Annotated in this window: 52 protein-coding genes (1 of these 52 running past the window's edge); 18 read left to right on the top strand and 34 right to left on the bottom strand. The window is 60.8% G+C overall.

The genetic code is table 11. The features are described from left to right. Window positions 1–92 precede the first annotated feature (92 nt). The 10 genes from hisC to AC07SU_RS06835 all read right to left on the bottom strand — a co-directional run bounded on the left by hisC (window position 93) and on the right by AC07SU_RS06835 (window position 8,112). Window positions 93–1,145 carry a histidinol-phosphate transaminase gene (gene hisC / locus AC07SU_RS06880; protein WP_494996568.1) on the bottom strand — a complete coding sequence of 351 codons (1,053 nt, stop codon included), beginning with the start codon at window positions 1,143–1,145 and terminating at the stop codon, window positions 93–95. Between the two features lie 3 nt (window positions 1,146–1,148). Further along, complete coding sequence (gene hisD / locus AC07SU_RS06875; RefSeq protein ID WP_176995071.1) at window positions 1,149–2,471, bottom strand: histidinol dehydrogenase; 1,323 nt, start codon at window positions 2,469–2,471, stop codon at window positions 1,149–1,151. 128 nt (window positions 2,472–2,599) lie between these two features. Then, window positions 2,600–3,235, bottom strand: a complete 636-nt coding sequence (gene hisG / locus AC07SU_RS06870) for an ATP phosphoribosyltransferase (RefSeq protein WP_003188599.1) — start codon at window positions 3,233–3,235, stop codon at window positions 2,600–2,602. 196 nt (window positions 3,236–3,431) lie between these two features. Then, complete coding sequence (murA, locus tag AC07SU_RS06865; RefSeq protein WP_178922713.1) at window positions 3,432–4,697, bottom strand: UDP-N-acetylglucosamine 1-carboxyvinyltransferase; 1,266 nt, start codon at window positions 4,695–4,697, stop codon at window positions 3,432–3,434. Window positions 4,698–4,720: 23 nt separating this feature from the next. Next, entirely contained in the window at window positions 4,721–4,960 is a 240-nt protein-coding gene (locus tag AC07SU_RS06860) for a BolA family protein (protein WP_027604803.1), read from the bottom strand. 114 nt (window positions 4,961–5,074) lie between these two features. Next, window positions 5,075–5,380, bottom strand: a complete 306-nt coding sequence (locus AC07SU_RS06855) for an STAS domain-containing protein (RefSeq protein ID WP_457404552.1) — start codon at window positions 5,378–5,380, stop codon at window positions 5,075–5,077. Next, window positions 5,377–6,027, bottom strand: coding sequence for an MlaC/ttg2D family ABC transporter substrate-binding protein (locus AC07SU_RS06850; RefSeq protein WP_176995074.1), 651 nt, complete (start codon window positions 6,025–6,027; stop codon window positions 5,377–5,379). The genes AC07SU_RS06855 and AC07SU_RS06850 overlap by 4 nt, the downstream gene beginning before the upstream one ends. Window positions 6,028–6,038: 11 nt before the next feature. Further along, complete coding sequence (gene mlaD / locus AC07SU_RS06845) at window positions 6,039–6,506, bottom strand: outer membrane lipid asymmetry maintenance protein MlaD (protein WP_005784855.1); 468 nt, start codon at window positions 6,504–6,506, stop codon at window positions 6,039–6,041. Further along, window positions 6,506–7,303, bottom strand: a complete 798-nt coding sequence (gene mlaE, locus AC07SU_RS06840; RefSeq protein WP_176995075.1) for a lipid asymmetry maintenance ABC transporter permease subunit MlaE — start codon at window positions 7,301–7,303, stop codon at window positions 6,506–6,508. Before mlaE ends, mlaD begins: the two co-directional genes overlap by 1 nt. Continuing rightward, entirely contained in the window at window positions 7,303–8,112 is an 810-nt protein-coding gene (locus tag AC07SU_RS06835) for an ATP-binding cassette domain-containing protein (protein ID WP_017738751.1), read from the bottom strand. The genes mlaE and AC07SU_RS06835 overlap by 1 nt, the downstream gene beginning before the upstream one ends. Before the next feature lie 310 nt (window positions 8,113–8,422). Between AC07SU_RS06835 and AC07SU_RS06830 the strand changes: the two genes are divergently transcribed. From AC07SU_RS06830 to AC07SU_RS06785, 10 genes are all read left to right on the top strand, one after another. Further along, window positions 8,423–9,397 (top strand): KpsF/GutQ family sugar-phosphate isomerase, encoded by a 975-nt coding sequence (locus AC07SU_RS06830; protein ID WP_176995076.1) that lies wholly within the window; start codon window positions 8,423–8,425, stop codon window positions 9,395–9,397. Then, a complete protein-coding gene (locus AC07SU_RS06825; RefSeq protein ID WP_494996567.1) occupies window positions 9,398–9,922 on the top strand; it encodes a KdsC family phosphatase in 525 nt (174 codons plus the stop codon). Between the two features lie 8 nt (window positions 9,923–9,930). Next, the gene (gene lptC, locus AC07SU_RS06820) at window positions 9,931–10,503 is read left to right on the top strand and encodes an LPS export ABC transporter periplasmic protein LptC (protein ID WP_176995078.1); all 573 of its coding nucleotides are present in this window, start codon (window positions 9,931–9,933) and stop codon (window positions 10,501–10,503) included. Next, window positions 10,490–11,023, top strand: coding sequence for a lipopolysaccharide transport periplasmic protein LptA (gene lptA / locus AC07SU_RS06815; RefSeq protein ID WP_176995079.1), 534 nt, complete (start codon window positions 10,490–10,492; stop codon window positions 11,021–11,023). The genes lptC and lptA overlap by 14 nt, the downstream gene beginning before the upstream one ends. Beyond that, window positions 11,023–11,748, top strand: coding sequence for an LPS export ABC transporter ATP-binding protein (gene lptB, locus AC07SU_RS06810; RefSeq protein ID WP_016974288.1), 726 nt, complete (start codon window positions 11,023–11,025; stop codon window positions 11,746–11,748). The genes lptA and lptB overlap by 1 nt, the downstream gene beginning before the upstream one ends. 184 nt (window positions 11,749–11,932) lie before the next feature. Continuing rightward, window positions 11,933–13,426, top strand: coding sequence for an RNA polymerase factor sigma-54 (locus AC07SU_RS06805; protein WP_176995080.1), 1,494 nt, complete (start codon window positions 11,933–11,935; stop codon window positions 13,424–13,426). Window positions 13,427–13,501: 75 nt separating this feature from the next. After that, window positions 13,502–13,807 carry a ribosome hibernation-promoting factor, HPF/YfiA family gene (hpf, locus tag AC07SU_RS06800; RefSeq protein ID WP_003171804.1) on the top strand — a complete coding sequence of 102 codons (306 nt, stop codon included), beginning with the start codon at window positions 13,502–13,504 and terminating at the stop codon, window positions 13,805–13,807. Window positions 13,808–13,817: 10 nt separating this feature from the next. After that, complete coding sequence (gene ptsN / locus AC07SU_RS06795; protein WP_048723965.1) at window positions 13,818–14,282, top strand: PTS IIA-like nitrogen regulatory protein PtsN; 465 nt, start codon at window positions 13,818–13,820, stop codon at window positions 14,280–14,282. Window positions 14,283–14,284: 2 nt separating this feature from the next. Further along, a complete protein-coding gene (rapZ, locus tag AC07SU_RS06790; RefSeq protein ID WP_494996566.1) occupies window positions 14,285–15,142 on the top strand; it encodes an RNase adapter RapZ in 858 nt (285 codons plus the stop codon). Between the two features lie 16 nt (window positions 15,143–15,158). Then, complete coding sequence (locus tag AC07SU_RS06785; protein WP_395609136.1) at window positions 15,159–15,431, top strand: HPr family phosphocarrier protein; 273 nt, start codon at window positions 15,159–15,161, stop codon at window positions 15,429–15,431. Window positions 15,432–15,537: 106 nt separating this feature from the next. Here the strand turns inward: AC07SU_RS06785 and AC07SU_RS06780 are convergent, their stop codons facing one another. The 6 genes from AC07SU_RS06780 to pmbA all read right to left on the bottom strand — a co-directional run bounded on the left by AC07SU_RS06780 (window position 15,538) and on the right by pmbA (window position 20,806). Continuing rightward, entirely contained in the window at window positions 15,538–16,431 is an 894-nt protein-coding gene (locus AC07SU_RS06780) for a ZIP family metal transporter (protein WP_494996565.1), read from the bottom strand. 32 nt (window positions 16,432–16,463) lie between these two features. Beyond that, the gene (locus AC07SU_RS06775; protein WP_176995083.1) at window positions 16,464–17,075 is read right to left on the bottom strand and encodes a superoxide dismutase; all 612 of its coding nucleotides are present in this window, start codon (window positions 17,073–17,075) and stop codon (window positions 16,464–16,466) included. A gap of 1 nt (window position 17,076) precedes the next feature. Then, entirely contained in the window at window positions 17,077–17,520 is a 444-nt protein-coding gene (locus tag AC07SU_RS06770) for a DUF2753 family protein (RefSeq protein WP_494996564.1), read from the bottom strand. Between the two features lie 27 nt (window positions 17,521–17,547). Further along, window positions 17,548–18,924 carry a class II fumarate hydratase gene (locus AC07SU_RS06765; protein ID WP_176995085.1) on the bottom strand — a complete coding sequence of 459 codons (1,377 nt, stop codon included), beginning with the start codon at window positions 18,922–18,924 and terminating at the stop codon, window positions 17,548–17,550. Beyond that, window positions 18,917–19,312, bottom strand: coding sequence for a FagA protein (locus tag AC07SU_RS06760; protein ID WP_178922688.1), 396 nt, complete (start codon window positions 19,310–19,312; stop codon window positions 18,917–18,919). Before AC07SU_RS06760 ends, AC07SU_RS06765 begins: the two co-directional genes overlap by 8 nt. Window positions 19,313–19,459: 147 nt before the next feature. Next, a complete protein-coding gene (gene pmbA / locus AC07SU_RS06755) occupies window positions 19,460–20,806 on the bottom strand; it encodes a metalloprotease PmbA (RefSeq protein WP_494996563.1) in 1,347 nt (448 codons plus the stop codon). A gap of 108 nt (window positions 20,807–20,914) precedes the next feature. On the opposite strand from pmbA, the gene yjgA reads away from it, so the two are divergent. After that, complete coding sequence (yjgA, locus tag AC07SU_RS06750; protein ID WP_176995088.1) at window positions 20,915–21,436, top strand: ribosome biogenesis factor YjgA; 522 nt, start codon at window positions 20,915–20,917, stop codon at window positions 21,434–21,436. Window positions 21,437–21,482: 46 nt separating this feature from the next. On the opposite strand, the gene tldD is transcribed toward yjgA, so the two are convergent. The 8 genes from tldD to mreB all read right to left on the bottom strand — a co-directional run bounded on the left by tldD (window position 21,483) and on the right by mreB (window position 32,672). Further along, entirely contained in the window at window positions 21,483–22,925 is a 1,443-nt protein-coding gene (gene tldD / locus AC07SU_RS06745) for a metalloprotease TldD (protein WP_017529090.1), read from the bottom strand. 16 nt (window positions 22,926–22,941) lie between these two features. Continuing rightward, the gene (locus tag AC07SU_RS06740; protein ID WP_494996562.1) at window positions 22,942–23,790 is read right to left on the bottom strand and encodes a carbon-nitrogen hydrolase family protein; all 849 of its coding nucleotides are present in this window, start codon (window positions 23,788–23,790) and stop codon (window positions 22,942–22,944) included. Between the two features lie 48 nt (window positions 23,791–23,838). Next, window positions 23,839–27,654 carry a YhdP family protein gene (locus AC07SU_RS06735; RefSeq protein ID WP_494996561.1) on the bottom strand — a complete coding sequence of 1,272 codons (3,816 nt, stop codon included), beginning with the start codon at window positions 27,652–27,654 and terminating at the stop codon, window positions 23,839–23,841. Window positions 27,655–27,729: 75 nt separating this feature from the next. Next, window positions 27,730–29,187, bottom strand: a complete 1,458-nt coding sequence (rng, locus tag AC07SU_RS06730) for a ribonuclease G (protein ID WP_010213134.1) — start codon at window positions 29,185–29,187, stop codon at window positions 27,730–27,732. Between the two features lie 70 nt (window positions 29,188–29,257). Then, entirely contained in the window at window positions 29,258–29,854 is a 597-nt protein-coding gene (locus AC07SU_RS06725) for a Maf family protein (RefSeq protein WP_494996560.1), read from the bottom strand. A 51-nt stretch (window positions 29,855–29,905) separates the two neighbouring features. Then, window positions 29,906–30,394: a rod shape-determining protein MreD gene (gene mreD / locus AC07SU_RS06720; RefSeq protein WP_003171788.1), complete on the bottom strand. Its 489-nt coding sequence runs from the start codon at window positions 30,392–30,394 to the stop codon at window positions 29,906–29,908. Then, window positions 30,394–31,494: a rod shape-determining protein MreC gene (gene mreC / locus AC07SU_RS06715; protein ID WP_494996575.1), complete on the bottom strand. Its 1,101-nt coding sequence runs from the start codon at window positions 31,492–31,494 to the stop codon at window positions 30,394–30,396. Before mreC ends, mreD begins: the two co-directional genes overlap by 1 nt. A gap of 140 nt (window positions 31,495–31,634) precedes the next feature. Next, window positions 31,635–32,672, bottom strand: a complete 1,038-nt coding sequence (mreB, locus tag AC07SU_RS06710; protein WP_002555108.1) for a rod shape-determining protein MreB — start codon at window positions 32,670–32,672, stop codon at window positions 31,635–31,637. A 210-nt stretch (window positions 32,673–32,882) separates the two neighbouring features. Between mreB and gatC the strand changes: the two genes are divergently transcribed. The 6 genes from gatC (at window position 32,883) to AC07SU_RS06680 (ending at window position 38,106) form a co-directional block, all read left to right on the top strand. Next, window positions 32,883–33,170: an Asp-tRNA(Asn)/Glu-tRNA(Gln) amidotransferase subunit GatC gene (gatC, locus tag AC07SU_RS06705; protein ID WP_178922682.1), complete on the top strand. Its 288-nt coding sequence runs from the start codon at window positions 32,883–32,885 to the stop codon at window positions 33,168–33,170. 16 nt (window positions 33,171–33,186) lie between these two features. Continuing rightward, window positions 33,187–34,638 (top strand): Asp-tRNA(Asn)/Glu-tRNA(Gln) amidotransferase subunit GatA, encoded by a 1,452-nt coding sequence (gatA, locus tag AC07SU_RS06700; RefSeq protein ID WP_176995093.1) that lies wholly within the window; start codon window positions 33,187–33,189, stop codon window positions 34,636–34,638. A gap of 10 nt (window positions 34,639–34,648) precedes the next feature. Next, window positions 34,649–36,094 carry an Asp-tRNA(Asn)/Glu-tRNA(Gln) amidotransferase subunit GatB gene (gene gatB / locus AC07SU_RS06695; protein WP_178922678.1) on the top strand — a complete coding sequence of 482 codons (1,446 nt, stop codon included), beginning with the start codon at window positions 34,649–34,651 and terminating at the stop codon, window positions 36,092–36,094. A gap of 155 nt (window positions 36,095–36,249) precedes the next feature. After that, window positions 36,250–36,621, top strand: coding sequence for a septal ring lytic transglycosylase RlpA family protein (locus AC07SU_RS06690; RefSeq protein ID WP_176995095.1), 372 nt, complete (start codon window positions 36,250–36,252; stop codon window positions 36,619–36,621). Between the two features lie 58 nt (window positions 36,622–36,679). Next, window positions 36,680–37,726, top strand: a complete 1,047-nt coding sequence (locus AC07SU_RS06685; RefSeq protein ID WP_494996574.1) for a calcium/sodium antiporter — start codon at window positions 36,680–36,682, stop codon at window positions 37,724–37,726. Next, window positions 37,723–38,106 carry a carboxymuconolactone decarboxylase family protein gene (locus tag AC07SU_RS06680; RefSeq protein WP_053254400.1) on the top strand — a complete coding sequence of 128 codons (384 nt, stop codon included), beginning with the start codon at window positions 37,723–37,725 and terminating at the stop codon, window positions 38,104–38,106. Before AC07SU_RS06685 ends, AC07SU_RS06680 begins: the two co-directional genes overlap by 4 nt. A 109-nt stretch (window positions 38,107–38,215) precedes the next feature. On the opposite strand, the gene AC07SU_RS06675 is transcribed toward AC07SU_RS06680, so the two are convergent. The 5 genes from AC07SU_RS06675 to kdgD form a co-directional block, all read right to left on the bottom strand. Further along, window positions 38,216–39,157, bottom strand: coding sequence for an AEC family transporter (locus AC07SU_RS06675; RefSeq protein ID WP_176995096.1), 942 nt, complete (start codon window positions 39,155–39,157; stop codon window positions 38,216–38,218). A gap of 231 nt (window positions 39,158–39,388) precedes the next feature. Further along, window positions 39,389–40,942, bottom strand: a complete 1,554-nt coding sequence (garD, locus tag AC07SU_RS06670; RefSeq protein WP_494996559.1) for a galactarate dehydratase — start codon at window positions 40,940–40,942, stop codon at window positions 39,389–39,391. Window positions 40,943–40,953: 11 nt separating this feature from the next. Further along, a complete protein-coding gene (locus AC07SU_RS06665) occupies window positions 40,954–42,318 on the bottom strand; it encodes an MFS transporter (protein WP_176995098.1) in 1,365 nt (454 codons plus the stop codon). Between the two features lie 202 nt (window positions 42,319–42,520). Beyond that, entirely contained in the window at window positions 42,521–43,966 is a 1,446-nt protein-coding gene (locus AC07SU_RS06660; protein WP_494996558.1) for an aldehyde dehydrogenase family protein, read from the bottom strand. A 54-nt stretch (window positions 43,967–44,020) separates the two neighbouring features. Beyond that, a complete protein-coding gene (gene kdgD / locus AC07SU_RS06655) occupies window positions 44,021–44,932 on the bottom strand; it encodes a 5-dehydro-4-deoxyglucarate dehydratase (RefSeq protein WP_017138261.1) in 912 nt (303 codons plus the stop codon). A gap of 236 nt (window positions 44,933–45,168) precedes the next feature. Here kdgD and AC07SU_RS06650 point away from each other — a divergent pair, with 236 nt between their 5' ends. Beyond that, the gene (locus tag AC07SU_RS06650; protein WP_494996557.1) at window positions 45,169–46,326 is read left to right on the top strand and encodes a phospholipase; all 1,158 of its coding nucleotides are present in this window, start codon (window positions 45,169–45,171) and stop codon (window positions 46,324–46,326) included. A gap of 132 nt (window positions 46,327–46,458) precedes the next feature. Here AC07SU_RS06650 and AC07SU_RS06645 read toward each other — a convergent pair whose 3' ends face one another. The 5 genes from AC07SU_RS06645 to AC07SU_RS06625 all read right to left on the bottom strand — a co-directional run. Then, complete coding sequence (locus AC07SU_RS06645) at window positions 46,459–47,208, bottom strand: FadR/GntR family transcriptional regulator (protein WP_016976230.1); 750 nt, start codon at window positions 47,206–47,208, stop codon at window positions 46,459–46,461. A gap of 158 nt (window positions 47,209–47,366) precedes the next feature. Next, window positions 47,367–47,786, bottom strand: coding sequence for a ClpXP protease specificity-enhancing factor (locus AC07SU_RS06640; RefSeq protein ID WP_176995101.1), 420 nt, complete (start codon window positions 47,784–47,786; stop codon window positions 47,367–47,369). Window positions 47,787–47,803: 17 nt separating this feature from the next. Then, window positions 47,804–48,421: a glutathione S-transferase N-terminal domain-containing protein gene (locus AC07SU_RS06635; RefSeq protein WP_176995102.1), complete on the bottom strand. Its 618-nt coding sequence runs from the start codon at window positions 48,419–48,421 to the stop codon at window positions 47,804–47,806. A 149-nt stretch (window positions 48,422–48,570) separates the two neighbouring features. Next, entirely contained in the window at window positions 48,571–49,350 is a 780-nt protein-coding gene (locus AC07SU_RS06630) for a cytochrome c1 (RefSeq protein ID WP_176995103.1), read from the bottom strand. Next, a protein-coding gene (locus AC07SU_RS06625) for a cytochrome b (protein ID WP_494996556.1) crosses the window boundary here: on the bottom strand, window positions 49,350–49,687 show its 3' end. It continues 874 nt past the right edge of the window; the window shows 338 of its 1,212 coding nt (coding positions 875–1,212); its start codon lies off the right edge, out of view; the stop codon is at window positions 49,350–49,352. The genes AC07SU_RS06630 and AC07SU_RS06625 overlap by 1 nt, the downstream gene beginning before the upstream one ends.

Below are 49,687 nucleotides of genomic sequence, written 5' to 3'. Positions count from 1 at the left end.
CCCCCCCCCCCCCCCCCCCCCCCCCCCCCCCCCCCCCCCCCCCCCCCCCCCCCCCCCCCCACCCCAGCTCCCACATTTTATTTCAGTGGTAGTTAGAGCTCGCCCAGGCCGTCGATCAGCGCTTGGTTCTGCTCCGGCGTACCGATGCTGATCCGCAGGAACTGGGCAATCCGCGCCTGCTTGAAGTGCCGCACGATCACACCCTGCTCACGCAACTTGGCCGCCAGGCCGGCCGCGTCGTGCTTGGGGTGACGGGCAAAGATGAAGTTGGCCGCCGACGGCAATACCTCAAACCCCTTGCCTTCCAGCTGCGCGACCACTTTGTTGCGGCTGTCGATCACCAGTTGGCACGTCTTCTCGAAATACTCACGGTCCTCGAACGCCGCCGCCGCGCCGACAATCGCCAGGCGATCCAGCGGGTAGGAGTTGAAGCTGTTCTTGACCCGCTCCAGCGCCTCGATCAGGTCCGGGTGGCCCACGGCCAGGCCCACGCGCAAACCGGCCAGTGAGCGCGATTTGGACAGGGTCTGGGTCACCAGCAGGTTCGGGTAGCGATCCACCAGGCTGATCGCGGTTTCACCGCCGAAGTCGATATAGGCCTCATCGACCACCACCACCGAATCCGGGCTGGCCTTGAGGATCTGCTCCACCGCATCCAGCGCCAGCACGCAGCCCGTGGGCGCGTTCGGGTTGGGGAAGATGATCCCGCCGTTGGGCTTGGCGTAATCCGCTACCCGGATCTGGAACTGCTCATCCAACGGCACAGGGGCCGACTGGATGCCATACAGGCCGCAGTAGACCGGATAGAAGCTGTAGCTGATATCCGGGAACAGCAGCGGCAGATCGTGCTGGAGCAGGCCGTGAAAAATGTGCGCCAGGACTTCGTCGGAACCGTTGCCCAAGAACACCTTGCCGGCATCCACGCCGTAATACTTGGCCACGGCCTGCTTGAGCAGGTCGCTGTTGGGGTCCGGGTACAGGCGCAGGTTGTCGTTCAGCTCGGCCTGCATCGCGGCCAACGCCTTGGGCGATGGGCCGTAGGGGTTTTCATTGGTGTTGAGCTTGACCAGCTTGGTCAACTTCGGCTGCTCGCCGGGTACGTAAGGCACGAGGTCCTTGACGAAAGGGCTCCAGAATTTGCTCATGTCTCAGTTCCCCTTCTCTTCAAGGATGCGGTATTCGGCGCTGCGGGCGTGGGCACTCAGGGACTCACCGCGGGCCAGTACCGAAGCGGTCTTGCCCAGCTCGGAAGCGCCCTGCGGCGAGCAGAAGATGATCGACGAACGCTTCTGGAAGTCATACACGCCCAGCGGCGACGAGAAGCGTGCGGTGCCGGAGGTCGGCAGCACGTGGTTCGGGCCTGCGCAGTAGTCACCCAGGGCTTCGCTGGTGTGGCGGCCCATGAAGATTGCACCGGCGTGGCGAATCGACGGCAGCCAGGCTTGTGGGTCGGCCACGGACAGCTCAAGGTGTTCCGGCGCGATACGGTTGGCCACTTCGATGGCCTGTTCCATGTCACGCACCAGGATCAGCGCACCGCGGCCATTGATCGACTTCTCGATGATCTCGGCGCGCTCCATGGTCGGCATCAGCTTGTTGATGCTGGCGGCGACCTTGTCGAGGAACTCGGCATCCGGGCTGACCAGGATCGCCTGGGCGTCTTCGTCATGCTCAGCCTGGGAGAACAGGTCCATGGCGATCCAGTCCGGGTCGGTCTGGCCGTCGCATACCACAAGGATTTCCGACGGGCCGGCGATCATGTCGATACCGACCTGGCCGAACACATGGCGCTTGGCAGTGGCAACGTAGATGTTGCCAGGGCCGACCACCTTGTCGACCTTCGGCACGCTTTCGGTGCCATAGGCCAGGGCCGCGACGGCCTGTGCGCCACCGATGGTGAACACGCGGTCGACGCCGGCGATGCACGCCGCCGCCAGCACCAGCTCGTTGATTTCACCGCGCGGAGTTGGCACCACCATGACCACTTCGGTCACGCCAGCCACCTTGGCGGGAATGGCGTTCATCAGTACCGACGATGGGTAGGATGCTTTACCGCCTGGTACGTACAGGCCGGCACGGTCCAGCGGCGTGACCTTCTGGCCCAGCACAGTGCCGTCGGCTTCGGTGTAGCTCCAGGAATCCTGCTTTTGCTTCTCGTGGTAGCTGCGCACCCGCGCCGCCGCCACTTCCAGGGCTTCGCGCTGGGGCGCAGTGATGCGCGTCAGGGCCAGCTCCAGGCGTTCGCGGGGCAGGATCAGGTCGGCCATGGACTTGACGTCCAGGCCATCGAACTGACGGGTGAAATCCACCAGCGCCGCATCACCGCGCTCGCGCACGGCCTTGATGATGTCGAGCACCCGCCCGTTGACCGAATCGTCGGACACGCTTTCCCAGCTCAGCAGATGATCCAGATGATGGGCGAAATCCGGGTCGGCAGCGTTGAGTCGGGCAATTGCAGTGGACGTGGTCATAGCGAGGGCCTCAATAGAATTGGCAAAAACTCAGGCGCCCTAAACTAGCAGTCGTTTCCGCTTGGGCACCTGAGAATTCTGGCTATGAGGCGGATAGACGGGCGCAGCCTTTCAGCTACGCGGGTAAGTCAACCGCGGTGTCGCGACTCCACTGCCTTGCGCAGGGTGTCAATCAACGCCTGGATACGGGCGTGCTGCATCTTCATCGACGCTTTGTTGACGATCAGGCGGGAGCTGATGTCGGCGATGAAATCCTGAGGCTCCAGGCCATTGGCACGCAGGGTGTTGCCGGTGTCGACCACGTCGATGATCTTGTCGGCCAAGCCGATCAGCGGGGCCAGCTCCATCGAACCATAGAGCTTGATGATGTCGACCTGACGACCTTGCTCGGCGTAGTAGCGCTTGGCAACGTTGACGAACTTGGTCGCCACGCGCAGGCGGCCTTTAGGCTCAACGTCACCGACACGGCCGGCAGTCATCAGCTTGCACAGGGCAATTCGCAGGTCCAGAGGTTCATACAGGCCCTGGCCGCCGTATTCCATCAGCACGTCTTTACCGGCGACACCCAGGTCGGCCGCGCCATGTTCAACGTAGGTCGGCACGTCGGTAGCCCGCACGATCAACAGGCGAACGTCGTCCTGGGTCGTGGGGATGATCAGCTTGCGGCTCTTGTCCGGATTCTCGGTCGGCACGATGCCCGCTTCAGCCAGAAGCGGCAAAGTGTCGTCAAGGATGCGGCCCTTGGACAGTGCGATGGTCAACATGGGAAACGTCAGTCCTTCATCAGGCTATTGCTGTCCGGTCGCAAACGGCGCCAGACACAGATCGAGGCCATGACAGCCTCGATTTTAAACAAATTTCTGTAGTGAGCGGGCTTGCCCCGCGCGGCGGCGTGTCGGGCGCCTTAACCCTACCTGATACACCGCGGCGCGGGGCAAGCCCGCTCACTACAAGCAGCAACTAGCCCGGTACGCGGCGGATTTTTGCACCGAGCATCTGCAGTTTCTCTTCGATGCACTCGTAACCACGGTCGATGTGGTAGATGCGGTCGATCAGGGTGTCGCCTTCAGCAATCAGCGCCGAGATCACCAGGCTCGCCGAGGCGCGCAGGTCGGTGGCCATCACTGGCGCGCCCTTGAGCTTCTCGGTGCCGGTCACGATGGCGGTGTTGCCTTCAACCTGGATCTTGGCGCCCATGCGGTGCAGTTCGTACACGTGCATGAAGCGGTTTTCGAAGATGGTCTCGATAACCGCACCGGTGCCTTCGGCAATCGCGTTCAGGGAGATGAACTGCGCCTGCATGTCGGTCGGGAACGCCGGGTAGGGAGCGGTACGCACGTTGACGGCTTTAGGACGCTTGCCGTGCATGTTCAGCTCGATCCAGTCTTCACCGGTGGTGATTTCGGCACCGGCTTCGCGCAGCTTCTCAAGGACCGCTTCCAGGATGGTCGGATCGGTGTCCTTGACCTTGACGCGGCCACCGGTGACGGCAGCGGCAACCAGGTAGGTGCCGGTCTCGATACGGTCCGGCATCACTTTGTAGGTGGCCGAGTGCAGGCGTTTAACGCCGTCGATGGTGATGGTGTCGGTGCCGGCGCCAGTGATGTTGGCACCCATGGCAATCAGGAAGTTGGCCAGGTCGACCACTTCCGGCTCGCGCGCGGCGTTCTGCAGGACGCTGCGGCCGTTGGCCAGGGCAGCGGCCATCATGATGTTCTCGGTACCGGTCACGCTGACGGTATCAAAGAAGAAGTTGGCGCCACGCAGGCCGCCTTCCGGCGCCTTGGCCTTGATGTAGCCGCCTTCGACGTCGATGGTCGCGCCCATGGCTTCGAGGCCACGGATGTGCAGGTCGACCGGACGCGAGCCGATGGCGCAACCGCCAGGCAGTGCCACTTCGGCTTCGCCGAAACGGGCAACCATCGGGCCCAGTACCAGGATCGAGGCACGCATGGTTTTCACCAGCTCGTACGGCGCGACCAGGGTCTTGATGGTGCGCGGGTCGATTTCGACGGCCAGTTTCTCGTCGATCACCGGCTCGATGCCCATGCGACCGAACAGCTCGATCATGGTGGTGATGTCGTGCAGGTGCGGCAGGTTGGCCACGGTAACCGGGCCATCGCACAGCAGGGTCGCCGCCAGGATCGGCAGAGCGGAGTTTTTCGCACCGGAAATGCGGATCTCGCCATCAAGGCGGGCACCGCCGGTAATAATCAATTTATCCATAAGAATCTCGACGCCTTGGGGGCTCAGGTGCGCTCGGCCCAGGCCGCGCGGCTGAAAAATTTCATAGTGACCGCATGGATGCTGCCATCGGTGATCCATGGGTTCAAATGGGCATAGATCTGCTGCTGACGCTTGACCGGGCTCAATGCCGCCAGTTCATCGCTAATCACGTTCAGCTGGAAGTTGCAGCCTTCGCCTTCAACTTCTACGTTCGTATCCGGCAGCTTTCCTTCAAGGAAGCTCTTAACTTCTAGGGCCTGCATGCTCAACCTCTATCGGCGCCCAGTGCGCACGGGTCGCACATCATACAAAAAAGCCCCGCGCCTGCGAACCCCGCATAGCAGGACTCTGACGGGGGGCTTTCCTGAAAATGGCTATTAAGGATGCGCCAACAGCTCGCTCAGGCCGGAAACCTCGGCAATTTCCCGCATGTCCTCGGGCATTGCACGGATGCTGACCGGCTTTTTGATCGCCTCGGCATCACGGATAAAACAGAGCAATAACGACAAGCCAACGCTGCTGGACTTGGTCACCGCCGAGCAATCGAGCACCAGTGCAGGCGCGGTGCTGGTCTTGATCAGCGCCTGGCCCTGCTTGCGCAGGTCAGGCCCGGTGCGGTAGTCCAGCACGCCGCTGAGGAACAACTCGCCGGCGTCGCCGAGACGAACAGCCGACTCGGTCATTGTGCGGACTTCCCGGCAGCTTGCTTGTCGGTTTCTTCCTTGGCCTTGGCCACTTCACCGGCCCAACCATTGATGGTCTTGTCCAGGTCGTTGCCGTTGCGCTGCATGGCATCTGCGAACTGGTCGCGGAACAGCTTGCCGATGTTGATGCCGTTGATGATCACGTTGCGCAGTTTCCACTCACCGTTGACCTTCTCCAGCGTGTACTGCACAGGGTAGACCGCGCCATTGTTGCCTTTGACGGTCATGCCGACACTGGTACGGTCGCCCGACTCGTCCTTGGCAGGGTCCACGGTGATGCCTTGGTTGTTGTACTCAAGCAACGCGTTGCCGTAGAACTGGAACAGGCCCTTCTTGAAGTTTTCCTGGAAGGTCTGCATCTGCGCCGGGGTCGCCTTGCGCGAATACTTGACGGTCATGATGCTGCGGGAAATGCCTTCGGCATCAACCACAGGGCCCACGATCGAGTTAAGCGCGTCGTAGAACTTACTCGGGTCCTGCTTGTACTGCTCTTTGTTGGCAGTCAGGTCGGCCAGCATCTTGCTGGTCGTGTCCTGCACCAGATCGTGCGCAGAACCTGCCGCGTTGGCCAGCAGCGGCAACGCTGCAAGCAATACCAGCAGGCCACGTCGCAAGGTAGAGATCATGAACAGATTCCTCATTTGGCGTCTTTATTGACCGTATTGAGCAGGAATTTACCGATCAGGTCTTCAAGCACCAGCGACGACTGCGTGTCGTGGATGGTCGAACCATCCTTGAGCAGGGCAGTTTCCCCGCCCACGCTGACGCCGATGTACTTCTCGCCCAGCAAACCCGCAGTGAGGATAGATGCAGTGGAGTCAGTCGGCAGATTATCTACCTTCTTGTCCACCTGCATGGTCACCCGGCCGGTGAAGCTGTCGCGGTCCAGATCGATTGCCGTGACCTTGCCGATGGTAACGCCGGCCATGGTCACTTTAGCTCTGACCGTCAAACCGGCGATATTGTCGAAGTACGCGTAAAGTTTATAAGTGTCGGCGGTGGGGCTGGCCGACAGGCCACTGACCCGCAGGGCCAGCAACAGTAAAGCCAGGATGCCAGCCAGCAAGAAAAGGCCGACACCGATTTCCACAGTGCGGTTTTGCATCAGAAATCTCCAAACATCAAGGCGGTCAAAATGAAGTCAAGGCCCAGTACCGCCAGCGAGGCGTAAACAACGGTCTTGGTGGTGGCGCGACTGATCCCTTCTGAGGTGGGCTCACAGTCATAGCCTTGGAATACGGCGATCCAGGTCACTACAAAGGCGAAAACGATGCTTTTAATGATGCCGTTGAGCACATCGCCGCTGAAGGTCACGCTGTTCTGCATGTTGGCCCAGTAGGAACCGTCATAGACGCCCAACCAGTCAACCGCCACCCACGAACCGCCCCAAATGCCGACCACGCTGAAGATCATTGCCAGCAGCGGCAAGGAAATGAAACCGGCCCACAGGCGCGGGGCAACAATGTACTTGAGCGGGTCCACGCCGATCATTTCGAGGCTGGACAGCTGCTCGGTGGACTTCATGTTGCCGATCTCGGCCGTCAACGCAGAGCCGGCACGCCCGGCGAACAGCAACGCGGTGACCACTGGCCCGAGCTCACGCAGCAACGTCAGGGCGACCATCTGCCCTACTGCCTGCTCCGAACCGTAGCTGGACAGAATATTGAAGCCCTGCAGCGCCAGCACCATACCGATGAACACGCCGGAAACGACGATGATCACCAGGGACATCACGCCCACGGCGTGCAACTGCTTGATCAACAGGCCAAAACCGCCGCCGATACCACCACGGCCGAGCAACGCATGAAACAGGAAGAGGGTAGAACGACCCAGCACCTCGACAATGTCGATGCCCGAGCGGCCGAAAAGGCGAACCTTCTCGATGAGAGATGTCTTGCGCATCAGCGCTTCCCCAGAAGATCTGAGCGGTAGTCCGCTGCCGGAAAATGAAAAGGCACCGGGCCATCGGGATCGCCGGTCATGAATTGGCGGATGCGCGGGTTATCGGCATTCATGAGTTCTTCTGGCGTGCCCTGCCCCAGCACCTGCCCATCACCGACGACATAGAGGTAGTCGGCGATGCTCGCAGTTTCGGCCAGGTCGTGGGAAACCACGATGCTGGTGATGCCGAGCGCGTCGTTGAGCAGGCGGATCAGACGCACCAACACGCCCATGGCGATCGGGTCCTGGCCCACGAAAGGTTCGTCGTACATGAGGATCTGCGGATCCAGCGCGATGGCACGCGCCAGCGCGACACGGCGCTTCATGCCACCGGACAGCTCGTCAGGCATCAGGTCGATGGCACCGCGAAGGCCCACGGCCTGCAGTTTCAGCAACACAATGTCACGAATCATTTCATCGGACAGCTGGGTATGCACCCGCAGCGGGAAGGCCACGTTTTCGAAAACATCGAGGTCGGTAAACAACGCACCGCTCTGGAACAGCACACCCATGTGCTTGCGCGCGTCGAACAGGTCGCTGCGCGAGAGCGTCGGCAGGTTCTGTCCATTGACCCACACTTCGCCAGCAGTGGGCCGCAATTGCATGCCCATCAGACGCAACAGGGTGGTCTTGCCACAGCCTGAAGGCCCCATGATGCCCGTGACCTTGCCGCGGGGAATGCGAATATCGACGTTATTGAAGATGCTGCGCGTCCCGCGCTTGAAGGTAAGTCCCTTCAGCTCGACCGCGTAGGCGTTATCGGCACTCATCTAAACTCCTTGGGATGCAGCCTCTCACTCAGACACCATGTGTGCGACATTCGTTTGCAACGGATGTGCAATAGGTAGCCACATGGGTTGGGTGAACCGAACTGGCGGCGAACTATATCACTGCTGGTACAGCGCCCCCAAGGCCGGAACTGCGCTTGTTCAGATTGGCGACAGGGAAAAACATTGCCGACTGTGTTACCGGGAGCGGAATCTCTGACGCCTTGTGAATAAAGCCTGACGAACTTGCGTGAGGGAATTGATCATTACCGCTATAATCGCCGACTTTTCGTCAGGCTATACGATTTCAGACATGAGCCAATCCAGCGACCTTATTCAATCCGCACAACGCACCATCCGCCTCGAGCTCGAAGCCGTAGAGGGCTTGCTGGCCCATATCGACGCGGATTTCGTACGCGCTTGCGAGATGATTCTGGCCAGCAAAGGCCGCGTTGTCGTGGTCGGCATGGGTAAATCCGGGCACATCGGCAACAAGATCGCCGCCACCCTGGCAAGCACCGGGACTACCTCGTTTTTCGTGCACCCGGCAGAAGCCAGCCACGGCGACATGGGCATGATCACCAAGGATGACATCATCCTGGCACTGTCCAACTCCGGCACCACCAACGAAATCGTGACCCTGCTGCCACTGATCAAGCGCCTGGGCATCAAGATGATCAGCATTACCGGTAACCCGGAGTCGACGCTGGCCAAGGCCGCCGAAGTGAACCTCAATGTTCACGTGGCCCACGAAGCCTGCCCGTTGAACCTGGCGCCGACCTCCTCGACCACGGCCGCACTGGTCATGGGCGACGCATTGGCCGTTGCCCTGCTGGAAGCCCGCGGCTTTACCGCTGAAGACTTCGCCTTTTCCCACCCGGGCGGCGCCCTGGGCCGTCGTCTGCTGCTGAAAGTGGAAAATGTCATGCATGCGGGCGATGAATTGCCCCACGTCCAGCGCGGCACGCTACTGAAGGACGCGCTGATGGAAATGACCCGCAAGGGCCTGGGCATGACCGTCATCCTGGAAGCCGATGGCCGCTTGGCCGGGGTATTCACCGACGGCGACCTGCGCCGCACCCTGGATCGCACCATTGATATCCACACCGCAACCATTGATGCCGTCATGACCCCTCACGGCAAGACCGCGCGCCCGGAAATGCTGGCGGCTGAAGCCTTGAAGATCATGGAAGACCACAAGATCGGCGCGCTGGTGGTGGTCAATGACGATGACCGCCCTATCGGCGCCCTGAACATGCACGACTTGTTGCGTGCGGGAGTGATGTAAATGACTGGCGACCTGTTGCAACGCGGTAAAAACATCAAGCTGGCGATCTTCGACGTTGACGGCGTGCTGACCGATGGCCGCCTTTACTTCCTCGAAGACGGCAGCGAATTCAAGACGTTCAACACGCTGGACGGCCAGGGCATCAAGATGCTGATGGCTTCGGGCGTACAAACAGCCATTATCAGCGGCCGCAAGACCCCGGTAGTGGAACGGCGCGCACAAAACCTGGGGATTCCTCACCTGTATCAAGGCCGTGAGGATAAACTGGTGGTTCTGGACGAGCTTCTTGGCCAACTCAACCTAAGCTATGAGCAGGTCGCCTACCTCGGTGACGACCTGCCTGACCTGCCGGTGATTCGCCGGGTAGGCTTGGGCATGGCTGTCGCCAACGCGGCGGCATTTGTTCGCGAACACGCCCATGGCATCACCACGGCCCGTGGCGGCGAAGGTGCCGCACGTGAGTTCTGCGAATTGATACTGCGTGCCCAGGGCAACTTTGAATCCGCCCACGCCGCCTACTTATAGAGCGTTTTATGCTGAGCAAAAAGATTCGCAACTTCCTGCTATTCGGGGTCATCGCCGCGCTATTCCTGGCGGTGGGCTACTGGAATATCAGCCCGGAGCGCTTCCTCGACAAGCCTGTCGCGCAGGTTGACGACGGCGCTATCGACTATTACGCCATCAATGCCAAAAGCGTGCAGTTCCTGCCAGATGGCAAGGTGCAGTACGAGATGACATCGGACAAGGTCGAGCACTTGAAGGCCACTGAAGTGACCCTGCTCACCAATCCGGACATGAACATCTACCGCGGCACCGAGTTTCCGTGGCACGTCACCAGCAAGCGTGGCGAGGTCAACCCGGACGGCACCCAGGTGGAACTGATCGACTCGGTGCGCGTTGCGCGCACCGACGACAAGAACCGCGACACCGTGATTACCAGCAGTCGCATGACCGTATTCCCGCAGAAGCAATATGCGCAGACCGAGCAAGACGTTAGAATCGACGGCGCTGGCGGTGTATCGACTGGCAAGGGAATGAAAGCGTATTTGAAAGAAAGCAGGATACACCTGCTATCGAACGTAAGAGGACAGTATGAGGCTCGTTAAAACTCTCCCTATTTTGCTCGGTCTGGGCGCAGCACTGGGAAGCGTGAGCGCCTGGGCTCTGCCGAACGATAGCCAGCAACCGATCCACATCCAGGCTGACGATGCGCAGCTGGATGACAAGCAAGGTGTCGCGACCTACACCGGTGGCGTGATCATTACCCAGGGGTCGATGAAAATCACCGGGAATACCGTGACACTGACCCGCACCAAGGCGGGCGACATCGACGTCGTGACGTCGGTGGGCAACCTGGCCTATTTCGAGCAGAAGCAGGCGCCTGCCGATACCGCTCCGATGAAGGGCTACGGCAAGACCATCCAGTATCACGCCCAGCAGAACCGCATTGTCCTGATTGACCAGGCCAAGGTTGTCAGCACCGACGGCAACACCACGGAAGGTGAAAAAATCACCTATGACACTGTGAAACAGGTCGCCAACGCCGGTCGCGCCAATGGCAACAAGGTCACCGCACCTCGTCCGCGTATCGACATGGTTATCCAGCCGAAGAAGAAGGCCGAGTAATGGCAACCCTGAAAGCCCAGCATCTGGCCAAGGCCTACAAAAGCCGTCAGGTCGTGCGCGACGTCAGCCTGTCGATCGACAGCGGCCAGATCGTCGGCCTGCTCGGCCCCAACGGTGCCGGCAAGACCACCTGTTTTTACATGATTGTCGGCCTGGTCCAGGCGGATCAGGGTCGCGTTCTGATCGACGACCTGGACGTCAGCCACCAGCCGATGCACGGTCGTGCTCGTGCCGGTATCGGCTATCTACCCCAGGAAGCGTCGATCTTCCGCAAATTGTCGGTTTCGGACAACATCATGGCGATCCTTGAGACCCGCAAGGAGCTCGACCGCGATGGCCGCCGCAAGGAACTGGAAAGCCTGCTGCAGGAATTCCACATCAACCATATCCGTGACAACCTGGGCATGAGCTTGTCCGGTGGTGAGCGTCGTCGCGTGGAAATTGCCCGCGCATTGGCCACCGCACCGAAGTTCATCCTGCTGGACGAACCCTTTGCTGGCGTCGACCCGATTTCGGTGGGCGACATCAAGCAGATCATCCACCACCTCAAGGCCAAGGGCATCGGTGTACTGATCACTGACCACAACGTTCGTGAAACCCTCGATATCTGTGAAACCGCTTATATCGTCAACGATGGCCAGCTGATCGCCGAAGGCGATTCCGCCACCATCCTGGCCAACGAACTGGTCAAGGAAGTGTACCTGGGTCACGAGTTCCGCCTGTAAACACCGTGGTGTCAGGCCGTTTGCCGAGACGCGCGGGAGTCAATAGAAACCTCCGGCTTTTTATTGTTACCGCGCTCTAGGCAAAGCCCCCGATATCAGGCATATAATTTGCTTATGTTTGGCGCTCACGCGCCCTGTCGTGGATGGCGCATTGCGCCGGCGAATAAGGTGTTAAGCCCCTGCCATGAAACCATCGCTAGTCCTGAGAATGGGCCAGCAGCTGACGATGACACCGCAGCTGCAACAGGCCATCCGCCTGCTCCAATTGTCCACACTGGACCTGCAACAGGAAATCCAGGAGGCCCTGGAGTCCAATCCGATGCTCGAACGCCAGGAAGAAGGCGACGACTTCGATAATGCAGACCCGCTGGCCGACAACATCGAGCAAAAACCCAATTCCGACGTGCAGGAACCCTCCTATCAGGAAACCGCCCCGACGGTGGACAACCTGGAGGACGGCGAATGGAACGAACGCATTCCCAACGAACTTCCCGTGGACACGGCCTGGGAAGACGTCTACCAGACCAGCGCCAGTAGCCTGCCGAGCAATGATGATGACGAGTGGGATTTCACCACCCGAACGTCCGCCGGCGAGAGCCTGCAGAGCCATCTGCTGTGGCAACTGAACCTGGCGCCGATGTCCGACACCGATCGCCTGATCGCCGTGACCCTGATCGACTGCATCAATAACCAGGGTTATCTAGACGAGACGCTTGAAGAGATTCTTGAAGCCTTCGATCCGGAACTGGACATTGAACTGGACGAAATCGAAGCCGTCCTGCACCGCATCCAGCAATTCGAGCCAGCAGGCATCGGCGCCCGCACCCTCAGCGAGTGCCTGCTGCTGCAACTGCGCCAGCTTCCAGCCAAGACGCCCTGGCTCGCCGAAGCCCAACGCCTGGTCAATGACTACATCGACCTGCTGGGCAGCCGCGACTATAGCCAGCTGATGCGTCGTATGAAGCTCAAGGAAGACGACCTGCGCCAGGTCATCGAGCTGGTGCAGAGCCTCAACCCGCGCCCAGGTTCGCAAATCGAGTCCAGCGAAGCCGAATACGTCGTCCCTGATGTGATTGTGCGCAAGGACAACGAGCGCTGGCTGGTGGAGCTCAACCAGGAATCGGTGCCACGCCTGCGCGTCAACCCGCAGTACGCCGGTTTTGTACGCCGCGCCGACACCAGCGCCGACAACACCTTCATGCGCAACCAGCTGCAGGAAGCACGCTGGTTCATCAAGAGCCTGCAAAGCCGCAACGAAACCCTGATGAAGGTTGCCACCCAGATCGTCGAGCACCAGCGCGGCTTCCTGGAATACGGTGACGAGGCGATGAAGCCCCTCGTGCTGCACGATATTGCAGAAGCGGTGGGCATGCATGAATCGACGATTTCCCGGGTGACCACGCAGAAATTCATGCATACCCCACGGGGTATTTATGAGCTGAAATACTTTTTCTCCAGCCACGTCAGCACCTCCGAAGGCGGTGAATGCTCGTCCACGGCGATTCGCGCGATCATCAAAAAACTGGTTGCCGCGGAAAATCAGAAAAAGCCATTGAGTGACAGTAAGATCGCTGGTTTACTGGAGGCACAAGGCATTCAGGTCGCCCGTCGAACCGTCGCCAAGTACCGCGAATCCCTTGGGATCGCGCCTTCCAGCGAGCGTAAGCGTTTGATGTGACGGGCGGGCCACAGCGTTCCAGTGGCAGGCACCCCGGCCTGCCGCTTTATGCACTGGCAACGAAGGAGAAGCTGTATGCAAGTCAACATCAGTGGACACCAGCTGGAAGTCACCAAACCCCTGCGTGAATACACCGAGAGCAAGCTGAACAAGCTGGCAGGGCATTTTGACAAGATCACCAACGTGCAGGTCATCATGGAGGTCGATAAGCTCAAGCAGAAAATCGAGGCCACCCTGCACGTACCGAATGCAAAGCTCGTCGCCAATGCGGAGCATGAAGACATGTACGCGGCGATCGACTCGCTCTACGACAAGCTGGACCGCCAACTCATAAAGCATAAGGAAAAGAATCTGCACCTGATGCAAGGTACAGGTCGTTAACTCTCCCCCCATGATCCGACTTGAAACCATCCTGACCCCCGGCCGTTCCCTCGTGAACGTGCCGGGCGGCAGTAAAAAGCGCGCCCTCGAACAAATTGCCAACCTGATCGGCCGCGAAGTGCCCGAGCTGGATACGCAAGCTGTGTATGAGGCGCTTATCGCCCGTGAAAAACTCGGTTCTACCGGTTTTGGCAACGGCATCGCCATTCCCCACTGCCGCCTGCAAGGCTGTGAATCCCCGGTGAGCGCCCTGCTCCACCTGGATGCCCCCATCGATTTCGACGCCATCGACGGCGCTCCGGTCGACCTGCTGTTTGTCCTGCTGGTCCCGCAAGCCGCCACCGATGCGCACCTGGAACTGCTTCGGCAGATCGCCAGCATGCTCGACCGCAAGGAAGTACGCGACAAACTGCGCAGCGCCAGCAGCAACGAGGCGCTCTATCAGGTTGTCCTGGATGAACAGAACGGGCAGTAATCATGCGTTTGATCATCGTCAGCGGCCGCTCCGGCTCGGGTAAAAGTACCGCCCTCAATGTTCTTGAGGACAACGGCTTCTATTGCATCGACAACCTGCCGGCCGGCCTGCTGCCGGAATTGGCGGAACGCGCGCTGATCCACACCGAACTGGCCCAGCCGCTGGTTGCCGTTTCGATCGATGCTCGCAACCTGCCCAGCCACCTTGAGCGCTTCCCACTATTGCTCGAAGAAGTGCGGGCCAAGCATATTCATTGTGATGTGCTGTACCTGGACGCCGACGAAGAGACCCTGCTCAAGCGTTTTTCCGAGACCCGCCGACGTCACCCCCTCAGCAGCCCCCATCGTTCCCTGGCAGAAGCCATCGAGGATGAAACCAAGCTGCTGGGCCCGATCATTGACCTTGCCGACCTCAAGATAAACACCACCAGCCTCAACCTGTACCAGCTGCGTGACGCACTCAAATTGCGCCTGCTCAACCAGCCTGAACCGGGTACTGCGTTTCTCGTGGAGTCGTTTGGCTTCAAGCGCGGCATGCCAGTAGACGCTGACCTGGTGTTCGACGTGCGCTGCCTGCCCAACCCCTACTGGAAGCCGGAACTGCGCGAACAGTCCGGGCTGGACTTGCCGGTAGCCGAATACCTGGCCGCGCAGCCGGATGTTGAAGAGATGTTCCAGGATATCTCCAGCTACCTGCTCAAATGGCTACCCCGCTTTGCCGCGAGCAATCGCGCGTATGTCACCATTGCCATTGGCTGCACCGGTGGTCACCACCGCTCTGTCTACCTGACTGAGCGCCTGGGCCAGGTGCTGCAACAAACCCTCAAGAACGTCCAGGTCCGCCACCGCGACCTTAGCTGAAAGGAACACCTGCGCGATGCCCGCTCTGGAAATTGAAATCATCAACAAGCTGGGCCTGCACGCCCGCGCCTCAGCCAAATTCGTCGGCGTGGCCGGGCAGTTTCCTTGCCAGATCCGCGCCGGGCGCACGCCGGAGTCCATGGTCGATGGCAAGAGCATCATGGCCATGATGATGTTGGCGGCTGGCAAAGGCACCAGGATTCACTTGAAGACAGAAGGCGAGCAGGAAGACGAAGCCATGGCCGCGCTGGTGGCGCTGATCAATAACTTCTTCGACGAAGGCGAATAGCCCCATCCCTTTGTAGGAGTCCGGGTTGCCGGCGATGAGGCCTTTGAGTCAGGTGTTGGACTTGAGGACGCCATCGCCGGCAAGCCGGGCTCCTACGGAAAGCGGTTTATCCCAGGGCCGTGTCCATCACCATCATCAAGCAAAAGCCGATGCATAGGCCAAGGCTGGCGAGTTTTTCGTGACCATTGCGCCGCGACTCCGGGATGACCTCGTGAGTCACGACCAACAGCATCGCACCCGCCGCCAACGCCAACCCAAGCGGTAACAGCACCTCGGCCAGACTGACCAGCCAGGCGCAAAGCACGGCAAATACCGGCTCCACCAAACCTGACGCCGCGCCGATCAAGAACGCCTTGACCCGCGACATCCCTGCCCCAGCCAATACCAACGCAATCACCAGACCTTCGGGCACATCCTGCAGGGCTATGCCCATGGCCAGGCTGTCCGCATCCGGCATACCACCGCCCGCCGAGACACCAACAGCCATGCCTTCCGGGATGTTGTGGGCAATGATTGCAAACACGAATAGCCAGATGCGCGGGGGAATCACAGGGTTATCCGGTGTGCCCACCAGCATTTCCGGGCTTGCGCCGGAGACCTTGCGGTCGACCAGGTACAACCCGAAGGCGCCCAGCATGATGCCGAAACTGATCAAGCCACTGGCGCCCCAAGGCGAAAGCCCCAGGCTTTCAGCTGCGGTAATACCCGGCACGATCAGCGAAAACGCTGTGGCAGCGAGCATCACACCCGCGCCAAAACCCAACAAGGTATCGCTGAGCGCGACGGGCATCCGGCGAATCACCAACACCGGCACCGCACCCAATGCAGTGCCGAGCGCGCAAATCGCCCCGCCCTGCAGTGCCCGCAGAATGCGCGGTTCGAGATCCAGCCAGGCCAGCCCGTGAGCCACCAGCAATGCAGTACCTGCCAACAGCAGCAGCGAGCCAAACGCATAACGAAACATTCGCCCGCTGCTGATCGCCAGTGTTTCAGTGCCCATAGTCGGCCTTAGATCTTGTTATTGGATGAATATCAGGCCAACGCGGCCTGGTAGCGTGCGGCGACTTCCGGCCAGTTGATGACGCTGTAGAAGGCGTTGATATATTCGGGGCGGCGGTTCTGGTAGAGCAGGTAATAGGCGTGCTCCCAGACGTCGAGACCCAGGATCGGCGTGTTGCCACTCATCAACGGGCTGTCCTGGTTACCGCTGCTTTCCACCACCAACGTCTTTTGCGGGGTGACGCTCAGCCACGCCCAGCCGCTGCCGAAACGGGTTAGGGCGGCCTTGGTGAAGGCTTCCTTGAAGCTGTCAAAACCACCCAATTGCTCATCGATGGCCTTGCCCAACGCGCCCTCTGGCTTGCCGCCACCTTTGGGCGACATCACGGCCCAAAACAGCGAGTGGTTGGCATGCCCACCGCCTTGGTTGATGACCGCAGCCCGCAGTTTTTCCGGTAATTGCTGCACGCTGGACACCAGCCGCTCTACCGGCCAACCCGCAAACTCAGTGCCCTCGACCGCCGCGTTGAGGTTGTTGATGTAGGTCTGGTGATGTTTGGTGTAGTGAATCTCCATGGTCTGCGCATCGATATGCGGCTCAAGAGCATCGTAGGCGTAGGGCAAGGCTGGCAACGTGTAAGTCATATCAATGAGCTCCGTAATAAGGACTGTTGCGGATCGACGCATCCGTTTGCGCCGCAGTGCCGCCCAGCAAGCGATGGGTACGCGGGTACTCACCGTGATCGCTGATGAAATTCAACAACTCGACGTAGGTCTTGCTGCTCTGACGCAGGGCTGCTTCGCGCAATTGCGGGCTCAGCCGCGGGTCCTGCATGGTCTGAAGCAGGCGCTGGTGGATAGCGCACAGGTATTCCGCGCTCTCCTCCGGCTGGTTCAGGCGCAAATGCAGGTCCGCCAGGTTGTGATGGGAAATGACGCAAGCCGCCACTGCTTCGTCGGCATCCGCCCAGCGCTCGAATAACACTTGAGCCAGGGCCAGGGCTTGCAAATAGGCCTCCCGAGCGTCGACCAATTCGCCCGCCATAAAGCAGCGATTGGCCCGTTCGATCGTGCGTTTCCAGTGCTCCATGGTGAGCCTCCAAAGCAGGGTCGGTGGTTACACGCCGCCAGCGGTGAGCTTTTCCGGGTCCAGCAGGACCTCCAGCTGGCTGCGCGGCAAGTCGGTGTGCTCGAGGGCGACATCAATCACAGGGCGGCCCTGTTGATAGGCCTTCTTGGCGATTTCAGCGGCCTTTTGATAACCAATGATCGGGTTGAGTGCAGTGACCAGGATCGGATTACGCGACAGCGCTTCCTTGAGCTTGCCTTCGTTGACCTTGAAGCTGGCGATGGCTTTGTCTGCCAGCAAGCGACTGGCGTTGGCCAGCAATTCAAGGCTGCCGAGCAGGTTCTGGGCGATGATCGGCAACATCACGTTGAGCTCGAAGTTGCCTGACTGGCCGGCGACGGTGATCACCGTGTCATTGCCAATCACTTGCGCGGCCACCATGGCGGTCGCCTCCGGGATCACCGGGTTGACCTTGCCGGGCATGATCGAAGAGCCAGGTTGCAGGCCCTCCAGCTCGATTTCGCCCAGGCCCGCCAGTGGACCGGAGTTCATCCAGCGCAGGTCATTGGCGATTTTCATCAATGAGACCGCTGTGGCTTTCAGTTGACCGGATACGGCAACGGCGGTGTCCTGGGAGCCAATCAGTGCAAACAGGTTTTTGCCCGGGGTGAATTTCACGCCGGTGAGATGGCTCAGTTGCTGGCTGAAGCGCGCGGCGAACTCAGGGTGCGCGTTGATCCCGGTGCCCACTGCCGTGCCACCTTGAGCCAATGCCTGCAGGCTCGGCAGCAAGTCCTGCAAATGGCCGATATTGGCCTTCAGTTGCTGCGCCCAGCCATTGAGCACCTGGCTCATGCGCACCGGCATGGCATCCATCAGGTGGGTGCGACCGGTCTTGATGAACGGGTGAACCTCTTCGGCCTTCTGTTCGATCACCTGCACAAGGTGCAGCAGGGCCGGCAGAGTTTGCTCGTGCAGGACCAAAGCAGCGCTGACGTGAATCGTGGTCGGGATGATGTCGTTGCTGCTCTGGCCACAGTTGACGTGGTCATTGGGGTTGACCGCCTCACCGAGCAAACGGCTGGCGAGGGTAGCAATCACCTCGTTGGCGTTCATGTTGGAGCTGGTGCCGGAGCCGGTCTGGAAGATATCTACTGGGAAATGCGGCATGAAGTCGCCTTCGAGCAAGCCCTGGGCGGCATCGACGATGGCCTTGCCCTGCCCTTCGCTGATCTGCTTGAGGTCGACGTTGACCTTGGCGGCCGCTGCCTTGGCCAGGATGAGCGCGCGAATGAATTGCGCCGGCATACGCTGATGACTGATCGGGAAATTGTTCACTGCGCGCTGGGTTTGCGCACCATACAAGGCCTCGGCCGGCACTTGCAGTTCGCCCATGCTGTCGCGTTCGATACGGGTGTTACTCATCGTTAGATCCTTGCACCAGGTCGGAGTGAGAAATAGACGGCAGCAATTCGCAGGTTGCCAATTGCCAGGCAAAGGTCTGCCAGCGCTTGAGGCGGCAGGCACACAGAGAGAGTTTTTCCAGGTCGCGCAGTGGGCGCCAGGCTTGGTCCAGACACAGGGATCGCCAGTGCCAAGGCAGCGCGATATCAGTGGCGGTGTCGATCAGGAGGCGGAACGAGGTTTCGGCAATCGTCCACGGATGGGTCGCCGTGCAGCACGCCAGGTATCGCCCCTCATTGAGGTAATGTTCGATCAGGCGAGGTTCATTGGGGTCGAGGCCGCAGCGAATCTGACGACTCATCCAGCGCCAGCTTTCCAGGTACGGATCCTCATGCAGGACAGAACTCATGATCCACACTCACTCGGTAATGATATTTATTATTAAATGATATTGAGAATCAAAACAAGAGTGGCACTTTAATCGGACTGAAACGCAGCCATGAAAAAAGGCGCGCCCTCTGCAAGATGGCGCGCCTTTTGGTTTAGCGTGTGAGGATCAACTGCCGGCGACGGTCATCCGCTCGATCAACACAGAGCCCGTGCGAATGTTGCTGCGCAGTTCCAGGTCATTACCCACGGCGACGATCTGCTTGAACATGTCGCGCATGTTGCCGGCGATGGTCACTTCCTGGACGGCGAACTGAATCTCACCGTTCTCCACCCAGAAACCCGCCGCGCCACGGGAGTAATCACCGGTGACCATATTCAGGCCGTGGCCCATCAGTTCAGTCACCAGCAGCCCACGCCCCATCTTCCGGAGCAGCGCGGCCTGATCTTCATCGCCATGGGTCACGAACAGGTTGTGCACGCCACCCGAGTTGGCAGTGCTTGGCAAACCGAGCTTGCGTCCGGCGTAAGTGCCCAGTACGTAGGACACCAACTCGCCCTTCTCGACGAACGGCTTGGCATAAGTCGCCAGGCCATCACCATCAAACGCCGAGCTGCCCATGGCGCGCATCAAATGCGGACGCTCATCGATGGTCAGCCACTCCGGAAACAGCTTCTGGCCGATGGCCCCTTCCAGGAAGGAAGACTTGCGGTACAGGTTCCCACCGGAAATCGCCCCCAGGAAACTCCCGAACAAACCACCCGCCAGTTCCGCCGAAAACAGCACCGGCACTTCGCAGGTGGGCACCGGACGTGCGCCCAGGCGGCTCGCGGCACGCTGTGCAGCGCGCTGGCCAATGCTGGCGGGATCGGCCAGCAGCTCGCCTTGGCGGTTCACGTCATACCAATAATCACGCTGCATCTGGCCATTGGCCTCGGCGATCATCACGCAGCTCAAGCTGTGACGGGTGGACGCATAACCTCCGATAAACCCATGGCTATTGCCATAAACACGGCAACCCTGATGCGTGCTCAACGTGGTGCCATCGGCGTTCTTGATGCGGGCATCAGCGTCGAACGCCGCCGCCTCACAGGCCAGCGACTGTTCGATAGCCTGCTCCGGCGTAATGTCCCACGCGTGGAACAGATCGAAATCCTTCAAATCCTTGGCCATCAACGCCTTGTCGGCCAGGCCCGAGCTTTCATCTTCGGAGGTGTGCTTGGCGATCGCCAACGCGGCAGCGACGGTCTCGCGGATCGCCTCCGGGCCGCTGGCCGAGGTACTGGCCGAGCCTTTGCGCTGCCCTACATACAAGGTGATGCCAAAGCCCTGGTCGCGGTTGAACTCGACGGTTTCCACTTCCCGCTGACGCACTGAAGTCGACAGCCCCTGCTCCAGCGACACCGCCACTTCACAGGCACTCGCCCCCTGGCGCTTGGCCTCGGCAAGGATCTGCTCGACTTGTTCCTGCAGTGCCGGTAACGCTTGCGGACCGACGCTTTGGGCTGCACTCATGGTTTTCTCCACTCAAATTCTGCTTTCGGTTAAGGCCATCGAGCGACCGGGCCGGACAAGCGGCCCCCGACTGGTTATCATGGCGGCGTTTCTTTGCGGACTGCCACCATGGTTGATTCTTACGACGACTCCCTCGATGGGGAGAAAAGCAAATCCCAGGTCAAACGCGAGCTGCATGCTCTGGTTGACCTCGGCGAGCGCCTTACAACGCTCAAGAAGGATTTGATTGCAAAACTGCCACTGACCGACGAAATGCGCCGGGCCTTGGCCGATGCACCCAAGCACACCGCGAATATCGCGCGTAAACGTCACATCGCGTTTATCGGCCGGCTGATGCGTGATCAGGACACTGACGCCATTCTCGCCTTGCTCGATCAAACCGATGCCTCCACCCGCCAGTACAACGAACGCTTCCACAACCTGGAACGTTGGCGTGACCGCCTGATCGCGGGCGATGACGCCGTGCTGGAGAAATTCGTGGCCGAGTACCCGGACGCGGACCGCCAGCAGCTGCGCTCCCTGATCCGTCAGGCTCAACACGAACTGGCGCATAACAAGGCGCCGGCCACCAGCCGTAAAATCTTCAAGTACATCCGAGAGCTGGACGAGACCCAACGCGGCCTGCGTTGATCCCTTCCCCGGGTGGCGATCGTCGCCACCCGAAGCTCCCCCTTTCTTACGAACCCGTGCCACCCACGGTGATCGCATCAATCTTCAGCGTTGGCTGGCCGACACCCACCGGCACCGACTGCCCATCCTTCCCGCACGTACCCACGCCGCTGTCCAGCGACAGGTCGTTACCGACCATCGACACCTTGCTCATGGCCTCCGGCCCGTTGCCAATCAACGTCGCCCCCTTGACCGGCGCGGTAATCTTGCCGTCTTCGATCAAGTACGCCTCGCTGGTGGAGAACACGAACTTGCCGCTGGTGATGTCCACCTGGCCACCACCGAGGTTGGCGCAGTAGATACCGCGCTTTACCGAGGCAATGATTTCAGCCGGGTCGCTTTCGCCGCCGAGCATGTAGGTGTTGGTCATGCGTGGCATCGGCAGGTGCGCGTAAGACTCGCGGCGACCGTTACCGGTACGCGCCACGCCCATCAGGCGCGCATTGAGCTTGTCTTGCATGTAGCCCTTGAGCACGCCGTTTTCGATCAGCGTGGTGCATTCGGTGGGCGTGCCTTCATCGTCGACGCTCAGCGAACCACGGCGACCCGCGAGGGTGCCGTCATCGACAATGGTGCACAGCTTGGACGCGACCATTTCACCCATGCGCCCGCTATAAGCCGAACTGCCCTTGCGGTTGAAGTCACCTTCCAGGCCATGGCCAACGGCTTCGTGCAGCAGCACGCCGGACCAGCCCGAACCCAACACCACCGGCAACGTGCCCGCTGGCGCCGGAATGGCTTCGAGGTTCACCAACGCCTGGCGCAGCGCCTCACGGGCGTAGCCCATGGCACGATCCTCGGCGAGGAAATAACGGTAGTCGGTACGCCCACCGCCGCCGTGGCCACCGCGCTCGCGGCGGCCGTTCTGCTCGACAATCACGCTGACGTTGAAGCGCACCAGCGGCCGCACATCCGCCGCCAACCCACCATCGGTGGACGCCACCAGGATGCGCTCCCATACACCAGCCATGCTCACGGTGACTTGCTGGATACGCGGGTCGAGGGCACGCGTGGCGGCGTCGACACGCTTGAGCAGCTCGACCTTCTCGGCACGGCTGATCACTTCCAGGGGGTTATCCGGCGCATACAACTGGGCCACGTCCTGGGTACTGAACGCCTGCACCGTGCCATTTTGACCGGCACGGGAGATCGACCGCGCAGCGCGTGCCGCCAGGCCCAAGGCTTCCAGGGTGATCGCGTTGCTGTAGGCAAAGCCGGTTTTCTCACCGGATTGCGCACGCACGCCCACACCCTGGTCGAGGTTGAAACTGCCTTCCTTGACGATGCCGTCTTCCAGGGCCCAGGACTCGGAGATCTGCCCCTGGAAATACAGGTCGGCCGCGTCGATACCGGGCCCGGCCAGATCGCCAAGCACGGTTTGCAAACTTTCGATGGTCACGCCACCGGGTGCCAGGAGGTGTTCACTGACTGAGGACAACAACTCGCTCATAGGTTTGGCCTTAAATTCATCGTTCTGAAGCAGGCCGCTGTGCGCCCTGCGAGAAAAAGCGCCGATGGTTGACCACCGGCATGCGCGCCCGTATCGACGCCTGTTCACTGCTGTCGCGTTCGGCCAACAACACCGCTTCGCCTCTATCCTGTTGTGCCAGCACACGCCCCCAAGGGTCGACAATCGCCGCATGCCCATGGGTTTCCCGTGGGCCCGGGTGCACACCACCCTGCGCCGCTGCCAGCAGGTAGCACTGGGTCTCGATGGCCCGCGCACGGATCAGCACGTCCCAATGCGCAGCGCCCGTCACCGCCGTAAAGGCCGAGGGTGCGGTAATCAATTCGGCTCCGGCTGCACGCAATTCGCTGTACAGCTCCGGGAAGCGCAAGTCGTAGCACACCGTCAGGCCCAATCGCCCCACCGGAGTGTCCGCCACCACCACGTTGCCACCAAAAGCATAGTCGTCGGATTCCCGATAACGACCCCGAGAATCGGCGACGTCGACATCGAACAGGTGCAGCTTGTCGTAACGGGCGACGATTTCGCCATGATCATCGACCAGCAGCGAGCAGGCATTGGACTTGGCGTTCGGCTGGTCCTTGGGCGGCAGCGGTAACGTGCCGGCCACTATCCATAAGGTGAGGTCACGGGCGGTCTGTTTCAACCATGGCAGGATCGGGCCCTCGCCCAGGGCTTCGGCGCGGCCGATATCGGCCACGTCGCGACGGCCCATGGCGGCGAAGTTCTCCGGCAGCACTGCCAGCTTCGCCCCACCGGCCGCCGCTTGCTCCAGCAAACGCCGAGCCTGGGCCAGGTTGGCCAGCACATCGCTCTGGCTGACCATTTGAATTACCGCAAAGGACATGGGCCGACACTCCGTAAAAGGCATGGGGCCATGCTACTCCACAGGCTCTCAGTTTGGCTTTTCAAAAGGCTTGTCGAAGGTGATTTTTGGATCCTTCCAAGGGCCTTCCACTTTGTACTGCACGCTGGCGAAGCGTGAAACACGGTCACCGATCAGCTTGTCGATCAGGAACAACGCACCACCGATGGCGGGCGCCCCCACAATCAATGCGGCAATTGGCAGGTTGTTGGTGACTGGCAGGGTCACCAGCAATTTAGCGTCAACGCGGTCAGCCACCAGGTCCAGTGTGCCGTTGAGTTCAAGATTGGTCGACGGGCCCGTCATGGTGATGGGCTCACGCGTCACGAACACGCCATTGCTGGCCGCCAGCAAGCCTTTGACCCGGTCATAGCTCAAGCCCTTGCCGAGCAAGTCCGAGAAATCGAGGCGCAAGCGGCGACCGATGGAGTTGAAGTTGAGCAAGCCAAACACCCGCAGGGCCTGCGCCCCACCCTCCACTTCAACGAACTGCCCCTTACGGAATGCGGCGTCAAGGCTACCGGAGAAACGCTTCGGCCCGACCCAGGCCGGTGAGCCCGGCCAGCGGCCATCCACGTCCAAGTGGAAGTCCTCACTGGTCACCGTTGGAGCAAAGCCCCAGCCCTTGAGGACATCGGCGATGTTCTTGCCGTCCAGACGCCCCTTGTACCAACTGCCGCTGCTGCCCGGCGCACCTTCCCAGCCACCGGCGCCCTTGAGCTGCATGCCCTTGAGCCCCAGGTCCAAGTTATTGAAGGCCAGGCCCTTGGCGGTGGGCCGGATCTTCAACGACCAGGCGCCGACCAGATCGGGCCCCTGGAACAGTTGGTCGATGGCGATATCCAGCGCCGGAATATCTTTCGGATCGATGTCGGCCAAGGGGTCCGGCGCGTTTTCGTCGGCCTGCACCGTCGGGTCCACGGCCGGCAGCTTCACGTACTGCAGGTTGATGGCAATCGGCGCGCCCTTGACATCTGGTAGGTTGACCGTGCCCTTGGCCTGCTGGCTGTCCAACTGCAAGCCCCAGGCGGCCGGCTTGCGATCGAGCAGCAGGTTGACCTGATCGAACTGGGTGCCAAAGCCGGTAACCTTGCCCACCTTGAAGTCGGCGCCGCTGAGCAATTGCTTGGCGCTGCCGCCCGGGTCATTGCCGGCGTAGCGATCAATCAGCTTCTTCCAGGGATCGATATCCAGCTCCGACAACACACCGCGAATACGCAGCCCCTTGGCCGCCGGCAATACCGCATCGCCATCACCCAGAAACAACTCGCCGCGGCCGTCGTTGAACCTGTCCGGCGGCGAAGCAAAGGTGAAGTTCGCCAGCTCGCCATAATCAAACCAGTAGCGCCGCTCGGCGCCCTGCAACGTCATGCGGAACACGCTGTCGCGGCCCTGGCTGGCAGGCATGCCAAAGGGCGCTGGCAGGTCAACGGCCACACCCTTCATGTTGGAGCTGACCATCAACTGGCTGTCGGCACCGTCCAGGGTGAGCTGCAATTGGTACGGAATATCACCCGACACCGGCAATGGCTGGCTGATCTTCAACCAGTCAGTCAATCGCTTGACCGTGACCTGGCCCTTGGCAGCCACGCGGGTGCTGAGATTGCCCGGCTTGCCATCGGCAAAGATCTGCGCAGTGATCGGTCGGTCGAATGCCTGGGCCGTGATGTTCTGCCCGCTCAAGCCCTTGGCGCTGTCGAAACGGAAGTCACCCTTGAGCTGGGTCAGGTCGAGGGTCGGCTCCGCCAGTTGCAGGCGCGACTTGTCGGTCTGGAAATCCACCACGATCTTCGGCTCGGTGCCCTTGGCCAAAGGCACGTCCAGGTCCAGCTTGCCCTGCAGGTCGCCCTCGCCCTTCCAGCCGGCAAAGGTCGACGCCGTACCAATCGGCGCTTCCTGAAGAATCTTCAGGCCATCGCCCAAGCCACCGGAAAACCCACCCGTCAGCAACAAATGGCTGTCTTTGCCGGCAGGCGCGTGAGGAATATTGACGTAGACGTCCTTGACCTTGGTGTCGAGCAACTGGCCCTTGCTGGCCAGGATGCGCACGCCGCTCTCCTCGACAAACACTTCGCCGTTGACCTTGCTCACATGTGGCCAGCCCGGCTGGAACGCGAGTTCGGCGTCATGCACCTTGAAGAACAGGCTGATATTGCGCGCAGCCGGCAGCGCGTCGTGGTTCAGCGATCCCTGGTACTGGAAGAACCCCTGGTCCACAGAACCTTTGAGAATCGCCGTACGCAGCCATTCATCCAATGACGGGCTCAAGACGGCTGGCAGGTACTTGGGCGTGAAACGGCCATCGCCATCGACCATGCCGACCCGCAGGTCCATGTAGTCTTCCTGGTCATGGTCAAAATGCAGGCGGATCAGGAAGTCGGCGGCCACCTTGCCTTCTTCACCCAGCACCTTGATATACGGCGCGATCAGGGTGAAGCCTTCTTTGTCCAGCTTCCAGGTCAGGCGCGCATTGGCCTGGATGTACTGCCAAGGCTTGGCGAAAATCGGAAACAGATGCAGGGAAAAGTCCTTGCTGTCCATGCGCAACTCGCCATGGCCCAGGTCACCGCTGATGCTGCCGGACACGTTACGCGCCGCAGGGGCACCGAAGTAGGCATCAAAGCCCACCCGCTCAAGGTTGGCGGCAAAGCTGACTTTTTGATCGGTGGTGTCTTGAGGACGGAAATCCACCAGCACATTACGCAGCAAGCCTGTGGCCTTCAGGTGGTCGATGGTCTTGGCAAAGCCTTCCGGCAGAGGCGCCAGGGCGTTGAGCAGCGGCGTAATCGGGGTCAGGTCCAGGCGATCGGCCTGCAGCTTCCAGACCTCCAGGTCTTTGTCGGTGGCCAGGGTTTGCCGCAATTGCACGCGCGATTCCCAACGGGTTTGCCCCAGGTTCATCGCCAGCGTATCCAACAGCACGCTCAAGCCCGTGTCACTGCGTTGCAGGTAGGCGGTGAGGGCGAGGTTTTCAATGTGGACCGGCTTGCGGTCGGCGTAGCTGCCCTTCACCTGGGGTGAGTTCAGACGTACTACGGCACTTTGCACAGTGCCCTTGGCCCAGGTCAGCCAGAACTCGCCACCCGCCTTGAACTGGGTGAGCTTCCATTGCTGGGTCAGCTTGGCCGGAACCCATTTGGCCCAATCGCTCTGCGGCAAGCTGAGGTAGGCCTGCACCTCTGCATCTTTCCATTGGCTGGCGCGTATGCGCGTGCGCAGGCTCACGGCCAGCGGCTGGCCGTCCGGCAGGGTCAGGCGGGCGTCGAGGCGCTGGCGGGTCATGCCGGTGTGCAGGCTCATGCCGACATAAGTCAGGGTCATGGGGGCCTGGTCGAACGGCTGCAAGGTCACCTGGCTATCGAGCAACGACACGCGCTTGATCATTTGCATGCGCTTGAGCAGTTGCTCAGGGTCGAGCGGCTGGTCGTCCTGCACCGGCAAGCCTTGCAGCGCCCAGTGGCCGTCCTTGTCTTCCTTCACGCTCAGTTGCAGGCCGCTGACTTCCAGATGGGCGATACGCACTTCGCGCGCCATCAGGCTGGCCCACATGTCCGGCACCACTTCGACCTGATCCAGGCGCAAGGCACTGCTGCCCTCGCCCAGCATCACGTCGTGGGCCAGCAACACCGGGGCGAAACCGCTCCAGCGCCCTTCGAGGCTGCCGATGTGCAAGGGCATATCCACCGCAGCCTGGGCCTTGGCTTCGATTTCGGCGCGGTACTCGGCCACCAGTGGGGTCAATTCACGCCCCAGGCTCACGTACACCGCCGCCAACACCAGCAGCAACGCACAGAGGCCCAGGCCCCAACGGGTCAAAGCGGCAAAAAAGCGTATCAGACGCTCCATGTCAGGCGACCCTCAAGGCAGTAGGCGGACGGCAGATCAAGGTCTGCCGGTCTCGTGGAAGTAAGCGAATGGGGATCAGAGCAGCACCACGTCGTATTGTTCCTGGGAATACATGGTTTCGACCTGAAAGCGTATCGTGCGCCCGATAAACCCTTCCAGTTCGGCAACGTTACCGGACTCTTCATCCAGCAACCGATCTACCACTTTCTGGTTAGCGAGCACCCGATAACCCTCGGCCTGGTAGGCTCGCGCCTCACGCAGGATTTCCCGGAAAATCTCGTAGCAAACGGTTTCCGGAGTTTTCAATTTACCGCGGCCCTGGCAGCTGCTGCACGGTTCGCACAGGACCTGCTCCAGGCTTTCGCGGGTGCGCTTGCGGGTCATCTGCACCAGGCCCAGCTCGGTGATGCCGATGATGTTGGTCTTGGCGTGATCACGTTCCAACTGCTTCTCGAGCGTACGCAGTACCTGGCGCTGGTGCTCTTCATCTTCCATGTCGATGAAGTCGATGATGATGATGCCGCCCAGGTTACGCAGGCGCAGCTGGCGAGCAATCGCAGTCGCCGCTTCGAGGTTGGTCTTGAAGATGGTCTCTTCCAGGTTGCGGTGCCCCACGAACGCGCCGGTGTTGACGTCAATCGTGGTCATGGCCTCGGCCGGGTCTACCACCAAATAGCCGCCAGACTTGAGCGGCACCTTGCGTTCCAGGGCTTTCTGGATTTCGTCTTCGACGCCATACAGGTCGAAGATCGGCCGTTCGCCCGGGTAATGTTCCAGGCGGTCGGCAATTTCCGGCATCAGCTCGGCGACAAATTGCGTGGTGCGCTGGAAGGTTTCCCGCGAGTCGATGCGAATTTTCTCGATCTTGGGGCTGACCAGATCGCGCAGGGTGCGCAAGGCCAGGCCCAGGTCTTCATAGATCACGCTGGGCGCGCCGATGGTCTTGATCTGCGCACCAATCTGGTCCCACAAGCGCCGCAGGTAGCGGATGTCCATGAGGATTTCATCAGCGCCGGCACCTTCGGCAGCAGTGCGCAAGATAAACCCACCGGCTTCCTTGATGCCTTCGGCGGCCACGCAGTCGCTGACCACTTTTTTAAGGCGTTCGCGTTCAGCTTCGTCTTCGATCTTCAGCGAAATGCCGACGTGGGCGGTGCGCGGCATGTACACCAGGTAGCGCGAGGGAATCGACAGCTGCGTCGTCAGCCGCGCCCCCTTGGAACCGATGGGGTCCTTGGTGACTTGTACCACCAGGCTCTGCCCTTCGTGCACTAGGGCGCTGATGCTTTCTACCGCAGGGCCTTCACGCAAGGAGATTTCCGAAGCATGGATAAACGCGGCACGGTCCAGGCCGATATCAACGAATGCCGCCTGCATGCCCGGCAAGACGCGCACGACTTTGCCTTTGTAGATGTTGCCAACGATCCCGCGCTTCTGGGTGCGCTCAACGTGCACTTCTTGCAGAACACCGTTTTCTACCACCGCCACGCGTGATTCCATCGGCGTGATATTGATCAGAATCTCTTCACTCATGGCTGGGTCTCGTTCAGGCGTTTTCACAATAGTGACCGATCGCTAAAGGCTTGGCGCTGGAATACGGCGTTCAACGCACGGTAAGGTTTTGCCAACAGGGTATGCCGAATTGGCCGAGCAGTTGCGCGGTTTCACACACGGGCAGGCCGACCACGGCGGAATAACTACCGTTGAGCCCAACCACAAACACCGATCCCAAGCCCTGGATAGCATAGCCGCCTGCCTTATCCTGGGGTTCGCCACTGTGCCAGTAGGTTGTAGCCTCTTCGACAGAAATATCGCGAAACCGTACACGACTGCTTACACAAACAGTTTCGCTACGTTGGCCGTCAGTCAGGGCTATGGCGGTGAGGACTTCATGTTCACGCCCCGCCAACGCCATCAACATGGCCAGGGCATCCGCTTGATCCACGGGCTTGCCGAGGATCTTCCCATCGACAATCACGGCCGTGTCAGCCCCCAGCACGCAAGCGTCGGAGGTGTTTTCGAGCGCAGCAAAACCCGCCGCCGCCTTGCCGCGCGCAAGGCGCTCGACGTAGGCAACGGCAGGTTCGTTTGTGAGAGGAGTTTCATCTATAGCGGCGCTGACCACGGTGAAGGGCACACCGATCTGGGTCAGCAGTTCACGCCGTCTCGGAGAGCCCGAGGCCAGATAAAGCGAATTCATTCCAGACTCTCCCTGTAGGGTTCGATAACCAGGCAGAGCCTCGCAATCCATTCAATTGATCTTATAGCGACGACGTAACCCACGCAGGCCAAAACTGATCCAAGGCCACAGCAGCGCACTGACCAGCGCCGGCAATACCAGCGCCAGCGTTGGCTGACGGTTACCCGTCAAGGCGCTCAGCCAGAGCTGCACCAACTGCGCCAGGCCGAAGATCACCAGGATCACCAGGCACTGCTGCCACATCGGAAACATGCGCAACCGTTGTTGCAACGACAGCACCAGAAAGGTGATCAGCGTGAGGATCAACGCGTTCTGCCCCAGCAAGGTGCCATAGAGCACATCTTCCGCCAAGCCCAGGAACATCGCCGTGACCATGCCGACCTTGTGCGGCAGGTTCAGCGACCAGAAGGCCAGCAGCAGCGCCAGCCAGAGCGGTCGCAGGATTTCCATGAATTGCGGCAGTGGCGAAACGCTGAGCAGCAAGCCGATGGCAAAGGTCAGCCAGACGATCCAGCCGTTGCGCGAATGAGTACCGGCCATTATTCCTCCCTCTGCCGTGTGGTTGCCGGGGCGGTCGCCGCAGGCTTGACCGCAGGCGTCGCTGCCGGTGGCTTGGTCGCTGCCGGTTTAGCCGCACGTGTACTGTGAGCCGCAGGCTTGGCGGGAGTGGCTACGGGCGCCGCCGCAGCAGGTGCGGGCGCAGGCGGTCCCACGAATGCCGGCTTTGGCACGGTTGCTGGCACGATCGGCGCAACACCGTTTTGCTTGTCTTCCGCTTCCTGGGCCTGGGCGGCGTCATTGGCGCGCTCTTCGGGCGTGCGGTTGTCGCTGAACACCAGCAGCAGGTAACGGCTGCGGTTCAAGGCCGCCGTCGGTACGGCACGCACGATGGCGAAGGGCTGGCCGGAATCGTGGATCACTTCCTTGACCGTCGCCACCGGGTAGCCGGCCGGGAAACGCTGACCAAGGCCGGAGCTGACCAGCAGGTCGCCTTCCTTGATATCCGCCGTGTCGGCGACGTGGCGCAGTTCCAGGCGTTCCGGGTTGCCGGTACCGCTGGCAATCGCACGCAAGCCGTTGCGGTTCACTTGCACCGGGATGCTGTGGGTGGTGTCCGTCAGCAGCAGAACCCGCGAGGTGTAGGGCATCAGCTCCACCACCTGGCCCATCAGGCCACGCGCATCGAGCACCGGCTGGCCGAGGACCACGCCGTCACGTTCACCCTTGTTGATGATGATGCGATGGGTAAAGGGGTTGGGGTCCATGCCGATCAGCTCGGCCACTTCGACCTTCTCGTTGACCAACGCGGAAGAATTGAGCAACTCGCGCAGCCGAACGTTCTGCTCGGTGAGGGCCGCCAGCTTTTGCATGCGCCCCTGCAGCAGCAGGTTTTCGGTCTTGAGTTTTTCGTTCTCGGCAACCAGCTCGGTGCGGCTGCCGAATTGGCTGGCCACGCCCTGGTAGAGACGTTGCGGCAGGTCGGTGATCCAGTAAGTCTGCATCAACACCAGCGACATCTGGCTGCGCACGGGCTTGAGCAGTGCAAAGCGGGCATCGACCACCATCAGCGCGACCGAAAGCACGACCAGCACCAGCAGGCGCACGCCCAATGAGGGGCCTTTGGCGAAAAGCGGTTTAATAAGCCGCTCCTCCCAGGCAAATGTTCTCTTTATTCATACGGCATCTAACCGGCCTGGATGCAGATTGAAGAAGATAAACGCCAACAGGCAGCACTGCAAAGTGCTGCCTGCGGGCGAAACATGGGCTAACCAGCAACGACTTATTCGCTGGAGAGCAGGTCCATGGTGTGTTTATCCATCATTTCCAGTGCACGGCCGCCGCCACGAGCAACGCAGGTCAGCGGGTCTTCGGCGACGATCACCGGCAGGCCAGTTTCCTGGGCCAGCAGCTTGTCGAGGTCACGCAGCAAGGCGCCACCACCGGTCAACACCAGGCCACGCTCGGCGATATCGGAAGCCAGCTCCGGTGGCGATTGCTCCAGGGCGCTCTTCACTGCCTGAACGATAGTGGCCAGGGACTCTTGCAGAGCTTCCAGCACTTCGTTGGAGTTCAGGGTGAAGGCACGTGGAACGCCTTCGGCCAGGTTGCGACCGCGAACATCAACTTCGCGAACTTCGCCACCCGGGTAAGCGGTGCCGATTTCCTGCTTGATGCGCTCGGCGGTTGATTCGCCGATCAGGCTGCCGTAGTTACGACGCACATAAGTGATGATCGCTTCGTCGAAACGGTCGCCGCCCACACGCACGGATTCGGCATACACCACACCGTTCAGGGAGATCAGGGCGATTTCAGTGGTACCACCACCGATATCCACCACCATCGAACCGCGCGCTTCTTCAACCGGCAGGCCGGCACCGATCGCAGCCGCCATCGGCTCTTCGATCAGGAACACTTCACGGGCACCGGCCCCCAGGGCCGACTCACGGATGGCACGACGCTCAACCTGGGTGGACTTGCACGGAACGCAGATCAGCACACGAGGGCTGGGCTGCAGGAAACTGTTTTCGTGAACCTTGTTGATGAAGTACTGCAGCATCTTCTCGCAGACGCTGAAGTCGGCGATCACGCCGTCTTTCATCGGACGAATGGCGGCAATATTGCCCGGTGTACGGCCGAGCATGCGCTTGGCCTCGGTGCCGACGGCAACGACACTTTTCTGGTTACCGTGCGTCCGAATAGCCACAACCGATGGCTCATTCAGGACGATACCGCGCTCGCGCACGTAAATAAGGGTGTTGGCAGTGCCCAGGTCAATGGAAAGATCGCTGGAAAACATGCCACGCAGTTTCTTGAACATGGGAAAGGGACCCTAGGCAACGCGTGGGTAAAAAAGTGCGGCAAACTCTAACAACGACAGGGATTTTGGGCAAGGCGCCAATGTGCTAAATTGGCCGACTTTCTGTGCACCTAACCCCACAATCGCGGCCGTAAGACCGTAGAAATGCGGTAGTGTTCCGACAATCTAACACACGGACAGCCTCCGTTCTGTTTTCCACTGGAGATTCCCATGACGCTTGAACGCTCCGACGTGGAAAAAATCGCGCATCTGGCCTCGCTTGGCCTCAATGATGCCGATCTTCCACAGACCACCGCAGCCCTGAACAGCATTCTCGGGCTGGTCGACCTGATGCAGGCCGTAAATACCGACGGCATCGAGCCCCTGGCTCACCCGCTGGAAGCCAGCCAGCGCCTGCGCGCAGACGTGGTGACCGAGAGTAATAATCGCGAGGCCTACCAGTCCATCGCGCCAGCGGTCGAAAACGGCCTGTACCTGGTTCCGAAAGTCATCGACTAAAGGGAAAGAGCCTTTCATGCATCACATGACTCTGGCCGAGATCGCCCGCGGTCTCGCCGACAAAAAGTTTTCTTCCGAAGAGCTGACCAAGACCCTGCTGGCGCGCATCGCCGAGCACGATCCGAAGGTCAACAGCTTCATCAGCCTCACCGAAGAACTGGCCCTGAGCCAGGCCAAGGCTGCCGACGCACGTCGCGCCAACGGTGAAAACAGCCCGCTGCTGGGTGCGCCTATCGCCCACAAAGACCTGTTCTGCACCCAGGGCATTCGCACCAGCTGCGGCTCGAAGATGCTCGACAACTTCAAGGCGCCCTACGACGCCACCGTGGTGTCCAAGCTGGCGGCGGCCGGGGCCGTGACCCTGGGCAAGACCAACATGGACGAATTCGCCATGGGCTCGGCCAACGAGTCGAGCTACTACGGCGCGGTGAAAAACCCGTGGAACCTGGAGCACGTGCCCGGTGGTTCGTCGGGTGGTTCGGCTGCCGCCGTGGCTGCGCGCTTCCTGCCGGCCGCTACCGCCACCGACACCGGCGGCTCGATCCGCCAACCTGCCGCCTTCACCAACCTCACCGGTCTGAAGCCGACCTACGGTCGCGTTTCCCGCTGGGGCATGATCGCCTACGCGTCCAGCCTTGATCAGGGCGGCCCGTTGGCACGCACTGCCGAAGACTGCGCAATATTGTTACAAGGCATGGCCGGCTTCGATAAACAGGACTCCACCAGCATCGACGAGCCGGTGCCGGACTACAGCGCCAGCCTGAACACCTCGATCAAGGGCCTGCGCATCGGCGTGCCGAAGGAATACTTCAGCGCCGGTCTCGACCCACGCATCGCTGAATTGGTGCACAGCAGCGTCAAGGAGCTGGAGAAGCTCGGCGCCGTGATCAAGGAAATCAGCCTGCCGAACAACGGGCACGCGATTCCTGCGTACTACGTGATCGCCCCGGCTGAAGCATCCTCCAACCTGTCGCGCTTCGACGGTGTGCGTTTCGGCTACCGCTGCGAAAACCCGAAAGACCTCACCGACCTTTATAAGCGCTCCCGTGGCGAAGGTTTCGGTGCTGAAGTGCAGCGCCGCATCATGGTCGGTGCCTACGCCCTGTCGGCCGGCTACTACGACGCGTACTACCTCAAGGCGCAAAAAATCCGTCGCCTGGTCAAGAACGACTTCATGGCCGCCTTCGAAGAAGTCGACGTGATCCTCGGCCCAACCACGCCGAACCCGGCCTGGAAGCTCGGCGCCAAGAACGGCGACCCGGTCGCTGCCTACCTCGAAGACCTCTACACCATCACCGCCAACCTCGCGGGCCTGCCGGGCTTGTCCATGCCTGCCGGTTTCGTCGATGGCCTGCCGGTTGGCGTGCAACTGCTCGCCCCGTATTTCCAGGAAGGCCGCCTGCTCAATGTGGCGCACCAGTACCAGTTGCACACCGACTGGCACACCCGCACCCCTACCGGCTTCTGAGGAGAACACTATGCAATGGGAAGTTGTGATCGGGCTGGAGATTCATACCCAGCTCGCCACCCAATCGAAGATTTTCTCCGGTAGCGCCACCACGTTCGGCTCCGAGCCCAACACCCAGGCCAGCCTGGTCGACCTGGGCATGCCTGGCGTTCTGCCGGTGCTGAACCAGGAAGCGGTGCGCATGGCCGTGATGTTCGGCCTGGCGATTGACGCCGAGATCGGCCAGCACAACGTGTTCGCACGCAAGAACTACTTCTACCCGGACCTGCCCAAGGGCTACCAGATCAGCCAGATGGAACTGCCGATCGTCGGCAAGGGCCACCTGGACATCCCGCTGGAAGACGGCACCATCAAGCGCGTTGGCGTGACCCGTGCGCACCTGGAAGAAGATGCCGGCAAGAGCCTGCACGAAGAATTCCCGGGCGCCACCGGTATCGACCTGAACCGTGCTGGCACACCGCTGCTGGAGATCGTCTCCGAGCCGGACATGCGCAGCGCCAAGGAAGCCGTGGCCTACGTCAAGACCATCCACGCACTGGTGCGTTACCTGGGCATCTGCGACGGCAACATGGCCGAAGGCTCGCTGCGTTGCGACTGCAACGTGTCGGTACGGCCAAAGGGCCAGGTCGAGTTCGGCACTCGCTGTGAGATCAAGAACGTCAACTCGTTCCGCTTCATCGAGAAGGCGATCAACACCGAAGTGCGTCGCCAGATTGAGCTGATCGAAGACGGCGGCAAGGTCATCCAGCAGACCCGCCTGTACGACCCGAACAAAGACGAAACCCGCGCCATGCGCAGTAAAGAGGAAGCCAACGACTACCGTTACTTCCCCGACCCGGACCTGCTGCCGGTGGTGCTTGAGGACGCGTACCTCAACGACATCCGCGCCACCCTGCCGGAACTGCCGCAGCAGAAACGCGAGCGCTTCCAGGAGCAGTTCGGCCTGTCGGTCTACGATGCCAGCGTCTTGGCCTCCAGCCGTGAACAAGCCAACTACTTTGAAAAGGTCGTGAGCATTGCCGGCGACGCCAAGCTGGCAGCCAACTGGGTGATGGTTGAACTGGGCAGCCTGCTGAACAAGCAGGGCCTGGAAATCGACGAAGCGCCGGTGACCGCCGAGCAACTGGGCGGCATGCTGCTGCGCATCAAGGACAACACCATTTCCGGCAAGATCGCCAAGACCGTGTTTGAAGCGATGGCTGCAGGCGAAGGCAGTGCCGACGAAATCATCGAGAAGCGCGGCCTCAAGCAAGTCACCGACAGCGGCGCGATTTCGGCCGTGCTGGATGAAATGCTCGCGGCCAACGCCGAGCAGGTCGAGCAATACCGTGCGGCAGACGAAGCCAAGCGCGGCAAGATGTTCGGCTTCTTTGTGGGCCAGGCGATGAAAGCCTCCAAGGGCAAGGCCAACCCGCAACAGGTGAACGAATTGCTCAAAAGCAAGCTCGAAGGCTGACAGCGGTAAATGGTCCGGGCGGGATTTACCCCCTGTCCGAATACCCTGTGGGAGCTGGCTTGCCTGCGATTGCATCACCTCGGTGTGTTTGAAACACCGAGTCGTCTGCATCGCAGGCAAGCCAGCTCCCACATTTGTCATGGGGGCATCTTGCAATGAAGCGTCTACTTGGCCTCCTGGCCCTGTTCTCCCTGCTGGCCGGCTGCGCCAGCGGCGTTATCAACCCCAACGGCTACGACGAAACCGGCACCGCCTCCTATTACGGCGCCAAGCACCATGGCAACAAGACCGCCAGCGGTGAACCCTTCAACCAGAACGCCCTGACCGCCGCCCATCGGCAACTGCCCTTTGGCACCCAGGTCAAGGTCACTAATCTCGACAATGACAAATCCGTGGTTGTCCGCATCAACGATCGCGGCCCGCATACCCGTGGACGCTTGATCGATCTTTCACGCAAGGCCGCCGAGCAATTGGGCATGATCAGCAGCGGCACCGCGCGCGTGCGTGTGCAAGCCCTGGGCAATTGAAGATGCAGGACCGGCCATTTTCGGATTAACCGCCCTCTCGCCCTGGAGCCTGCTGGAACTGGTCAGCGGCCTGGTGCTGCTGATCGTCGGCGCCGAAATCCTGGTGCGCGCCGCCGTGCGCCTGGCCGCCAGCCTCAAGGTACGACCGCTGATCATCGGTTTGACCATCGTCGCCTTCGGCAGCAGCGCGCCGCAGATGACCGTCAGCCTGCAAGCCACCCTGGCCGGCAACACCGACATCGCCGTGGGCAGCGTGATCGGCAGCAGCATCTTCAACATCCTGGTGACCCTGGGCCTGTCGGCGCTGATCATCCCATTGCGCGTTTCGCGCCAGTTGGTGCGCCTGGACATCCCGGTGATGATCTTCGCCGGCCTGCTGGTGTTCACCCTGGCGGCCAATGAAGAGCTGACGCCGGCCGATGGCCTGGTGCTGCTGGTCGCGCTGGTCGCCTACCTTGGCGTGCTGCATTACCAGACGCGCCATTCACGCCGCCCGCGCACACTGGACACCGTGGCCCGCGCGCCGTGGCTGAGCAGCGTGCTGCTGATGCTCGGCGGATTGTTGATCCTGGTACTGGCCGGGCATCTGCTGCTCGGCGCAGCGGTGGATGTAGCCGGCGAACTGGGCCTGTCGGAGCGCGTGATCGGCCTGACCCTGATCGGCGTCGGCACCTCGCTGCCGTGCCTCGCGACATCGCTGATCGCCGCCCTGCGCGGTGAGCGCGAAATCGCCGTGGGCAACGTGATCGGCAGCAACCTGTTCAACTTGCTGGGCGTATTGGGGCTGACCGCACTGCTTGCGCCTTCACCGCTGTCGGTATCGCCCAATGCTCTGGATTTCGACCTGCCGGTAATGCTCGGTGTGGTGGTGCTGTGCCTGCCGGTGTTCTACAGCGGCTACCGCGTGACCCGCGCCGAAGGCCTGGTGCTGCTCGGGTTATACCTGGCGTATGGCCTGCATGTGATGGCGTTCACCACCGGCATGCCCCTGGCCACCAAGCTTGAACACCTGATGCTGTATTACGTCCTGCCAGTGCTGGTGGCTTTTCTGTTGTTCAGCACGCTGCGAGCCTGGCGCCGCCAACACAAGAGGGAATCGCAATGACCGATCAAAAGAAGCCCGGGGTTGAGATGCGTCGCCAGGTCATGGGCGATGTGTTCGTCGACCGTGCGCTGGGCAACGCCACCGAATTCACCCAGCCGCTGCAGGATTTCGTCAATGAGCACGCCTGGGGCAGTGTGTGGAACCGCGAAGGGTTGCCACTTAAAACCCGCAGCTTGATCACCCTGGCCGCCCTCACCGCCCTCAAGTGCCCACAGGAACTCAAGGGCCATGTGCGCGGGGCGCTGAACAATGGCTGCACCGTAGAAGAGATTCGTGAAGCGCTGCTGCATTGCGCGGTGTATGCCGGCGTGCCGGCGGCGATTGATGCGTTTCGGGCGGCGCAGGAAGTGATCGAGGCGTATCAGGCTGACCAGCAGTGACTGTTAGATAGCCATCGCAGGCAAGCCAGCTCCCACCTTTGAATGTGTTCACAAATCAAAATGTGGGAGCCGGCTTGCCGGCGATGGGCCCTCAAGGACGGCGCAAAACTCAGATCCAACCACCCGCCTGCAACACAAAGATCCCGATATTCGTGGTCACTGCCGCCATCAAGGTGGTGATCACGATAATTGCCGCCGCCAGTTCATGATTGCCCTCCGCCGCCCGGGCCATCACGAAACTCGCCGCCGCAGTGGGTGCGCCGAAGTACAGGAACAGAATCCCCAGTTCCGGCCCGCGAAACCCCAACAGCCACGCGCCCAGCGTTGCGAACACGGGCAAACCGATCATCTTCACCAGGCTGGCACTCAGCGCCATGCTGCCGCTTTTGCGCAATGCGGCCAGTGACAAGGTGCCACCGATGCAGATCAGTGCCAGCGGCAAGGTCATGTCCGCCAGGTACTGGCCGGACGACTCCAGCCAACCGGGCAAACCGATCTGGAACACCGCAAAGGGCGTGGCGGCGAACACGCTGATGATCAACGGGTTGGCCACCACACTTTTGCAGATGCTCCACGGGTCGGACTTGATCACTGGGCTGTACACCGCCAGCACGATGGTCGACAGGGTGTTGTAGAACAGAATCACCAACGCGGCGAGGATCGCGCCGAGGGAGATGCCGTAGTCGCCGTACATGCTGGCCGCCAGTGCCAGGCCGATCACCCCGTTGTTGCCACGAAACGCGCCCTGGGCATAAATGCCGCGGTCTTCACGCGGGCAGCGAAAGATCGCCCAGCCCCAGGCCAGGGCAAAGCTCAACAGGGTGGCGACGGCAAAATAGATCAGCAGGCCCGGCTTGAGCGCCGAATGCAGGTCGGCATGCAGGATGCCCAGGAACAGCAACGCCGGCATGGTGACGTTGAACACCAGGGACGACGCCACATGGATGAAGTTGTCGTTGATCCAGTTGACGCGCTTGAGCAGCACGCCCAGGAACAGCATGGCAAACACCGGCGCGGTGATGGTGAGGGTGGTGAGGAAAATTGCCAGCATGCCGGGGAGAACCTTGGTGAGCGTCGTTAGGTGGCTAATGATAAGCCATGCTGACCTGTAGCGTCTGGTAAGACGCCTTCGCGGGCAAGCCCGCTCCCACATTATTGATGTGTGAATACCTTTAAATGTGGGAGCTGGCTTGCCTGCGATGGCGGTGTGTCAGCCGATACATCTGCGACTGATATACCGCTATCGCAGGCAAGCCAGCTCCCACAGGGTCCGTGCCAGCCATCAGGTGATGGGCGCAGGATTGAACAGGGTGATGTCGTTGTGCAGCTTATGGCGCTCCGCCCACGTCTGCTTCTTGCCGCTGGCCACATCCAGGTAGAAGTGGAACAACTCCCAGCCCAGCTCCTCGATGCTCGCCCGCCCGGTGGCAATTCGCCCCGCGTCGATGTCGATCAGGTCCGGCCAGCGCTGTGCCAACTCCGTGCGCGTCGACACCTTCACCACCGGCGCCATCGCCAGCCCGTAAGGTGTGCCGCGCCCGGTGGTGAACACGTGCAGGTTCATCCCGGCCGCCAGTTGCAAGGTGCCGCACACGAAGTCGCTGGCCGGCGTCGCACAAAAGATCAGGCCCTTGCCCTTGAAACGCTCACCCGGGCCAAGCACGCCGTTGATCGCACTGCTGCCGGACTTGACGATGGAGCCCAGGGACTTCTCGACAATGTTCGACAACCCGCCCTTCTTGTTGCCCGGCGTGGTGTTGGCACTGCGATCCGCCTCGCCCTTGGCCAGGTAACGGTCGTACCAGTCCATTTCCCGGACCAATTCTTCGGCGATTGCCTTGGTCTCGGCACGCGAGGTCAGCAAGTAGATGGCATCACGTACTTCCGTGACTTCGGAAAACATTACCGTCGCCCCGGCCCGCAGCAGCAAGTCCGAGGCGTAGCCCAGTGCCGGGTTGGCGGTGATACCGGAAAACGCATCGCTGCCACCGCATTGCATACCGAGGATCAACTCCGACGCCGGCACGGTTTCACGGCGGCGCTGGTCGAGTTTCTTCAAGCGGGTTTCAGCCAGCTCCATGATCTGCTCGATCATTTCGGTAAAGCCGTGGCTGGAATCCTGCAACCGATACAACCACGGCTCGCTCAGGTCCACCGAACTGTCGTTGTCGTGCATCACCTGCCCGGCCTGCAGTTTCTCGCAGCCCAGGCTGATCACCAGCGCTTCGCCGCCCAGGTTCGGGTTGCGCGCCAGGTTGCGCACGGTACGGATCGGGATGTAGGCATCCGTCGCGGTGATCGCCACGCCGCAGCCGTAGCTGTGGGTCAGCGCCACCACGTCATCGACATGCGGGTACTTGGGCAGCAGCTCGTCCTTGATGCGCTTGACCGCATGGTCCAACACCCCGGTGACACACTGCACCGTGGTGGTGATGCCGAGGATATTGCGCGTGCCCACAGTGCCGTCGGCGTTGCGGTACCCCTCGAAGGTAAACCCTTCCAGCGGCGCCTGGGTTTCCGGCACCTCTGTAGACAGCGGCAGGCTGTCCAGCGGTGGCGCGGTGGGCATGCGCAACTGGTCTTCCTGCACCCAGCTGCCGCGCGGGATCGGCGCCAGGGCGTAGCCGATGGTCTGGCCGTAGCGAATGATCTGCCCGCCTTCGGGGATATCTTCCAGGGTCACTTTGTGGCTCTGGGGGATGAAGTCCACGGTGACCAGCCCGTCCGGGAACTCGGTGCCGGCCGGTACGCCTTGGTCGTTCACTACGATCACCACGTTGTCGCGCGGGTGCAAACGAATCGAGCGCGGTGAGTCGGCATGTTCAATCAACTGCATGTCATCGCCCCTCAGGAATGCGCTTCGGTAAGGTTAGTCAACTGAGGGCCCTTGGCTGGCGGCTCTTTGAGCACCACGCGCTTGATCGGGCCGACAATCACCAGGTAGCTGAACACCGCCAGCAACGCGTTGGCGCCCACAAACACCAGGGCCCATTTGAACGAGCCGGTGGTGCTGATGATGTAGCCGATCACGATAGGCGTACTGATAGACGCCAGGTTGCCAAACATGTTGAACAGACCGCCACTGAGGCCGGCGATTTGTTTTGGCGAGGTGTCAGACACCACCGCCCAACCCAGTGCGCCCACGCCTTTACCGAAGAAGGCCAGGGCCATGAAGCCCACCACCATCCACTCGATATCCACGTAGTTGCACGCCACGATGCTGCTGGAAATCAGCAGGCCACCAATGATCGGCGCTTTGCGGGCGAACGTCAGCGAATGCCCCTTACGCAGCAAGTAGTCGGAAATCACGCCGCCGAGCACGCCGCCGATAAAGCCGCAGATCGCCGGCAACGAGGCAATGAAACCGGCCTTGAGAATGGTCATGCCGCGCTCTTGCACCAGGTACACCGGGAACCATGTCAGGAAGAAGTAGGTAATGCCGTTGATGCAGTACTGGCCCAGGTATACGCCGAGCATCATGCGATTGGTCAGCAACTGGCGGATGTAATCCCACTTCGGGCCGTCGGTTTTCTTACCCTTGCCCTTGTCTTGATCCATGTCGACCATCGCACCATTGGCCGCGATGTGGTTGAACTCCGCTTCGTTGATCATCGGATGCTGGCGCGGGCCGTGGATCAGTTTCAGCCAGATCAGCGAGAACAGGATGCCGATGCCACCCATCACGATAAACACGTGCTGCCAGCCGAAGGTGTAGACGATCCAGCCCATCAGTGGGGCGAACAACACGGTGGCGAAGTACTGCGCCGAGTTGAAAATCGCCGACGCGGTGCCGCGCTCCGCCGTAGGAAACCACGCTGCGACGATACGGGCATTTCCCGGGAAGGAAGGCGCCTCGGCCAAGCCCACCAGAAAGCGCAGCATGAACAGCGCGACAATCGCAGTGGAGACCCCGAACTCGCCCACATAGCCTTGCAGCACGGTGAACAGCGACCAGGTGAAGATGCTCAAGGCATAGATTTTTTTCGAGCCGAAACGGTCCAGCAGCCACCCACCGGGGATTTGCCCGGCCACGTAGGCCCAACCGAATGCAGAGAAGATATAACCGAGGGTGACCGCGTCGATACCGAGGTCTTTTTGCAGGCTGGAGCCGGCAATGGCGATGGTGGCCCGGTCGGCGTAGTTGATCGTGGTCACCAGGAACAGCATGAGCAGGATCAAATAGCGGACGTGGGTCGGCTTGGTCGCTTGCATGAAGGTGTACTCCCACTAATTATTTTTTTTGCGGGTAATGGTTTTCTGTTTTCAGCATGGGAACCGCTTTATGTGGGAGCCGGGCTTGCCCGCGATGCAGGCACCTCGGTGTGTCTGTGACACCGCGGTGATGCTATCGCAGGCAAGCCAGCTCCCACACAAGCCAGCTCCCAGAGGAACCGGTTCCTACAGGTACTGCGTATTACGAACCGATGTAGCTGGTCTTCACCACGGTGTAGAACTCTTGCGCATAGCGACCTTGCTCACGCGAACCGTAGGATGAGCCTTTACGGCCACCGAACGGAACGTGATAGTCCACGCCGGCGGTCGGCAGGTTGACCATCACCATCCCGGCCTGGGAGTGGCGCTTGAAGTGGTTGGCATACTTGAGCGAAGTGGTGGCGATACCCGCCGACAAACCGAACTCGGTGTCGTTGGCCATGGCCAGCGCCGCCTCGTAGTCCGCCACCCGCACCACGTTGGCCACCGGGCCGAAGATCTCTTCACGGCTGATGCGCATGGCGGCTTCGCTGTCGGCAAACAGCGTCGGCGCCAGGAAGTAGCCTTCGGTATCGCAAGTCACCAGGCCACCACCGCTGACCAGCCGCGCGCCTTCGCTTTGGCCGATGTCGATGTATTTCAGGTCCTGGTCCAATTGGGCCTGGGAGACCACCGGGCCGATATCGGTGCCGCTTTTGAGTGCGTGGCCGACCTTGATCGACTTCATGCGCTCGGCCATGGCCGCGACGAACTGGTCATGGATGCCAGCAGTCACAATCAGGCGGCTGGACGCGGTGCAACGCTGGCCGGTGGAGTAGAACGCGCTCTGTACCGACAGCTCGACGGCCTGCTTGAGGTCGGCGTCGTCGAGGATGATCTGCGGGTTCTTGCCGCCCATTTCCAACTGCACTTTGGCTTGACGCGACACGCAGCTGACAGCGATCTGGCGACCCACGCCGACCGAACCGGTAAAGCTGATACCGTCGACTTTCGGGCTGTTAACCAGCACGTCACCGACCACGCGGCCACTGCCCATCACCAGGTTGAACACACCGGCCGGGAAACCGGCGCGGGAGATGATCTCTGCCAGGGCCCAGGCGCAGCCCGGTACCAGTTCGGCCGGCTTGATCACCACGCAGTTGCCGTAGGCCAGGGCCGGGGCGATTTTCCACGCGGGAATGGCAATCGGGAAGTTCCACGGGGTGATCAGGCCAACCACACCCAGGGCTTCACGGGTGACTTCGACGTTGACGCCCGGGCGTACCGACGGCACGTAATCACCGGACAAGCGCAGGCATTCACCGGCAAAGAATTTGAAGATATTGCCAGCACGGGTCACTTCACCAATGGCTTCGGGCAGAGTCTTGCCCTCTTCCCGGGCCAGCAGGGTACCGAGCTCTTCGCGGCGAGCGAGGATTTCGCTGCCGACTTTGTCCAGGGCGTCATGGCGCGCCTGGATGCCGGAAGTCGACCAGGCTGGGAAGGCAGCGCGTGCCGCATCGATGGCAGCGTTAACTTGGGCTACATCCGCCTTGGCGTATTCACCAATCGCATCGGAAAGCTCCGACGGGTTGATGTTGACGCAGTAGTCGGCACCGGCCACCCACTCGCCGTTGATGTAGTTATCAAAACGTTTGGCTTGGGACACAAATCTTCTCCTGACGCAAAAGGCCGCTGATCGCTCAGCGGCCTTGTTGATGAGTTACTGCGGACCTTGCTTGTCGATCAGCGCGGCCAGGGCTTCGTATTCTTCCGGCAACAGGTCGGTCAGCGGAGTGCGCACCGGGCCTGCGTCGTAGCCGGCGATCTTGGCGCCAGCCTTGACGATGCTCACGGCATAGCCGGCCTTGCGGTTACGGATGTCGAGGTAAGGCAGGAAGAAGTTGTCGATGATCTTGGCGACGGTGGCGTGATCGTCCTGGGCAATCGCGTGGTAGAAGTCCATCGCGGTTTTCGGGATGAAGTTGAACACCGCCGAGGAGTACACCGGCACGCCCAGGGCCTTGTAGGCAGCGGCGTAAACCTCTGCAGTCGGCAGGCCGCCGAGGTAGCTGAAACGGTCGCCCAGACGACGGCGGATCGACACCATCAACTCGATGTCACCCAGGCCATCCTTGTAGCCGATCAGGTTCGGGCAGCGCTCGGCCAGGCGTTCCAGCAGCGGCGCGGTCAAGCGGCAGACGTTGCGGTTGTACACCACCACACCGATTTTTACCGACTTGCACACGGCTTCAACGTGGGCGGCAACGCCGTCCTGGCTGGCTTCGGTGAGGTAGTGCGGCAGCAGCAACAGGCCTTTGGCGCCCAGGCGCTCGGCCTCTTGGGCGTACTCGATGGCCTGGCGGGTCGAACCACCCACGCCGGCGAGGATCGGCACGCTGGTAGCGCAGGTATCAACCGCGGTTTTCACCACTTGGGAATATTCGCTGGCGGCAAGGGAGAAAAACTCACCGGTGCCGCCGGCCGCGAACAAGGCGGTGGCGCCGTAAGGGGCCAGCCATTCCAGGCGCTTGATGTAGCCCGCCTGGTGGAAGTCACCCTGGGCGTTGAAATCGGTCACCGGGAAAGACAGCAGACCGTGGGAGAGGATGGACTTCAGTTCTTGTGGATTCATTATTCGAACACCCTGGGCGAAGACTTTCTGTCGAAAGGTTGTTGTTGGTTTTGATGATGTCGTACGTCATCGTACAACTATAAAAAGATTCGTCAACTGCAATTCATCCGACTTCATCCTGAGAGATGTGTTGAGGCTCGAGTTCTTGACGTAGGAAGTTTTTCCTCTATGCTCGATTTAACTGTATATACATACAGTTAATACGAAAGATTCCTACGACATAGCAAGGAGCTAACATGTCAGATCTTGAACTCGCAGCACCCGAAAAAAAACCGCCAACTCTGCGCTTCGAAGGCGGCGAGCACACCGCAATTGGCGACGACACGTTGCTGCGTTTCGTCAAGGACGCACCGGCCATTCCGGCGCGCCAAGTGGAACTGCACCTGCCGAACGGGCTGGCTCTCACCTACGGCCAAGTGATCGCCTTGGGCGGCGACTTCTATGGCATTCCTGGCCAACCCATCAGCGATGGCGCCTCCCCGACTGATCGCGTGCAACGCTTTACCGCCGCGTTCAACTCGTTGGCCGTGCTGCCCGCTTCGCGAGAAGAAGCGCGCAAGATTCTCGCGGTCATGCAAAAGGAGATCAACGCGGTCAACCAGGCGATCAAGGACGGCAAGCAAGCCCATGAAGCCTATGATGCCCTGGGAGATACGTTGTCTGAGGAATGGAACCGCATCACCGGAGGTGGCAGCGCGGTGTCTGCGCTTATACCGTTGGGTCGTTACTTGAAGCTGGCGGCGGATAACGCCGACCACTTTGGTGAGTGGGCACTGTCGGCGTACCTGGCCGGCCATACCGCGGCGTTGCAACAGGCGGTGGTCGCCCATCAGACCGGCACCGACCAGGCGCTGGAACTGGCGTATGCCATGAACAGTTTCGCGGATCACTTCCTGACCGACCTGTTTTCTGCCGGCCATTTGCGCGTGCCACGCAAACAACTGGCGGCAGTGGTGACACCGGGTGAGCTGGGTTCGCTGATCAGCCGTTTCATGCACGACGAAGACAGCAAGTTCGGGCTCAAGGTGCGCAACGCCATGGGCGATCAATGGCATGCCTACGGCGACAAACGCTACTTCGACGCGATTGATGCGGACAACCGGGTGCAGGTCAAACGTGCGGTGCAGGCGTCGGCCGATGAGATTTTCGACACGTTCATCAGTGGGGTTGCGCCCTCCCCGGCCAACTTCAAGGCACCGCTGTATGTGCCGGACCTGAATGCCGCGCAGAACCCGGCGAACAACTTCTCGCCACTGTTCAAGGTGGAGGGAGACAAGGTGCTGCGCCGCAAGGACGTGAATGACCTGAACGACAAGCACTGGACCAATGATTGGTGGGGGTGGAGCACTTACCTGCTGCTCAAGGACTACAAGCCCAACCAACCGGCCAACTAACGCGAACCCACTGTAGGAGCCGGCTTGCCGGCGATACAAGCACCTCGGTCTATCAGACACACCGAAGCGATGCCATCGCGGGCAAGCCCGGCTCCCACACGAACCAGGCCCAGCATCAGGCCGGTGTAGCCTTCAACCGCGCTGCGCTTCTGCCTCTTCGTGGGCATGGCGCAGCCGCTCCCGGCTATTGGTCAAATGCAAACGCATGGCCGCTCGTGCCGCGTCCGAATCCTGGCGGGCAATCGCCTCGTAGATCTCTTCGTGCTCGCGGCTCAGGCGGCCCATGTAGTGCTGCTGGTCATCATGGGCCAGGCGTGCCGAGTTCAAACGCGTACGCGGGATGATGCTGGTACCCAGGTGGGTCATGATGTCGGTGAAGTAACGGTTGCCGGTGGACAGCGCAATTTCCAGGTGGAACGCAAAGTCGGAGGCCACCGCATCGCCGGCGTGTGCCGCGCTTTCATTCAATGCATCGAGCGCCGCACGCATCGCAGCCAGTTGCTCATCACTGCGACGTAACGCAGCCAGACCTGCAGACTCCACTTCCAGGCTGATCCGCAGCTCCAGGATCGCCAACACATCACGCAGTGTCACCACCGTGGCCGGGTCGATCCGGAAGCCGCTCGGGCTGGGCGTATCCAACACAAACGTGCCGATACCGTGACGGGTTTCCACCTGCCCTGCGGCCTGCAAGCGCGAGATCGCTTCACGGACCACCGTGCGACTGACGCCATGGGCGTCCATGATCGCTGACTCGGTGGGCAGCTTGTCGCCGCGCTTGAGTTGGCCGTCGCGGATCTGCTCGGACAACACCGTGACCAATTCCTGGGCAAGGCTGCGGCGCTTGCGGGGAAGACGAGGGGCGGTGTTGGCGTTTTCCATGATGAATCATCTTTCTCGGTGAGCTTGAGCACGCATCATAGCCCATGGTGGTTGTACGATCACCGTCCGGGCGCGACTTTCATCTATATCCTTCGCGCAAAAAAATGCCCCGACACAGGTCGAGGCATTCTTTCGGTGCTTCCCCGAGGGAAAGCCCGTTACTTCACCACTTTCAGGCTCGGCCGGCCGCTTGGGCGCGGTGGCTCGGCATCCGGTGGCGGCAGGTCATCGCCGTCTTCGCTTTCGATCGATTCGTCGTCCTCGAAAGGCGACTCCAGATCAAACACCATGCCCTGGCCATTTTCCCGGGCGTAGATCCCGAGGATGGCCCCAATGGGCACGAACAGCGTATGCGGCACACCGCCGAAACGCCCTTCGAAGCTCACGGCTTCGTTGTCCATGTGCAGGTGTCGCACAGCACTGGGTGACACGTTCAGGACGATCTGTCCGTCACTGGCAAACCCCTGCGGCACCTGAACCGCAGGAAATTCGGAATTGACCAGCATGTGCGGGGTGCAATCGTTGTCCACAATCCACTCATAGAGCGCGCGGACCAAGTAGGGTCGACTGGAGTTCATCAGCGGCTCCTTAAGCCTTAGCGCATATCGCGTTCGACACCAGACAGACTCGCCTGGAAAGCCTCACGCGCAAACTGGCGCTCCATGTAATCAAGCAGCGGCTTGGCAGGCCGCGGCAGTTCAATACCAAGAATCGGCAAACGCCAGAGTATCGGTAATAGGCAGCAATCCACCAAACTTTGTTCCTCGCTGAGGAAAAAAGGTTTATCGGCGAACAACGGCGAAACGCCGGTCAGGCTCTCGCGCAATTCCTTACGCGCCTGCACGCGGACGGCTTCTTTTGTACGCGCATCCAGAATCACATCCACCAGCCCGCACCAGTCACGCTGGATCCGATGGATCAGCAGGCGGCTGTTGGCACGCGCCACCGGGTACACCGGCAGCAAAGGTGGATGCGGGTAACGCTCATCCAGGTATTCCATCACCACGGTCGACTCCCACAACGCCAGGTCACGATCGACCAGGGTGGGCAGGCTGCCGTAAGGGTTCACTTCGATCAGTTTCGGCGGCTGACGGCCCGCCTCCACACTGATGATCTCGGCGCTGACACCCTTCTCTGCGAGCACGATGCGTACTCGGTGGGAATAGTGGTCGGCGGGGTCGGAGTAACAGGCCAACCGATTGGTCACGCCCATGGCGGTCCTCCTCGCTTGTTGAAATTATCGAAAGCTCAAAAACGAGCGCGCCCAGAGAGCATCTCTGTATCGCCTGGTACAACCAGAGCGCTACGTGTTCAGAGATGCCGCTGGGCGCGCAAGATTAACAGCAATTGCTTACGGTTGGATCAATGCACATCCTTCCAGTATTCGCGTTTGAGCAGATAGGCAAATACGAAGAAGAAGGCCAGGTACAGCAGCACATATGTGCCGATGCGCTGGTGCTGCAGTTTGACCGGGTTGGCGGAGTACGCCAGGAAGGTCACGAGGTTCTTGACCGTCTCGTCGAACTGCGCCTCGGTCTGGGCACCGGGGGTCTCTATCTTCAACTGATCGCACGCCTCATGGGTCAACGGCGTACCAGTCAGCGGATCGTATTGCTTCTTGCCGTCTTCAACGACCTGGATCTGCTTGCATCCTACCACTTGCTTGCCTTGCAGGCCGACCAGAACGTTCGGCATACCGACATTCGGGAACACGCGGTTGTTGGCCCCCAGAGGGCGTGCCGGGTCGTCGTAGAAGGACTTCAGGTAGCCATAGAGCCAGTCGGTGCCCCGTACACGGGCGACCAGGGTCAGGTCGGGCGGCGCAGCACCGAACCAGACCTTGGCGTCAGCCGGCTGCATGCCGATGCTCATGTGGTCGCCGATCTTGGCACCGGTGAACACCAGTTTTTGCAGCATCACGTCGTGGGGGATCCCCAGGTCGTCGGCCACTCGCTCATAACGTTGGAACTTGGCGCTGTGGCAGCCCATGCAATAGTTGGCGAACGTCCGTGCGCCGTCTTGCATGGCCGCTTTGTCAGACACGTCGATGTCGACTTTTTCCAGCTCCGGGCCACCGTGCTCGGCAGCGAAGGACAGTAGCGGCAGGGCCGCAAGCATCAATGCAACGAATAATTTTTTCATCAGCCAGTCACCCTTTCCGGAACCGGTTTGGTCTTCTCTAGCCGGGTGTAGAACGGCATCAGAATGAAGTAGGCGAAGTACAGGAAGGTGCAGACCTGCGACAGCAACGTACGCTCAGGGGTTGGCGCCAGTACGCCCAGGATCCCCAGGATCACGAACGCGATGCAGAACACCCACAGCCAGATCTTGCTCAGCCAGCCTTTGTAGCGCATGGACTTGACCGGGCTGCGGTCGAGCCATGGCAACACGAACAGCAGCGCGATCGAGGCGCCCATCGCCATCACGCCCATGAGCTTGTCGGGGATCGCCCGCAAGATGGCGTAGAACGGTGTGAAGT

The organism is Pseudomonas sp. GW821-FHT05H12, from assembly GCF_059419385.1.
The sequence above is the reverse complement of the archived record's forward strand: the minus strand, read 5'-3'. Positions and strand labels throughout refer to the sequence as shown.

Coding starts and splice junctions, on each gene's coding strand:
- hisC (WP_494996568.1), bottom strand. CDS start 1,145: ATGAGCAAATTCTGGAGCCCTTTCGTCAAGGACCTCGTGCCTTACGTA.
- hisD (WP_176995071.1), bottom strand. CDS start 2,471: ATGACCACGTCCACTGCAATTGCCCGACTCAACGCTGCCGACCCGGAT.
- hisG (WP_003188599.1), bottom strand. CDS start 3,235: ATGTTGACCATCGCACTGTCCAAGGGCCGCATCCTTGACGACACTTTG.
- murA (WP_178922713.1), bottom strand. CDS start 4,697: ATGGATAAATTGATTATTACCGGCGGTGCCCGCCTTGATGGCGAGATC.
- AC07SU_RS06860 (WP_027604803.1), bottom strand. CDS start 4,960: ATGCAGGCCCTAGAAGTTAAGAGCTTCCTTGAAGGAAAGCTGCCGGAT.
- AC07SU_RS06855 (WP_457404552.1), bottom strand. CDS start 5,380: ATGACCGAGTCGGCTGTTCGTCTCGGCGACGCCGGCGAGTTGTTCCTC.
- AC07SU_RS06850 (WP_176995074.1), bottom strand. CDS start 6,027: ATGATCTCTACCTTGCGACGTGGCCTGCTGGTATTGCTTGCAGCGTTG.
- mlaD (WP_005784855.1), bottom strand. CDS start 6,506: ATGCAAAACCGCACTGTGGAAATCGGTGTCGGCCTTTTCTTGCTGGCT.
- mlaE (WP_176995075.1), bottom strand. CDS start 7,303: ATGCGCAAGACATCTCTCATCGAGAAGGTTCGCCTTTTCGGCCGCTCG.
- AC07SU_RS06835 (WP_017738751.1), bottom strand. CDS start 8,112: ATGAGTGCCGATAACGCCTACGCGGTCGAGCTGAAGGGACTTACCTTC.
- AC07SU_RS06830 (WP_176995076.1), top strand. CDS start 8,423: ATGAGCCAATCCAGCGACCTTATTCAATCCGCACAACGCACCATCCGC.
- AC07SU_RS06825 (WP_494996567.1), top strand. CDS start 9,398: ATGACTGGCGACCTGTTGCAACGCGGTAAAAACATCAAGCTGGCGATC.
- lptC (WP_176995078.1), top strand. CDS start 9,931: ATGCTGAGCAAAAAGATTCGCAACTTCCTGCTATTCGGGGTCATCGCC.
- lptA (WP_176995079.1), top strand. CDS start 10,490: ATGAGGCTCGTTAAAACTCTCCCTATTTTGCTCGGTCTGGGCGCAGCA.
- lptB (WP_016974288.1), top strand. CDS start 11,023: ATGGCAACCCTGAAAGCCCAGCATCTGGCCAAGGCCTACAAAAGCCGT.
- AC07SU_RS06805 (WP_176995080.1), top strand. CDS start 11,933: ATGAAACCATCGCTAGTCCTGAGAATGGGCCAGCAGCTGACGATGACA.
- hpf (WP_003171804.1), top strand. CDS start 13,502: ATGCAAGTCAACATCAGTGGACACCAGCTGGAAGTCACCAAACCCCTG.
- ptsN (WP_048723965.1), top strand. CDS start 13,818: ATGATCCGACTTGAAACCATCCTGACCCCCGGCCGTTCCCTCGTGAAC.
- rapZ (WP_494996566.1), top strand. CDS start 14,285: ATGCGTTTGATCATCGTCAGCGGCCGCTCCGGCTCGGGTAAAAGTACC.
- AC07SU_RS06785 (WP_395609136.1), top strand. CDS start 15,159: ATGCCCGCTCTGGAAATTGAAATCATCAACAAGCTGGGCCTGCACGCC.
- AC07SU_RS06780 (WP_494996565.1), bottom strand. CDS start 16,431: ATGGGCACTGAAACACTGGCGATCAGCAGCGGGCGAATGTTTCGTTAT.
- AC07SU_RS06775 (WP_176995083.1), bottom strand. CDS start 17,075: ATGACTTACACGTTGCCAGCCTTGCCCTACGCCTACGATGCTCTTGAG.
- AC07SU_RS06770 (WP_494996564.1), bottom strand. CDS start 17,520: ATGGAGCACTGGAAACGCACGATCGAACGGGCCAATCGCTGCTTTATG.
- AC07SU_RS06765 (WP_176995085.1), bottom strand. CDS start 18,924: ATGAGTAACACCCGTATCGAACGCGACAGCATGGGCGAACTGCAAGTG.
- AC07SU_RS06760 (WP_178922688.1), bottom strand. CDS start 19,312: ATGAGTTCTGTCCTGCATGAGGATCCGTACCTGGAAAGCTGGCGCTGG.
- pmbA (WP_494996563.1), bottom strand. CDS start 20,806: ATGAGTGCAGCCCAAAGCGTCGGTCCGCAAGCGTTACCGGCACTGCAG.
- yjgA (WP_176995088.1), top strand. CDS start 20,915: ATGGTTGATTCTTACGACGACTCCCTCGATGGGGAGAAAAGCAAATCC.
- tldD (WP_017529090.1), bottom strand. CDS start 22,925: ATGAGCGAGTTGTTGTCCTCAGTCAGTGAACACCTCCTGGCACCCGGT.
- AC07SU_RS06740 (WP_494996562.1), bottom strand. CDS start 23,790: ATGTCCTTTGCGGTAATTCAAATGGTCAGCCAGAGCGATGTGCTGGCC.
- AC07SU_RS06735 (WP_494996561.1), bottom strand. CDS start 27,654: ATGGAGCGTCTGATACGCTTTTTTGCCGCTTTGACCCGTTGGGGCCTG.
- rng (WP_010213134.1), bottom strand. CDS start 29,187: ATGAGTGAAGAGATTCTGATCAATATCACGCCGATGGAATCACGCGTG.
- AC07SU_RS06725 (WP_494996560.1), bottom strand. CDS start 29,854: ATGAATTCGCTTTATCTGGCCTCGGGCTCTCCGAGACGGCGTGAACTG.
- mreD (WP_003171788.1), bottom strand. CDS start 30,394: ATGGCCGGTACTCATTCGCGCAACGGCTGGATCGTCTGGCTGACCTTT.
- mreB (WP_002555108.1), bottom strand. CDS start 32,672: ATGTTCAAGAAACTGCGTGGCATGTTTTCCAGCGATCTTTCCATTGAC.
- gatC (WP_178922682.1), top strand. CDS start 32,883: ATGACGCTTGAACGCTCCGACGTGGAAAAAATCGCGCATCTGGCCTCG.
- gatA (WP_176995093.1), top strand. CDS start 33,187: ATGCATCACATGACTCTGGCCGAGATCGCCCGCGGTCTCGCCGACAAA.
- gatB (WP_178922678.1), top strand. CDS start 34,649: ATGCAATGGGAAGTTGTGATCGGGCTGGAGATTCATACCCAGCTCGCC.
- AC07SU_RS06690 (WP_176995095.1), top strand. CDS start 36,250: ATGAAGCGTCTACTTGGCCTCCTGGCCCTGTTCTCCCTGCTGGCCGGC.
- AC07SU_RS06680 (WP_053254400.1), top strand. CDS start 37,723: ATGACCGATCAAAAGAAGCCCGGGGTTGAGATGCGTCGCCAGGTCATG.
- AC07SU_RS06675 (WP_176995096.1), bottom strand. CDS start 39,157: ATGCTGGCAATTTTCCTCACCACCCTCACCATCACCGCGCCGGTGTTT.
- garD (WP_494996559.1), bottom strand. CDS start 40,942: ATGCAGTTGATTGAACATGCCGACTCACCGCGCTCGATTCGTTTGCAC.
- AC07SU_RS06665 (WP_176995098.1), bottom strand. CDS start 42,318: ATGCAAGCGACCAAGCCGACCCACGTCCGCTATTTGATCCTGCTCATG.
- kdgD (WP_017138261.1), bottom strand. CDS start 44,932: ATGAATCCACAAGAACTGAAGTCCATCCTCTCCCACGGTCTGCTGTCT.
- AC07SU_RS06650 (WP_494996557.1), top strand. CDS start 45,169: ATGTCAGATCTTGAACTCGCAGCACCCGAAAAAAAACCGCCAACTCTG.
- AC07SU_RS06645 (WP_016976230.1), bottom strand. CDS start 47,208: ATGGAAAACGCCAACACCGCCCCTCGTCTTCCCCGCAAGCGCCGCAGC.
- AC07SU_RS06640 (WP_176995101.1), bottom strand. CDS start 47,786: ATGAACTCCAGTCGACCCTACTTGGTCCGCGCGCTCTATGAGTGGATT.
- AC07SU_RS06635 (WP_176995102.1), bottom strand. CDS start 48,421: ATGGGCGTGACCAATCGGTTGGCCTGTTACTCCGACCCCGCCGACCAC.
- AC07SU_RS06630 (WP_176995103.1), bottom strand. CDS start 49,350: ATGAAAAAATTATTCGTTGCATTGATGCTTGCGGCCCTGCCGCTACTG.